At 72.8% G+C, this 56,977-nt stretch carries 47 protein-coding genes and 2 tRNA genes; 30 read left to right on the forward strand and 19 right to left on the reverse strand.

Going from position 1 to position 56,977, the window contains the following annotated elements:
* Window positions 1-73: 73 nt before the first annotated feature.
* The 3 genes from ACZ6CL_RS02235 to ACZ6CL_RS02245 all read right to left on the reverse strand — a co-directional run bounded on the left by ACZ6CL_RS02235 (window position 74) and on the right by ACZ6CL_RS02245 (window position 1,421).
* On the reverse strand, window positions 74-301 hold the full coding sequence (locus ACZ6CL_RS02235; protein WP_468930058.1) for a DUF3107 domain-containing protein: 228 nt from the start codon (window positions 299-301) through the stop codon (window positions 74-76).
* Window positions 302-413: 112 nt separating this feature from the next.
* Window positions 414-1,055 carry a TetR/AcrR family transcriptional regulator gene (locus ACZ6CL_RS02240; protein ID WP_468930060.1) on the reverse strand — a complete coding sequence of 214 codons (642 nt, stop codon included), beginning with the start codon at window positions 1,053-1,055 and terminating at the stop codon, window positions 414-416.
* A 135-nt stretch (window positions 1,056-1,190) separates the two neighbouring features.
* The gene (locus tag ACZ6CL_RS02245) at window positions 1,191-1,421 is read right to left on the reverse strand and encodes a hypothetical protein (protein WP_468930063.1); all 231 of its coding nucleotides are present in this window, start codon (window positions 1,419-1,421) and stop codon (window positions 1,191-1,193) included.
* Window positions 1,422-1,552: 131 nt separating this feature from the next.
* On the opposite strand from ACZ6CL_RS02245, the gene ACZ6CL_RS02250 reads away from it, so the two are divergent.
* From ACZ6CL_RS02250 to moeZ, 7 genes are all read left to right on the forward strand, one after another.
* Window positions 1,553-2,638 carry an alpha/beta fold hydrolase gene (locus tag ACZ6CL_RS02250; protein ID WP_468930066.1) on the forward strand — a complete coding sequence of 362 codons (1,086 nt, stop codon included), beginning with the start codon at window positions 1,553-1,555 and terminating at the stop codon, window positions 2,636-2,638.
* On the forward strand, window positions 2,622-3,959 hold the full coding sequence (locus ACZ6CL_RS02255) for a DUF3152 domain-containing protein (RefSeq protein WP_468930067.1): 1,338 nt from the start codon (window positions 2,622-2,624) through the stop codon (window positions 3,957-3,959). Before ACZ6CL_RS02250 ends, ACZ6CL_RS02255 begins: the two co-directional genes overlap by 17 nt.
* A gap of 216 nt (window positions 3,960-4,175) precedes the next feature.
* Window positions 4,176-5,927, forward strand: a complete 1,752-nt coding sequence (locus ACZ6CL_RS02260; protein ID WP_468930070.1) for a DUF3492 domain-containing protein — start codon at window positions 4,176-4,178, stop codon at window positions 5,925-5,927.
* Window positions 5,924-7,366, forward strand: a complete 1,443-nt coding sequence (locus ACZ6CL_RS02265; RefSeq protein ID WP_468930073.1) for a hypothetical protein — start codon at window positions 5,924-5,926, stop codon at window positions 7,364-7,366. Before ACZ6CL_RS02260 ends, ACZ6CL_RS02265 begins: the two co-directional genes overlap by 4 nt.
* Window positions 7,363-8,382, forward strand: a complete 1,020-nt coding sequence (locus ACZ6CL_RS02270) for an NAD-dependent epimerase/dehydratase (protein ID WP_468930075.1) — start codon at window positions 7,363-7,365, stop codon at window positions 8,380-8,382. Before ACZ6CL_RS02265 ends, ACZ6CL_RS02270 begins: the two co-directional genes overlap by 4 nt.
* Window positions 8,370-9,143 carry a spherulation-specific family 4 protein gene (locus ACZ6CL_RS02275; protein WP_468930078.1) on the forward strand — a complete coding sequence of 258 codons (774 nt, stop codon included), beginning with the start codon at window positions 8,370-8,372 and terminating at the stop codon, window positions 9,141-9,143. Before ACZ6CL_RS02270 ends, ACZ6CL_RS02275 begins: the two co-directional genes overlap by 13 nt.
* Before the next feature lie 95 nt (window positions 9,144-9,238).
* Window positions 9,239-10,417 carry an adenylyltransferase/sulfurtransferase MoeZ gene (gene moeZ / locus ACZ6CL_RS02280; protein WP_468930079.1) on the forward strand — a complete coding sequence of 393 codons (1,179 nt, stop codon included), beginning with the start codon at window positions 9,239-9,241 and terminating at the stop codon, window positions 10,415-10,417.
* Window positions 10,418-10,471: 54 nt separating this feature from the next.
* Here the strand turns inward: moeZ and ACZ6CL_RS02285 are convergent, their stop codons facing one another.
* The 3 genes from ACZ6CL_RS02285 to ACZ6CL_RS02295 form a co-directional block, all read right to left on the reverse strand.
* On the reverse strand, window positions 10,472-12,088 hold the full coding sequence (locus ACZ6CL_RS02285; protein WP_468930081.1) for an alpha/beta hydrolase: 1,617 nt from the start codon (window positions 12,086-12,088) through the stop codon (window positions 10,472-10,474).
* A gap of 91 nt (window positions 12,089-12,179) precedes the next feature.
* The gene (locus ACZ6CL_RS02290; RefSeq protein WP_468931233.1) at window positions 12,180-13,721 is read right to left on the reverse strand and encodes an alpha/beta hydrolase; all 1,542 of its coding nucleotides are present in this window, start codon (window positions 13,719-13,721) and stop codon (window positions 12,180-12,182) included.
* A gap of 76 nt (window positions 13,722-13,797) precedes the next feature.
* Entirely contained in the window at window positions 13,798-16,611 is a 2,814-nt protein-coding gene (locus tag ACZ6CL_RS02295) for a lysylphosphatidylglycerol synthase transmembrane domain-containing protein (protein WP_468930083.1), read from the reverse strand.
* A 213-nt stretch (window positions 16,612-16,824) separates the two neighbouring features.
* On the opposite strand from ACZ6CL_RS02295, the gene ACZ6CL_RS02300 reads away from it, so the two are divergent.
* From ACZ6CL_RS02300 to nudC, 5 genes are all read left to right on the forward strand, one after another.
* Window positions 16,825-17,244: an MGMT family protein gene (locus tag ACZ6CL_RS02300; protein WP_468931236.1), complete on the forward strand. Its 420-nt coding sequence runs from the start codon at window positions 16,825-16,827 to the stop codon at window positions 17,242-17,244.
* A 108-nt stretch (window positions 17,245-17,352) separates the two neighbouring features.
* On the forward strand, window positions 17,353-20,643 hold the full coding sequence (locus ACZ6CL_RS02305) for an ATP-dependent helicase (RefSeq protein WP_468931239.1): 3,291 nt from the start codon (window positions 17,353-17,355) through the stop codon (window positions 20,641-20,643).
* A gap of 109 nt (window positions 20,644-20,752) precedes the next feature.
* Window positions 20,753-24,508: an ATP-dependent helicase gene (locus ACZ6CL_RS02310; protein WP_468930086.1), complete on the forward strand. Its 3,756-nt coding sequence runs from the start codon at window positions 20,753-20,755 to the stop codon at window positions 24,506-24,508.
* Between the two features lie 74 nt (window positions 24,509-24,582).
* Window positions 24,583-25,986 (forward strand): M20/M25/M40 family metallo-hydrolase, encoded by a 1,404-nt coding sequence (locus ACZ6CL_RS02315; protein WP_468930088.1) that lies wholly within the window; start codon window positions 24,583-24,585, stop codon window positions 25,984-25,986.
* A gap of 51 nt (window positions 25,987-26,037) precedes the next feature.
* Window positions 26,038-26,973: an NAD(+) diphosphatase gene (gene nudC / locus ACZ6CL_RS02320; protein WP_468930090.1), complete on the forward strand. Its 936-nt coding sequence runs from the start codon at window positions 26,038-26,040 to the stop codon at window positions 26,971-26,973.
* Between the two features lie 23 nt (window positions 26,974-26,996).
* Here the strand turns inward: nudC and ACZ6CL_RS02325 are convergent, their stop codons facing one another.
* Window positions 26,997-27,239, reverse strand: coding sequence for a mycoredoxin (locus ACZ6CL_RS02325; protein WP_468930093.1), 243 nt, complete (start codon window positions 27,237-27,239; stop codon window positions 26,997-26,999).
* A 145-nt stretch (window positions 27,240-27,384) separates the two neighbouring features.
* On the opposite strand from ACZ6CL_RS02325, the gene ACZ6CL_RS02330 reads away from it, so the two are divergent.
* The 4 genes from ACZ6CL_RS02330 to ACZ6CL_RS02345 all read left to right on the forward strand — a co-directional run bounded on the left by ACZ6CL_RS02330 (window position 27,385) and on the right by ACZ6CL_RS02345 (window position 30,816).
* Entirely contained in the window at window positions 27,385-29,670 is a 2,286-nt protein-coding gene (locus ACZ6CL_RS02330; protein WP_468930096.1) for an ATP-dependent DNA helicase UvrD2, read from the forward strand.
* Between the two features lie 143 nt (window positions 29,671-29,813).
* Window positions 29,814-30,089 carry a hypothetical protein gene (locus ACZ6CL_RS02335; protein WP_468930099.1) on the forward strand — a complete coding sequence of 92 codons (276 nt, stop codon included), beginning with the start codon at window positions 29,814-29,816 and terminating at the stop codon, window positions 30,087-30,089.
* 116 nt (window positions 30,090-30,205) lie between these two features.
* Complete coding sequence (locus ACZ6CL_RS02340; RefSeq protein WP_468930101.1) at window positions 30,206-30,568, forward strand: WhiB family transcriptional regulator; 363 nt, start codon at window positions 30,206-30,208, stop codon at window positions 30,566-30,568.
* Window positions 30,565-30,816: a hypothetical protein gene (locus tag ACZ6CL_RS02345; protein ID WP_468930104.1), complete on the forward strand. Its 252-nt coding sequence runs from the start codon at window positions 30,565-30,567 to the stop codon at window positions 30,814-30,816. The genes ACZ6CL_RS02340 and ACZ6CL_RS02345 overlap by 4 nt, the downstream gene beginning before the upstream one ends.
* Before the next feature lie 64 nt (window positions 30,817-30,880).
* Here ACZ6CL_RS02345 and ACZ6CL_RS02350 read toward each other — a convergent pair whose 3' ends face one another.
* Complete coding sequence (locus ACZ6CL_RS02350; protein WP_468930107.1) at window positions 30,881-32,347, reverse strand: ABC1 kinase family protein; 1,467 nt, start codon at window positions 32,345-32,347, stop codon at window positions 30,881-30,883.
* A gap of 74 nt (window positions 32,348-32,421) precedes the next feature.
* Window positions 32,422-33,564: a ThiF family adenylyltransferase gene (locus ACZ6CL_RS02355; protein ID WP_468930109.1), complete on the reverse strand. Its 1,143-nt coding sequence runs from the start codon at window positions 33,562-33,564 to the stop codon at window positions 32,422-32,424.
* A gap of 240 nt (window positions 33,565-33,804) precedes the next feature.
* On the opposite strand from ACZ6CL_RS02355, the gene ACZ6CL_RS02360 reads away from it, so the two are divergent.
* From ACZ6CL_RS02360 to ACZ6CL_RS02375, 4 genes are all read left to right on the forward strand, one after another.
* Window positions 33,805-34,407 (forward strand): M48 metallopeptidase family protein, encoded by a 603-nt coding sequence (locus ACZ6CL_RS02360; protein WP_468930112.1) that lies wholly within the window; start codon window positions 33,805-33,807, stop codon window positions 34,405-34,407.
* A gap of 100 nt (window positions 34,408-34,507) precedes the next feature.
* Window positions 34,508-36,175 carry a TerD family protein gene (locus tag ACZ6CL_RS02365; protein WP_468930115.1) on the forward strand — a complete coding sequence of 556 codons (1,668 nt, stop codon included), beginning with the start codon at window positions 34,508-34,510 and terminating at the stop codon, window positions 36,173-36,175.
* 11 nt (window positions 36,176-36,186) lie between these two features.
* Window positions 36,187-36,870 carry an AIM24 family protein gene (locus ACZ6CL_RS02370; protein ID WP_468930118.1) on the forward strand — a complete coding sequence of 228 codons (684 nt, stop codon included), beginning with the start codon at window positions 36,187-36,189 and terminating at the stop codon, window positions 36,868-36,870.
* 15 nt (window positions 36,871-36,885) lie between these two features.
* Window positions 36,886-37,644, forward strand: coding sequence for an AIM24 family protein (locus ACZ6CL_RS02375; RefSeq protein WP_468930120.1), 759 nt, complete (start codon window positions 36,886-36,888; stop codon window positions 37,642-37,644).
* A gap of 51 nt (window positions 37,645-37,695) precedes the next feature.
* Here ACZ6CL_RS02375 and ACZ6CL_RS02380 read toward each other — a convergent pair whose 3' ends face one another.
* Together ACZ6CL_RS02380 and ACZ6CL_RS02385 are read right to left on the reverse strand one after the other, a co-directional pair.
* On the reverse strand, window positions 37,696-38,223 hold the full coding sequence (locus ACZ6CL_RS02380; protein ID WP_468930123.1) for an NUDIX hydrolase: 528 nt from the start codon (window positions 38,221-38,223) through the stop codon (window positions 37,696-37,698).
* On the reverse strand, window positions 38,220-39,695 hold the full coding sequence (locus ACZ6CL_RS02385) for a zinc-dependent metalloprotease (protein ID WP_468930125.1): 1,476 nt from the start codon (window positions 39,693-39,695) through the stop codon (window positions 38,220-38,222). Before ACZ6CL_RS02385 ends, ACZ6CL_RS02380 begins: the two co-directional genes overlap by 4 nt.
* Before the next feature lie 191 nt (window positions 39,696-39,886).
* On the opposite strand from ACZ6CL_RS02385, the gene ACZ6CL_RS02390 reads away from it, so the two are divergent.
* From ACZ6CL_RS02390 to ACZ6CL_RS02405, 4 genes are all read left to right on the forward strand, one after another.
* Entirely contained in the window at window positions 39,887-40,996 is a 1,110-nt protein-coding gene (locus ACZ6CL_RS02390) for an SDR family oxidoreductase (protein WP_468930128.1), read from the forward strand.
* Window positions 40,997-41,029: 33 nt separating this feature from the next.
* Complete coding sequence (locus ACZ6CL_RS02395; protein WP_385447111.1) at window positions 41,030-41,488, forward strand: molybdenum cofactor biosynthesis protein MoaE; 459 nt, start codon at window positions 41,030-41,032, stop codon at window positions 41,486-41,488.
* 174 nt (window positions 41,489-41,662) lie between these two features.
* Window positions 41,663-41,842: a hypothetical protein gene (locus ACZ6CL_RS02400; RefSeq protein ID WP_468930134.1), complete on the forward strand. Its 180-nt coding sequence runs from the start codon at window positions 41,663-41,665 to the stop codon at window positions 41,840-41,842.
* Between the two features lie 65 nt (window positions 41,843-41,907).
* The gene (locus ACZ6CL_RS02405; protein ID WP_468930136.1) at window positions 41,908-42,999 is read left to right on the forward strand and encodes a YlbL family protein; all 1,092 of its coding nucleotides are present in this window, start codon (window positions 41,908-41,910) and stop codon (window positions 42,997-42,999) included.
* 91 nt (window positions 43,000-43,090) lie between these two features.
* On the opposite strand, the gene ACZ6CL_RS02410 is transcribed toward ACZ6CL_RS02405, so the two are convergent.
* Entirely contained in the window at window positions 43,091-43,657 is a 567-nt protein-coding gene (locus ACZ6CL_RS02410; protein WP_468930139.1) for a PPA1309 family protein, read from the reverse strand.
* A gap of 134 nt (window positions 43,658-43,791) precedes the next feature.
* Here ACZ6CL_RS02410 and ACZ6CL_RS02415 point away from each other — a divergent pair, with 134 nt between their 5' ends.
* The 4 genes from ACZ6CL_RS02415 to ACZ6CL_RS02430 all read left to right on the forward strand — a co-directional run bounded on the left by ACZ6CL_RS02415 (window position 43,792) and on the right by ACZ6CL_RS02430 (window position 49,028).
* Window positions 43,792-46,689: a UPF0182 family membrane protein gene (locus ACZ6CL_RS02415; protein ID WP_468931242.1), complete on the forward strand. Its 2,898-nt coding sequence runs from the start codon at window positions 43,792-43,794 to the stop codon at window positions 46,687-46,689.
* Between the two features lie 54 nt (window positions 46,690-46,743).
* Window positions 46,744-46,817: transfer RNA gene (locus ACZ6CL_RS02420), tRNA-Met, on the forward strand.
* 179 nt (window positions 46,818-46,996) lie between these two features.
* On the forward strand, window positions 46,997-48,823 hold the full coding sequence (locus ACZ6CL_RS02425; protein WP_468930141.1) for an SEL1-like repeat protein: 1,827 nt from the start codon (window positions 46,997-46,999) through the stop codon (window positions 48,821-48,823).
* A 131-nt stretch (window positions 48,824-48,954) separates the two neighbouring features.
* Window positions 48,955-49,028 (forward strand) — tRNA-Met (locus tag ACZ6CL_RS02430).
* A gap of 91 nt (window positions 49,029-49,119) precedes the next feature.
* Here ACZ6CL_RS02430 and ACZ6CL_RS02435 read toward each other — a convergent pair.
* Window positions 49,120-49,533, reverse strand: coding sequence for a Fur family transcriptional regulator (locus tag ACZ6CL_RS02435; protein WP_468930144.1), 414 nt, complete (start codon window positions 49,531-49,533; stop codon window positions 49,120-49,122).
* 95 nt (window positions 49,534-49,628) lie between these two features.
* Between ACZ6CL_RS02435 and ACZ6CL_RS02440 the strand changes: the two genes are divergently transcribed.
* Window positions 49,629-51,143, forward strand: a complete 1,515-nt coding sequence (locus ACZ6CL_RS02440; protein ID WP_468930147.1) for a catalase — start codon at window positions 49,629-49,631, stop codon at window positions 51,141-51,143.
* An 82-nt stretch (window positions 51,144-51,225) separates the two neighbouring features.
* Here the strand turns inward: ACZ6CL_RS02440 and ACZ6CL_RS02445 are convergent, their stop codons facing one another.
* Complete coding sequence (locus ACZ6CL_RS02445; RefSeq protein ID WP_468931244.1) at window positions 51,226-51,612, reverse strand: CBS domain-containing protein; 387 nt, start codon at window positions 51,610-51,612, stop codon at window positions 51,226-51,228.
* Between the two features lie 183 nt (window positions 51,613-51,795).
* Entirely contained in the window at window positions 51,796-52,587 is a 792-nt protein-coding gene (hisN, locus tag ACZ6CL_RS02450) for a histidinol-phosphatase (protein ID WP_468930150.1), read from the reverse strand.
* A gap of 101 nt (window positions 52,588-52,688) precedes the next feature.
* Between hisN and ACZ6CL_RS02455 the strand changes: the two genes are divergently transcribed.
* Window positions 52,689-53,333, forward strand: a complete 645-nt coding sequence (locus ACZ6CL_RS02455) for a TetR/AcrR family transcriptional regulator (protein WP_468930152.1) — start codon at window positions 52,689-52,691, stop codon at window positions 53,331-53,333.
* On the opposite strand, the gene ACZ6CL_RS02460 is transcribed toward ACZ6CL_RS02455, so the two are convergent.
* The 4 genes from ACZ6CL_RS02460 to ACZ6CL_RS02475 all read right to left on the reverse strand — a co-directional run bounded on the left by ACZ6CL_RS02460 (window position 53,330) and on the right by ACZ6CL_RS02475 (window position 56,976).
* Window positions 53,330-53,653, reverse strand: a complete 324-nt coding sequence (locus ACZ6CL_RS02460; protein ID WP_468930155.1) for a DMT family transporter — start codon at window positions 53,651-53,653, stop codon at window positions 53,330-53,332. The genes ACZ6CL_RS02455 and ACZ6CL_RS02460 overlap by 4 nt on opposite strands.
* Before the next feature lie 108 nt (window positions 53,654-53,761).
* Window positions 53,762-54,769, reverse strand: coding sequence for a ribosome small subunit-dependent GTPase A (gene rsgA, locus ACZ6CL_RS02465; RefSeq protein ID WP_468930158.1), 1,008 nt, complete (start codon window positions 54,767-54,769; stop codon window positions 53,762-53,764).
* A gap of 12 nt (window positions 54,770-54,781) precedes the next feature.
* Window positions 54,782-56,158, reverse strand: a complete 1,377-nt coding sequence (aroA, locus tag ACZ6CL_RS02470; protein ID WP_468930160.1) for a 3-phosphoshikimate 1-carboxyvinyltransferase — start codon at window positions 56,156-56,158, stop codon at window positions 54,782-54,784.
* A 104-nt stretch (window positions 56,159-56,262) separates the two neighbouring features.
* Window positions 56,263-56,976 (reverse strand): M50 family metallopeptidase, encoded by a 714-nt coding sequence (locus ACZ6CL_RS02475; protein WP_468930163.1) that lies wholly within the window; start codon window positions 56,974-56,976, stop codon window positions 56,263-56,265.
* Window position 56,977 lies beyond the last annotated feature (1 nt).

The raw sequence follows: 56,977 nt of genomic DNA on the forward strand, positions 1-56,977 counted from the left end.
ACGATCAACAAAGTGTGGGTGGGTCCTGGGGGAAAACCCCCCCCCGTCCCCCGCCGCCGTCGCTGTGGACCGCTCAGAGCGCGCTGAAGCCGACCTTGCGGGCGCTCGGCTCACCGATCTCGACGTAGGCGAGCCGGTCGGCCGGAACGAGGACCTTGCGGCCGTGCTCGTCCACCAGGCTCAGCAGCGGCGCCTTCCCGGCGAGCGCGTCGGACACCGCGCGCTCGACGTCCTCGACGGACTGCTCGCTCTCCAGGGTGATCTCGCGGGGTGCGTGCTGCACGCCGATCTTGACCTCCACGGCCTTGTCCCTCCGACGGTCGTTGTGCGCGGCGTCCGCGCTGTACGCAGCACACATTAGCCCGGGAAACGGGCCCGCTGGGCCGAGCGGGACAAGCCCGCAGCGAACACGCTTAAGTCCCGGCCTCCGCCCCGTGCAGCGGGAAGCCCGCGATACCGCGCCAGGCGAGCGACGTGAGCAACTGCACAGCGGTGTCCCGGGGGACGGTGCTGCCGCTGGAGAGCCAGTAGCGGGCGACGACCTGCGAGACGCCGCCGAGGCCGACGGCCAGCAGCATGGACTCGTCCTTGGACAACCCGGTGTCCTCGGCGATGACCTCGCTGATCGCCTCGGCGCACTGGAGCGAGACCCGGTCCACGCGCTCGCGCACGGCGGGCTCGTTGGTGAGGTCCGACTCGAAGACGAGACGGAAGGCGCCGCCCTCCTCCTCGACGTACGCGAAGTACGCGTCCATGGTGGCCGCGACCCGCTGCTTGTTCTCGGTGGTCGAGGCGAGCGCGGTGCGGACCGCCTGCAGCAGGGCCTCGCAGTGCTGGTCGAGCAGGGCGAGGTACAGCTCCAGCTTGCCCGGGAAGTGCTGGTAGAGCACGGGTTTGCTGACGCCCGCGCGCTCGGCGATGTCGTCCATCGCGGCCGCGTGATAGCCCTGTGCGACGAAGACCTCCTGGGCGGCGCCCAAGAGCTGGTTGCGTCGGGCTCGGCGCGGCAGGCGCGTACCCCGCGGGCGCGCCTCGGTCTGCTCGATGGCTGTCACGCCGCCTCCCATTGAATGTTGCGAGCACGGTGTCCACCGCGCCCGCCATCGTACTTTTGGGTAACAGGGCCGCGCGCGGTCCGTGCGGAAGTTTTCACGGACTGGACTCTATGAAAAGCCCATGAACGGCGCTGGTCATCGATAGTCCTCCTCGTTCTCCTCGACGACCCGGGCCTGCTCCGCGCGGTCGGCCTCGTTGGCCTCCAGCGGCTCGTCGGCGCTCCGGCGGTCGTCGCGGTGGGGGACGAGGTCGTGGTGCTGCTCGGCGGCGTCCGCCTCGGGGGCCTCGACGCTGCGGGGGGCTGCGTTGTCGTTGTCCTCCAGGGCGTTCGCGAAGGTCTCGGGGTCGCGTGGATCGACGGACATGTAGTCCCCTTCCCAGGGGCAGACGATCGCCCCTGTGTATTACGAGCCTAGGAGAGGTCACTTTCGGACGCTACGTGGTCTGTGAGGGTGAACACACGGTCAGCCATGTGATCGTCTCGTAACATTGCCGCATGTCTTCGACCGAGCCGCCGGAAGCCCGCATCGTTGCCGCGGTGCCCCCCGCGCGGCCCGTTCGGGTCGGTGCGGGTGAAAAGCTGCGTACCACCAGCCTGCCCGGTCTCACGCTGAACGTGCGTACCCGCCCGCCGGGGGTTTCAGGGCTTCCGCCCGCGGTTTTTCTCCACGGATTGGGCGGTTGTTCGCAAAACTGGTCGCCGCTGATGGAACAGCTCGCCGACCGGCTCGATATCGAGGCCCCTGACCTGCCCGGATTCGGTGACTCCCCGCCGCCCGACGACGGCGACTACTCGATAACCGGCCACGCCCGGGCCGTCATCCGCCACCTCGACGCGAGCGGCCGCGGCCCCGTACATCTGGCCGGAAACTCGATGGGCGGCACGATCGCCATCCGCGTCGCGGCCGTGCGGCCGGACCTCGTGCGCAGTCTCACCCTCGTCTCGCCCGCGCTGCCCGAGCGGCGCCCGCAGCGCACCGCGGTGCCCACCGGGCTGCTCGCGATCCCCGGGGTGACCCGCCTCTTCTCCCGCGCGACCCGCGACTGGGACGCGGAGCGGCGCACCTGGGAGCTGCTGGCGCTCACCTACGGTGACCCCCGGCAGGTCAGCCAGGAGGACTTCGCGCTGGCCGTCGAGGAGTACGAGCGGCGGCTCGCGCTCCCGTACTTCTGGGACGCGCTCGCCCGCTCGGCGCGCGGCCTCATCGACACCTATGCTCTCGGCGGCCAGCACTCGATGTGGCGGCAGGCCGAGCGGGTCCTCGCGCCCACGCTGCTCGTCTACGGTATGCGCGACCAGCTGGTGGCCTTCCGGATGGCCCGGCGGGCGAGCGCAACCTTCCGCGACTCGCGCCTGTTGACGCTGTTGGACGCCGGACATGTGGCGATGATGGAGTACCCCGACGCGGTGGCGCGCGGCATGCGCGAACTGCTCGACGGCGTCGACGGACGACCCGGCGACGGACGAGACGAACGACAAGCACAAGAAGAAGCACGAGAAGCACGAGACAGACGGGACAGCCGGAAGATACGGGGCGTACCGGTGCCCGGAACAGACGGGAGCGGTGCGGCGCGTGGGTAAGCACAGCGCACGGGGCGGCCAGGAGGACCGTGACCCCGGGTCCGCCGAGGCGGATTCCGGCCCCGGTGCGGGACGTCGGCGGCGCTCCGCCGGGCCGCCCGGACACCCGGGAGGCCCCGGGCGCCGTGAACAACAGGGCGGCGGCTGGAGCGCCTTCGGCACCGCCACCATGAACGCGCCGGAGCGCCCCGCCGGGCCCGCCTCCGGTGGCCCGTCCGGCGGCCCCTCCGGGGGCGGTGCGGGCGGGCTGATGCCCGGGCCGCGCAAGGAGTACCTGCAGGCGTTCGACACCGCGGGCACCGACACCGACACCCTGGAAACGGACGGCGAGGACGTCTTCGCCGCCGGTGCGCCCGGAGCTGTACCGCCGCCGCGCCGTACCGGCCCCGGCGCGGGTGCCGATGAGGCCCGTAAGAACGCCGCGGACGGCCTCGGTGACGGCACGGCCCCGGCGGCCGACGGGCCCGACGGGAGTGACCCCGCGGGCAAGGGCGCGCGCGGCGTCGCCAAGGGCGGCAAGGGCCGCACGTTCACCGGTGTCGCCGCGGCGGCCGTGACCACCGTGCTGGCCGTCGTGGTGGCCGGGCAGGTGGCGAACGGCCCGCAGGGCGACGACAAGGCGCGGGCCAAGGGCGGTTCGGAGCGCGGCGACGGGGGCGCCGTGGCGACCGATACGGACGGCCGGACCAATCCGTCCGCCTCCGCGTCCCCCCAACTCGCCACGTACGACCAGAAGATGGCCGCCCTGTTCCCGCTCGACCCGAAGCTCAAGGGCTCGGGCGCTTTCACGACCGTCCCCGGGAAGGACAAGGCGCCCGGCAAGGGCGAGGTCCTTCGCTACCGGGTGGACGTCGAGAAGGGGCTGCCGCTCGACGGCGCGCTGTTCGCCGAGGCGGTGCACAAGACGCTCAACGACGAGCGCAGTTGGGGCCACGGCGGCACCCGCACCTTCGAACGGGTCTCGTCCGGGCGCCCCGACTTCATCATCACCCTGGCGAGCCCCGGTACCACCGCGGTGTGGTGCCAGAAGTCCGGTCTCGACACCACCGAGGACAACGTCTCGTGCGACTCGGCGTCCACCGAGCGCGTCATGATCAACGCCTATCGGTGGGCGCAGGGCGCCAGCACGTTCGGCGACGACAAGATGCATTCGTACCGCCAGATGCTCATCAACCACGAGGTCGGGCACCGGCTCGGGCACAACCACGAGACGTGCTCCAAGCAGGGCGCGCTCGCTCCGGTGATGATGCAGCAGACCAAGTTCCTGGCGACGGACGGCGTGACGTGCCGCCCCAACGCCTGGCCGTTCCCCAAGGGCTGACGGCCCTGCGCCAGGGGACCGGCCGGCCGCCCGCGGCCTTTATAGCGCCTCCCAACGCCTGAATTCCAGGAAGGTCACGGGCGTTCACCCCTTCTGGTGGCGCGACGGACAACCGTCCGTCGCGCCATAGCCCTGCGCGCATAACGTGCTCCCGCTGCCCGACGTGCCGAACCGCGGCATGACGGCTTGCTCACATGGGAGATCGGGGGTGCGCTCATGCGCGTGGGACTGCTTACGGAGGGTGGGTACCCGTATGCGACCGGTGAGGCGCGGGTGTGGTGCGACCGGCTGGTGCGCGGGCTGGACCAGCACGACTTCGAGGTCTACGCGCTGAGCCGCGACGCCCGTCAGGAGGCCGGGGGCTGGGACGAGCTGCCCGGGCCGGTGCGACGGGTGCGCACCGCGCCGCTGTGGGGCGAGCCGACCGGGCGGTGGCGGTCGTACGGGCGGCGGCAGCGGGGGCGGTTCACCGAGCACTTCGGGGACCTGGCGGTGGCGATCAGCGTTCCGGGCGGCCCGGACAGCGCCCAGGCGGACCGTTTCGCCAGCGGCCTCCACGGCCTCGCCGACCTCGCCCGCGACGGCGGCGGGCTGTCCGCCGCGCTCCGTTCCGAGGACGCCGTCCGCACCCTGGAGCGCGCCTGCCACACCCCCGGCGCGCCGCGCGCCGCCCACCGCGCGCGGGTCACCGATCTGCTGGCCGTGACCGAGGCCCTGGAGCGGGCGCTGCGCCCGCTGTCGCTCGACTGGTACGGCGGCGGTGGCCGCGACCCGGGGCTGTCCGGCGTGGACCTGTGCCACGCCACCTCGGGCGGCGTGGCCGCGCTCCCCGGGCTGCTGGCCAAGCGCCGCTTCGGTACGCCGCTGCTGGTCACCGAGTACGGCGTACGGCTGCGCGAGCACTATCTGCGGCGTCCGGCCGGTCGCGACGGCTCGGGGCCGGTCCGCGCCCTGCTGGCCGCCTTCCAGGGCAGGCTGGCCGCCGAGGCGTACGCGCAGGCCGCGCTCATCACCCCCGGCAACACCCACGCCCGCCGCTGGCAGGAGCGGTGCGGTGCCGCCCCGGAGCGGCTGCGCACCGTCTACCCCGGTATGGACGCCGCGTGCTTCGCGGAGGTCGGCGAGGCCGGAGCGGCGTCCTGCGGGGGCGACCGGACGCTGGTGTGGGTGGGGCGGCTCGAACCGGCCAAGGACGTCGTCGCGCTGCTGCACGCCTTCGCCGAGGTGCGCCGGTGGCAGCCGGACGCGCGGCTGCGCGTCATCGAGACCCGCGCCGAGACCCGGCCCGGGACCCGTTCCGGCTCCGGGGCCCGGCCCGGTGACGACCCCGCCGACGGCTACCCGGCCCACTGCCGCGCCCTCGCCGCCCACCTCTTCCCCGACGAGGCCGCGAACGCCCATACGCCCGGGGACAACCCGGTCTCCTTCGAGCACGTCGGCGACCCCGAGGTGCCCACCCTGGCGGACGCGTACGCGGCGGGCGCCGTCGTCGTGCTGTCCAGCGTGGTCGAGGGCTTCCCGGTGGGGCTGGTCGAGGCGATGTTCTGCGGCCGGGCGACGGTCTCGACGGACGCGGGCGCCGTCTGCGAGGCCATCGGCGGCACCGGTCTGGTGGTGCCACCGCGCAACCCCAGGGCGCTCGCCGACGCGTGCCTCGCGCTGTTGCGCGACCCCGAGCGCCGCGCCCGGCTGGGCGCCGCCGCGCGCGCCCGGGCGCTGGAGCTGTTCACCGCCGAGCAGAACGTGGTCGCCTTCCGGGGCATCTACCTGGAGCTGATGTCCCACTGCCCGGTGCGCCGCGAGGAGGTCGGCGCGGGCGGCGCGCCCCTGCCGTTCGCCCGCCCGGCGGAGGCCCACATCCCGGGCCGCTGGACCGCCGGTCAGGGGCTCGCGCACACGCCCCGGTGGGCGGAGGCCGGACCGCCGCCGGGCCGGACCATGGCCGCCCTGTCCGAGGAGGGCGCGTGACCGGGCCCGCGTACCGGCCGGGCGCGCCCGGGGCGCGCCGCGAACAGCCCAGCGCCCCGGCGTCGGCCCACGAGCAGGGGCCGAAGGGGCGGCGCGGATCGGTGGACCCGGTGCGGGCGCTGATGCACCGCCACCGCGAGCTGTGCGCCCGGGCCGTCGATCCGCTGGAGATCGCCGCCGGTCTGGAGGCCCACGGGGTCACCGACCGCACCGCGGCGCGCTTCCGGCACCGCGATGTCTTCTCGCTCGCCGAGGAGCTGTACGCGCGGGTCCCGCGCGACGGCGGGGACGACGGGCCCGGTAAGGACGGGCCCTGGAAGGACGAGCCCGGTAAGGAGACCGCGCCGAACCGGCCCTTGGCCGTGCGGGCGGCCCTCGGGCTGCTGTGGCTGCTGCCCGGCGCGCTGGCCGCGGCGACCGTGATCGGCGCGTACCGGACCGGGGCGCCCGCCGTCGGCGCGGCCGGTGCCGTCCTGACGGCGGGCGCGCTGTGGCTGTGCCTGCGCCGGGGGCCGCTCGCCGTCGGTGGACGCGGCGGACGGCGCGCCGGGAAGGGCCGCTCGACGGGCCGTGGCGCGCGAAGGTCCTCGGGCCGCAGCGCGGGCCGAGGGGCGCGAGGGCGCGCGAGCCGTTCCAGGGGCCGTCTCGGGGGCCTGCCGGGCGCCCTGCGCACCGGCTGGCTGCTCGCCTACGCCGCCTGCGGCGACTGGCTGCTGGCCGGGCTCACCGGCCGTACGGGCACGGGCGCCGCGCACGGCGCCCTTGGGCCGTACGACCCGGCGGCGGCCGCCGAGGCCGCCGTCGTCCTCGGCCTCGCCGTCGCCCCCGCCGCGTGGTGCGCCCGCTGGTTCGCCGTACGGGCGCGCCGCAGACTGGCCGCCAGCAGCGGGCTGGACGAGTTCGCGGCGGGGGTCCGCCCGCTGTGCGCGGCCACCGCCGTGGCCTTCCTGCTCACCCTGCCGCCGCTGGTGCTCACCGCCCGGCTCGCGGTGCCCGGCGCCGCCGCGGACCTCACCGCCGAGGCGGGCGCCGTCGCGCTGGCCGGTCTGCTGTTCCTCGCCCGGCTGCTCACCGTCCACGGCTTCCGCGCCGCCGCGGCCACCGGCACCGCCGTGGCCTGCGCGGCCGAGGTGGCCGTGCTGGGCGCCGCCGGGGCCGCCCGGCTGCCGGGCTGCGCGGTGCTCGGCGAGCCGGTGCGGCGGCTGGCCGCCGCCCACGGTACGGCCGCGGTACCCGCCGTGGCCTGCGGGGCCGCCGCGCTCGCGCTGCTGGTGTACGCGTGCGCCGCGCTGTCCCGCGCCTCGGCCCACACCGCCCCCACGACGCCCCCCACACCGACCACGCGGGTCATGCCACCCCTTCTTATCCCTACAAGGAGCACCTCCATGAGCGACGAGACGACCGCCCCACACGCCATCCCCGGGGAGGCGCGACGATGAGAGTCCTGCTGCTCGGCTCCGGCGGCTACCTGGGCCGCTACGTCGCCGAACACCTGCTGGCCGACCCCGCGGTACAGCTCACCGCGCTCGGCCGCGGCGACGACGCCGACGTGCGGTTCGACCTGTCCAACGGCAGCCCCGGCGCGCTCACCCGCTTCCTGAACGCGGTCCACCCCGGTGTGGTGATCAACTGCGCGGGCGCGACCCGCGGCGGGGCCCGCGAGCTGACCCGGCACAACACCGTGGCCGTCGCGACCGTCTGCGAATCGCTGCGCCGCAGCGGCTGCGGCGCCCGGCTGGTCCAGATCGGCTGTTCCTCCGAGTACGGGCCGTCCCAGCCCGGTTCGTCCACCGCCGAGGACGCCGTGCCGCGCCCCGGCGGCCCGTACGGCGTGAGCAAGCTGGCCGCGACCGAGCTGGTGCTCGGCTCCGGTCTGGACGCGGTGGTGCTGCGGGTCTTCTCGCCGGTCGGTCCCGGTACCCCGGCAGGTTCCCCGCTCGGCCGCCTCGCCGAGGCGATGCGGCGCGCGATGCAGTCCGGGGACAGCGAGCTGAAGCTGAGCGGCCTGGGGGTGCAGCGGGACTTCGTGGACGTACGGGACGTGGCGCGGGCGGTCCACGCGGCCTCCCTGTCGGCCGCGCAGGGCGTCGTCAACATCGGCACCGGGCGCGCCGTCCGGCTGCGCGAGGCGGCCTCCGTACTGGCCCGGGTGGCGGGCTTCGGCGGCACCCTGCACGAGGTCGACGTCCCGCCCGGGCGGAACCCGCTGCACGCCCATATCCCGGCCCCCGCGCACGCCCCCGGACACGCTCCGGCGCCCACCCCGCACGCCCCCGGTCACGCCCCCGGGCCGGGGGAGCACGGCGGCGCCGCCGCGTACCCCTACCCGGACGGCTGCGGCAGCTGGCAGCAGGCCGATGTGCGCACCGCGCGCGACCGGCTGGGCTGGCGCTCCCGCATCCCGCTGGAGGAGTCGCTGGCCGACATCTGGATGGAGGCCGCGTGTCGCATCTGATCTCCCCGGGCCCCCGGCGGCGCGCCCCGGCGTCCCAGCCCGCCGCCGGTCTGGGCCTGGGGGTGCCGGGCTGGGCGCACCCCCTGGTCGCGCCCGTCGAATGGGGTGAGCTGACCCGCCGCGGCACCCCGGTGCACTGGGCCGTTCTGGATGTGGCGCGCGGCCCCGGCTCGTGCCCGGACCCGTACTGCGCCGCCGCGGTGGCCCGGCTGCGCACGGCGGGCGTGCGGGTGCTGGGGCGGCTGGACCTGCGGTTCGGCGCCCGCCCCTTCGGCGAGCTGGTCTCGGACGCGACCCGCTATCTGGACTGGTACCGGCCCGACGGCTTCTATCTGGACTGCTGCCCGTCGGAGCGCCCGGGCCTCGCGGACGTCCGCCGGATCGTCACCACGCTGCGCGCGCTGCGCGGCGGGGCGTACACGGTGCTGGGCCAGGACACCCACCCGTACCAGGACTACGCGGAGATCGCCGACCAGCTGGTGACCTTCCGCGGCCGGTGGGCCGACTACCGCTGGTCCCAGGTCGCGGAGTGGACGGCGGGTTATCCGCCCGAACGGTTCTGCCACCTGGTGCACGGGGTGCCCCGGCCGCATCTGGACGAGGCGCTGCGCATCGCCCGCTGGCAGGGGGCGGGCACGGTCTTCTTCACGGACCGCACGACCCGCCCGGGCCAGCGCGCGGGCTCCGCCGCCCTGTGGGAGACGCTGCCCGGCCACTGGGACGATGTCGTCTCGCGCATCGGACCATGTGTCATGGAATGAGATGGGGCGTGGCAGTGTTACGAGGAGACGAGAAGGCAACCTCCCCGCTCACGCGGGGGTGAATCCACCCCGCTCCTACCCACTACGGAGTCCTTGTGTCGCTGCCACCCCTGGTCGAGCCGGCTGCCGAGCTCACCGTCGACGAGGTCCGCAGGTACTCGCGCCATCTGATCATCCCGGATGTCGGCATGGAGGGCCAGAAGCGGCTGAAGAACGCCAAGGTGCTCTGTGTGGGCGCGGGCGGTCTCGGCTCGCCTGCCCTGATGTACCTGGCCGCCGCAGGTGTGGGCACGCTCGGCATCATCGAGTTCGACGAGGTCGACGAGTCCAACCTGCAGCGCCAGATCATCCACAGCCAGGCGGACATCGGCCGCCCGAAGGCGCAGTCCGCGCGCGACAGCGTCCTCGGCATCAACCCCTACACGAACGTCGTGCTGCACGAGGGCCGCCTCGAGGCGGACAACGTGATGGAGATCTTCTCCCAGTACGACCTGATCGTTGACGGCACCGACAACTTCGCCACCCGCTACCTGGTGAACGACGCGTGCGTGCTGCTGAACAAGCCGTACGTATGGGGCTCGATCTACCGGTTCGACGGCCAGGCGTCCGTCTTCTGGTCCGAGTACGGCCCCTGCTACCGCTGCCTGTACCCGGAGCCCCCGCCGCCCGGCATGGTCCCCTCCTGCGCCGAGGGCGGGGTCCTGGGCGTGCTCTGCGCGTCCATCGGCTCCATCCAGGTCACCGAGGCCATCAAGGTGCTCACCGGCGCCGGCGACCCGATGGTCGGCCGCCTGATGATCTACGACGCCCTGGAGATGACCTACAAGCAGGTCAAGGTCCGCAAGGACCCGGACTGCGCGGTCTGCGGCCCGAACGCCACCGTCAAGGAACTGATCGACTACGAGGCCTTCTGCGGTGTCGTCTCGGACGAGGCCCAGGAGGCGGCGGCCGGTTCGACGATCACTCCCAAGCAGCTCAAGGAGTGGATCGACGACGGCGAGGCCATCGACATCATCGATGTCCGCGAGCCGAACGAGTACGAGATCGTCTCGATCCCGGGCGCCCGGCTGATCCCGAAGAACGAGTTCCTGATGGGCGGCGCCCTCCAGGACATGCCGCAGGACAAGAAGATCGTCTTGCATTGCAAGACGGGTGTCCGCTCCGCGGAAGTTCTGGCCGTCCTGAAGTCCGCGGGCTTCTCCGACGCCGTCCACGTGGGCGGCGGCGTGATCGGCTGGGTCAACCAGATCGAGCCCGACAAGCCGGTCTACTAGCGGACCCGCGTGGGGCCCGGACCGTCGCATCGGGCGGTCCGGGCCCTTCGCCGTTCATCCGCAGGTCTTGCCGCCGGGCGGCACCTTCCCGTCGAGCAGATAGGTGTTCACGGTCTTCGTCATGCAGGCGTTGCCGCTGTTGTACGCGCCATGGCCCTGCCCCCGGTACGTGACCTCGACGCCCACGCCCCGGCCCAGCTCGCGGGCCATCGTCCGGGCGCCCTCGTACGGGGTGGCCGGGTCGCCGGTGTTGCCGATGACGAGGACCGGCGCGGAGCCCTTGGCGCTCACGTCCGGGGTGTCCGTCTTCCCGGTGACCGGCCAGCCGGTGCAGGCGAGCAGCGACCAGGCCAGATAGTCGCCGAAGACCTTCGACGTCTCGCGGAACCGGGGCAGTCGCTTCTTCACCTCGCTCACCGTGTAGCGCTTCTTCTCGTCGGCGCAGTTGACCGCCGTATTGGCCGCGTTGATATTGCTGTAGCGGCCGTTCTCGTCGCGGCCGGACATCGAATCCGCCATCGCGAGCAGCAGATTGCCCTTGCCGAGCGTCAGCGCTTCCTGAAGGCCCAGCGTCAGGTATTTCCAGCTGTCCTTGGAGTAGAGCGCGGCGGCGATACCGCCGAGCGCCCCTCCCTGGGTGAGCTTTCGGCCGCTGTCGGTGTCCAGCGGCTTCTTGTCGAGCTTCTTCAGCAGCGTGACGATTTTCTCGGTGCCCGCCTTCGGATCGTCGCCGACCGGGCAGGCGGGCCCCTTCTTGGCGCAGTCCCGGAGGTAGTTGTCCAGAGCGAGCTGGAACCCCCTGGCCTGGGCGAGGGAGCCCTGTTCGGTGTCCGCGGACGGGTCGACCACGGCGTCGAGGACCGCGCGCGCCACATGCCGCGGATACAGATGGGCGTAGACGCCGCCGAGTTCGGTGCCGTAGGAGATGCCGAAATACGAGAGCTTCCGGTCGCCCAGCACCTGCCGCATGAGGTCCATGTCGCGGGCGGCGCTCACGGTGTCCACACGCGGGAGCATCTTCCCGGAGCGCTTTTCGCACCCGGCGATGTATTTCTTGGCGTCCGCGGTCGCCGCCTTGATTTCGGCGGCGTCGTCCGGAGTGCCGTCCACCGCCTCCGCGGCGTCGATCTCCTTGTCGCTCCGGCAGGTCACGCCCTCGCTTTCGCCGACCCCGCGCGGATCGAAGCTCACCAGGTCATAGCGCGTGCGCAAGGTCTCGTAATCCCCGCTGAATCCGGGCAGGGAGGAGACTCCGGAGCCGCCGGGGCCGCCGAAGTTGAACACCAGGGAGCCGATCCGCTTCCCCGGGCCGGTGGCCCTGGCGCGGATCATGGCGAGGTCGATGGTCTCTCCGCCCGGCTTCGCCCAGTCCAGCGGCACCGTGAGGTCGGCGCACTCCCAGTCGTCGCCCGGCGCCTTGCCGGTGCCCTGGAGCGCGGTCGGCGCCGCGCAGTCCTTCCAGTGCGGCTTCTGGGCGGTGAGCGAGCGGGCCAGGCCGGAGGAGCCCGGGGGAGCGGCCGGGGCGGTGGACGAGGTGCTCGACGAGGGGCCGGACGACGCCTTCCCCTGGTCCTTCCCGTCGCCGCTGCAGCCCGCGACGGCGATGAGGGTGACCACGGCGGTCGCGGAGACCAGCGCCCTGGTCCGTATGGTGCGGAGGGAACTCGGCATGGTCGACATGGTCGGTGATCCTATGAGGATGGTATGAGCGGGACTGTGCGCGCTTGTTCTCCATACCGTCACAGCCGCGACGGCGGCCCGGCTAGGTGCAGACCTTGCCGTTTTCCGGCACCCGGCCGTTCAGCAGATAGGCGTTCACGGTCTTGCGCACACAGCCGCTGCCGCTGTCGTACGCCCCGTGTCCCTCGCCCTTGTAGGTGAGCTGGACGCCGACCCCGGGCCCCAGTTCGTCGGCCATCTTCCGCGCCCCGGCGTACGGCGTGGCCGGGTCGCCGGTGTTGCCGACGATCAGGATGGGCGCGGCGCCGCGGGCATGCACGTCTGGGGTGGTCCAGGCGCCGCGCACGGGCCAGTCGGTGCACTGGGTGAGGCTCCAGGCCATGAAGTCGCCGAACACCGGGGATGCCTTGCGGAAGGTGGGCAGCTTCTTCCGGATGTCGGCCAGGGTGTAGCGCTGTTTGAAGTCGGCGCAGGTGACGGCGTTGAGTGAGGCCTGCAGGGTGCTGTAGTCGCCGTTCTCGTCGCGCCCGTTCATGGCGTCGCCGAGAGCCAGCAGAATCCCGCCGTCGCCCTGCCGGGCCGCGGCGATCCCCTGGGTGAGGTACGGCCAGAAGTCCCGTGAGTACAGGGACTGCGCGATGCCCCCGTCGGCCAGCGTCTGAGTGAGCTTCCGGTTGCCGCTGCCCGCCACCGGATGCCGGTCGAGGCGCTTCAGGAGGGCCTGGATCCGGGCCTGGGTCGGGCATCCGGCCGCGGCGGTGCCGCGGCACCCCTTCAGGTAGTCGCCCAGCGCCAGCTGGAACCCCTTCGCCTGGCCGAGGGCGCCCTGCTCGGGGTTCTGGGTGGGGTCCACGACCCCGTCGAAGAGCGCCCGGCCCACCTTCTTGGGATACAGATGGGCGTAGACGCCGCCCAGTTCGGTGCCGTAGGAGACGCCGAAGTAGTACAGCTTGCGGTCGCCGAGGACGCGGCGCATCACGTCCATGTCGCGGGCGGCGTTGGTGGTGCCGACGTACGGGAGCACCGCGCCGGACCGCTTCTCGCACCCGGCGGCGTAGGTCTTGACCCGGCGCACCAGGGACTTCACCTCGGCGGAGTCGTCCGGGGAGGCGTCGGCCGCGTAGTAGGCGTCGAGCTGCCGGTCGTCGAGGCAGTGCACCCCTTTGCTGCGGCCGACCCCGCGCGGATCAAAGCTGACCAGGTCATAGCGGGTGCGCAGCTGTTTGTAGCTGCCCGCGAGGGCGGGCAGGGTGGCGACGCCCGAGCCGCCGGGGCCGCCGAAGTTGAAGATCAGCGAGCCGATCCGCCGGTCCGGGTCGGTGGCCTTGGCGCGGATCAGCGCGATGCCGAGGGTGGCGCCGCGCGGTTTCGCGTAGTCGAGCGGGACGTGCAGGGTCGCGCACTGCCACTCCCGGCCCGGGGCCTTGGTGGTCGCCCCGTCCTCGCTGTCGGAGGGCACGGGACAGGCGGCCCAGTGGAGCTTCTGGCCCGCGGTGGTGTCCGGCCTGCCGGGGTCGCCGCCGCATCCGGCGGTGGCGGCGAGCAGCAGGGCGGCGGCGGACAGCGCACCGGTGCGCAGGGGTCGGGACACGGCGGCTCTCCCGGGGTGGCGGCGTACCGCCATCCTGCGGGCCACGGCGGGGCCGCGCGCGCACAGCGCGGGCGTACGGGTGAGGCGCGGGCGCGGGGCCTCGGCGTCGCTACAGCGACTCTCGGCGGGTGAGGTGGGTGAACGCCAGCCAGCCGGGCAGCACCGGCAGCCAGAAGACCATCAGCCTAAAGAGCAGCACCGCGGGCGCGGCCACCTCGTACGGCAGCCCGGCGAAGGTCAGTCCGGCGATCAGGGCGGCCTCGACGGCGCCGACGCCGCCCGGGGTGGGCGCGGCCGACCCCAGGGCGTTGCCCGCGAGGAAGACGACCGCGATGCTCGCGTAGCTCAGCTCGCCGCCGAACGCGCGGATGGACGCGTCGAGGCACAGCACATTGGCCGCGGTCAGCAGCAGCATGCCGCCGATTCCGGCGAGCAGCTTCCGGGGCCGCTGCAGCACGTCCAGCATGCGCGGCACGACGCCCGCGAACAGCGACCGCACCCGGGTGGAGACGAACTTGCGCAAGGCCGGGACGGCGGTGACCACAAGGGTCAGCACGGCGCCCGTCAGCAGCCCGGCGATCACGGTCCGGGACGGGGAGAGCGTCGGGGTGCGCTCGGTGCCGGTGATGTAGCCGAAGGTGGCCAGCAGCACGATGTGGCTGGCCAGGCCGAACAGCTGCGACGCGCCGACGCTCGCCACCGCGAGCCCCGGCCGCACCCCCGCGCGCTGCAGGAAGCGGGCGTTGAGGGCGACGCCGCCGACCGCCGCGGGGGCCACCAGTTTCACGAAGGAGGCGGCGACCTGCGCCAGCACCGTACGCCCGAACGGCACCTTCTCGGGGACGAAGCCGAGCAGGCTCAGGGCGGCGGCCACATAGGTGAGCGCGGAGAAGACGAGCGCGAACAGCACCCAGATCCAGTTGGCCTCGGCGACCAGGGCGCCCAGCTTGACGTGGGTGAACTGGGACAGCAGGAAGTACGCGGCGAAGGCGCCCGCGCAGAAGCTGACCAGGGTGCGCGGCTTGATGCGCTCCAGCCGCACCGGCTCGATCGGCGCCTGCGGCCGCACCAGCAGCACCTGGCGGCGGATCTGGGCGAGCAGATCCTCCTCGCGGGCCTCCTCCAGGGCCTCGTCGATCGCCCGCTTCTCGGCCTGCTTCTCCGCCTTGGCCGTCTTGCGGTCGCTGACGGCGGGCTCGGCCTTGCCCCCGGCCTCCTCGGCTTCCTCGGCTTCCCGCGCCTTGGCCTCCTTGGCGGCGCGGGACGCCTCCAGGACCGCCTCCCGCTGCCGCTGGGCGCGCTCCCGGGCGAGGTGGCGCAGCGTCGCCCGGGTGGCCCGGCCGAGGGCGAGGGGCTGCAGCAGGGGGAGGCTGTCGGCGACCGCGTCCGGGCCGATGACGTCGACCGCGACGGCCACGGAGCGCTCGGCGCCCACCCGCAGCCCCAGGGTGGTCAGCAGCTGCGCGATGTCCATCCGCAGCACCACGTCGCCCGCCGCGATCTCGCCGCCGCGCAGATCCGTCAGGATGACCGCGCCGGAGCGGTCGATCAGCAGGGCGTCGCTGTCCAGCCGCCGGTGGGCGATGCGCCGCGACTGGAGCGCCTGCACCTGGTGCCAGGCCCCGGCCAGCAGTTCATCGGTGATCGCCTCGTCCGGCAGGGCGTGCAGGGGGCGGCCGCCGATGTGCTCGTAGACCAGCATCACGGCGTCCGGGCCCAGCTCGGAGGTGGCGATCAGCTTGGGCGCGTTGGCGCCCGCCGCGATCGCCGCGTACGCCAGCAGCGCCTCCTGCTCCAGTGCCTGGCGCAGCGACTGGAGGCTGCGCGGCGGGGTGATGGTGCGCAGCGTCAGCCGCTGCCAGACGCTGTAGAAGAAGCCCTGGGCCTGCTGCTCGCGGTCGACCACGGTGACGTCCAGCGGCGGCCCGTCCTCCAGGGTGACCAGATAGCGGCGGCCCCGGTCGCTGTGGTTGCCGTGCTCGTCGACGGCCTCCTCGGCGCGCGCCGCGCTGACCGGGTTGAAGCCGACCCGGCGCAGCCCGGCGAGCAGGTTCTGGCCGGTGGGCCGCACGTTGGGGGAGCCGACGGCGTAGAGCGTGCCGTAGGCGACGGTCCAGCCGATGAGCACCGTGATGATGATCGCGAACGGGGTGGTGTAGCCGCCGACGAGCACCGCGAACGCGTCGAGCAGCAGTACGCCCCACATGGCCACCCGCCAGCGGGGGCGGCGGGCCATCCCGACGGCCGTCATATAGGCGATCACCGGGGCCAGGTAGCCGTGCACGGGATCGCTCAGGGCGCCGCCGGGCGCGGGCTGGGTGAGGGCCTCGCGGATCGAGTCGGGCGCGGCCCTGGCGACCCAGAGATCGGTGGCGAGGGAGATGCCGTGGGCGAGGACCGCGGCCAGGACGCCGTCCGCGATGCGCAGCCCGTCCCGTTTGACCAGCCGCTCGATCGCGAACGCCACCGGCAGGACGAGCACGGCGATGCTGGCCGTCAGCCCCGCGAAGTCGATCATCAGCGGGGGCGCCTGGTTGGCGCCGTGGCCGATGTCCTTCTCCAGTCCGGCGGTGGTGCCGTGCGCGAAGGCGGCGACGGCGAGGACGATGCCGATGCCCAGCGCGCCGAGCAGCAGCCGCATCAGGTCGGAGGGGCGGTGGACCCGGGCGGGCAGCAGCGGTTCGTCACCCGAGACGCGTTCGTTGTGTCCCTGCGGGCCGTCCGGATCGTCGTCGCAGCCGTCGGCGCCGCCGTGGTCCTGAGGGCCGTGCGGACCGTCGGCGCCACCGGTGCCGTTGGCGCCGTCGGAGCTGTTGGTGCCGTCTGAGCCGTCGGAGCGCGGCAACGCCTCAGGGGTGCGGGGCTCCTCTTCCGGAGCCTGCGCACCCTGCTGCTTCGCCGTCTCTTCTTGATCTCGTATCACCAGTCACCGCCCGGAAGATGGTGGCATGCCCGGGCTGCGGAGGAGGGCATCAGGGTGCATTTCGGGGATGTGAGCCACGGATCGTACGCCCCGTAGTGACTTCCCGCACCATGCGTGATCGAACCCCTGCCGCCGTCCGCAGAGCCTTCGACGGTACCGCGCGGGGCGGTGGCGATGTCGGCGTCGGTGGCGGTGTCGGTGGCGTGCGGCAGGATGGGCGGGATGAGCCGGGAGAGCGAGGAGCCGCGGGCCGCCGATGAGCTGCCCGCGTACGCGGAGCGGGTGCTGGACGTCGCCGAGCTGATCCCGCCGGGCCGGGTGATGACCTACGGGGACATCGCCGAGTGGCTGGAGGAGGGCGGCCCGCGCCAGGTGGGGCGGGTGATGGCCCTCTACGGGGGCGCCGTGCCGTGGTGGCGCGTGGTGCGCGCGGACGGCGCGCTGCTGCCCGGCAGCGAGCTGCGCGCCCTCGGCCACTACCGCGAGGAGGGCACTCCGCTGCGCGCGGCGCCGCGCTCGGCCGAGGGCCATGTGCCGAGGATCGACATGCGCCGGGCCCGCTGGGACGGCACGGGCGGTGCGGAGCGCGGGGACGGCACGGACGGTACGGGCGGCGCCGCGGGAGCCCCTTAGCGGTTGTCCACAGCCATTCGGGTGACGCCCCTTGGCGCATGAGACGCTGTCCCGCACCCAGCCAACCCACCAGGACCGGCGATCCACGTGAGTTCCTCCCCTTCGTCCCTGCCGCGACAGCGGCGGGGACGGCAGCCGTATCTACGGCAGTCGTCCCCGGGCACGTACCGCCTGGTCCGCCGTCGGCCGGATCCGGTGGCCTCCCCTGTCCTGGACGCACGGCAGCGCGCCGTGGTTGAGCACGCGGGCGGTCCGCTGCTGGTGCTCGCCGGGCCGGGCACGGGGAAGACCACGACGCTCGTGGAGGCGGTCGCCCGGCGGGTGCGCGACGGCGCCGACCCGGAGCGGATGCTGGTGCTCACCTTCAGCCGCAAGGCGGCCGTCGAGCTGCGCGACCGGATGGCGGCGCGGCTGGGGGGCGCGACCGGCCCGCGGGCCACCACCTTCCACTCCTTCTGTTACGCGCTGGTCCGCGCCCATCAGGACGTCGACCTGTTCGCCGATCCGCTGCGGCTGCTGTCCGGCCCCGAGCAGGACGTCGTCGTACGGGAGCTGCTCGCCGGGCAGGCCGACCTGGAGCGCGCGGGGCGCGCCTCGGTCCGCTGGCCCGACGATCTGCGCGCCTGCCTGACCACCCGCGGCTTCGCCGACGAGGTGCGCGCGGTGCTCGCGCGCAGCCGCGAGCTGGGGCTCGGCCCCCGGTCGCTGGGCGAGTTCGCGGCCCGCACCGGGCGCCCGGACTGGGGCGCGGCGGCGGATTTCCTCGCCGAGTACCTGGACATCCTGGACGCCCAGGGCGTGCTGGACTACGCGGAGCTGGTGCACCGCGCGGTGCTGCTCGCCGAGCGGCCGGGCGTCGCGGCGGAGCTGGCCGCGCGCTACGACGCGGTGTTCGTGGACGAGTACCAGGACACGGACGTGGCCCAGACCCGGCTGCTGCGCGCGCTGGCGGGCGGTGGGAAAACTCTCGTCGCGTTCGGCGATCCCGATCAGTCGATCTACGCCTTCCGGGGCGCCGATGTGAACGGCATCCTCGGCTTCCGGGACGACTTCCCGCGCGCGGACGGCCGCCCGGCCCCCGTGGAGGTCCTCACCACCTCGCGCCGCTCGGGCGCCCGGCTGCTCGCCGCGACCCGGCTCATCACCGGGCGGATGCCGCTCACCCGCCTCCCGGCGCAGGCCGTGCGCGCCCACCGGGAGCTGGCGGCGGCCCGCGACGGCGGCCGCGTCGAGGTGTTCACGTACCCCACCGCGGGCGCCGAACTGGACAACGTCGCCGACATCCTGCGCCGCGCCCATCTGGAGGACGGGGTGCCTTGGAGTGAGATGGCCGTCCTGGTGCGCGCCGGGGGGCGCTCGCTGCCTGGTCTGCGCCGGGCGCTCACCTCCGCCGGGGTGCCCATCGAGGTGGACGGCGACGACATCCCGCTGCGCCATGAACCCGCCGTGGCCCCCCTGCTGACCGCGCTGCGGGCCGCCGCCACGGCCGCGCTGCCGGACTCCGGCGGACTGACCGCCGCCCTCGGCGTCGAGACCGCCCTCACCCTGCTCACCTCCCCGCTGGGCGGCATGGACGCAGCCGATCTGCGCAAGCTCGGCCGCGCCCTGCGCGAGGAGGAGCGGGCCGCCGGTCACGCCGTACCGCGCTCCTCCGACGACCTGCTCGCCGAGGCGCTGGCCGCGCCCGAGCGGCTGGCCGTCCACGACCCGGCGTACGCGCGCGGCGCCCAGCGGCTCGGCCTGCTGCTGCGCAAGGCGCTGGAGGCGCTGGCGGGTGGCGGCACCGCCGAACAGGCGCTGTGGGAGCTGTGGGACGGCACCCCCTGGCCCGGGCGGCTGGAGGGCGCCGCCCAGCGCGGCGGGGCCGCCGGGCGCAACGCCGACCGCGATCTGGACGCGGTGTGCGCGCTGTTCGAGACCGCCGCGCGCGCGGAGGAGCGCACCGGCGGCCGTGGCGCGCTCAACTTCCTCGACCAGCTCGACGCCCAGGACATCGCCGCCGATACCCTCTCGCGCCGTATCGCCCGCCCCGACGCCGTGCGGCTGATGACCGCCCACCGCTCCAAGGGGCTGGAATGGCGCCTGGTGGTGGTCGCGGGTGTCCAGGAGGGGCTGTGGCCCGACCTTCGGCGCCGCGGCTCGCTCCTGGAGGCCGACCGGATCGGCCGGGACGGACTCGCCGAGCCGCTGACGCCGGGCGCCCTGCTGGCCGAGGAGCGGCGGCTGTTCTACGTGGCGGCGACCCGCGCCAGGGACCGGCTGGTGGTCACCGCCGTCAAGTCCGCGTCCGACGACGGCGACCAGCCCTCGCGGTTCCTGACCGAGCTGGGCGTCACCCCCGCCGACGTCACGCAGCGCCCGCGCCGCCCGCTGTCGGTCGCGGCCCTCGTCGCCGAGCTGCGCGCCACCACCGTCGACCCGGACGCCTCGGACGCCCTGCGGGAGGCCGCCGCGCGGCGGCTGGCGCGGCTCGCGGCGCTGCGCGACGAGGACGGGCGGCCGCTCGTCCCCGCGGCCCACCCCTCCGGCTGGTGGGGCCTGTACGAGCCCACGCACAGCGAGGTGCCGCTGCGCGACCGCGACCGGCCGGTGGCGCTGTCCGGCAGCGCGCTCGACCAGCTCGTCAACACCTGCTCGCTGCAGTGGTTCCTGGGGCGCGAGGTCAAGGCGGACGCCCCCTCGACCGCCGCCCAGGGCTTCGGCAACGTCGTCCACGTCCTGGCCGACGAGGTGGCCTCCGGCCGCACCCCGGCCGACCTCTCCGTCCTCATGGAGCGCCTGGACTCCGTATGGGACGCGCTCGCGTTCGACGCCCCCTGGAAGTCGCGGCAGGAGAAGGAGCACGCCCGGGCGGCCCTGGAGCGCTTCCTGCGCTGGCATGTGATGGAGCGCGGCGGCCGCACGGCGGTCGCCTCCGAGCACGGCTTCGACGTCACCCTCGAAGCCGACGCCTACCAGGTGCGCATCCGCGGCAGCATGGACCGCGTCGAGGCGGACGCCGAGGGGCGTGCGTACGTCGTCGACTTCAAGACCGGCAAGCAGTCCGTGACCCGCGGCGAGGTCGCCCACCACCCCCAGCTGGCGGTCTATCAGCTCGCTGTGCGCGAGGGCGCCGTCGACGGTCTCTTCGGCGACGGCCGCCCCGAACCCGGCGGCGCCGAACTGGTCCAGCTGCGGCAGGCCGCCCCCAAGAAGGAAGGGGGCGAGACCGTCCCCAAGGTCCAGGCGCAGGATCCGCCGATCGGGCCCGACGGGGAGTGGGTCGGCGAGCTGCTCGCCACCGCCGCCGGGCGCGTCCTCGACGAGCGCTTCGCCCCGAGCACCGGCGCGCACTGCGAGCGCTGCGCGTTCCGCGCCTCGTGCAGCGCCCGCGCGGAGGGCCGCCACGTGGTGGAGTGACGGGGGATGAGATGTCTTGTGGGGGCATGTCCGTTATCGTCGGCGGCGGATGTGGGGGCTTGTCCCCCTTGTGCGTGGCTTGTCAGTGGGGACCGATAGCCTCACTGGAGTGTCAGCCCGCATCACCGATCCCGAACAGCTCAAGGAGCTGCTCGGGATTCCGTTCACCCCGGAGCAGACGGCGTGCATCACCGCGCCGCCCGCCCCGCAGGTGATCGTCGCCGGAGCGGGCTCCGGCAAGACCACGGTGATGGCCGCGCGCGTCGTCTGGCTGGTGGGCACCGGCCAGGTCGCGCCCGACCAGGTGCTGGGCCTCACGTTCACCAACAAGGCCGCGGGCGAACTGGCCGAGCGGGTGCGGAAGGCGCTCGTCAAGGCGGGCGTCGTGGACCTGGACCCGGATCCGGGCGCCGCCGAGGAGGCCGCGGGGGAGCCCGGCATCTCCACGTACCACGCCTTCGCCGGACAGCTCCTCAAGGAACACGGGCTGCGCATCGGCCTGGAGCCCAGCGCCCGGCTGCTCGCCGACGCCACCCGCTTCCAGCTCGCCGCGCGCGTGCTGCGCACCGCCCCCGGCCCCTACCCGGCGCTCACCCGCCCCTTCGCCGACCTGGTGACGGATCTGCTCGCGCTCGACGCCGAGCTGGCCGAGCACCTGGTCCCCGCCGAGCGGCTCCGTACGTATGACACCGAGCTGCTGGACACCCTCGACGGGGTGAAGCTGACCAACGACGCGCTGCGCAAGGTGCCCGAGGCCGCCCGCGCCCGCCGCGAACTCCTCGACCTGGTCGAGGAGTACCGCGCCGAGAAGCGCCGCCGCGATCTGCTCGACTTCGGCGACCAGATCGCGCTGTCCGCCACCCTGGCCCGCAGCGGCCCGGAGGTCGGCCGGATCCTGCGCGAGCAGTACGCGGTCGTCCTGCTGGACGAGTACCAGGACACCTCCGTCGCCCAGCGGCTGCTGCTGTCCGGTCTGTTCGGCGGCGGCACCGGACACCCCGTCACCGCCGTCGGCGACCCGTGCCAGGCCATCTACGGCTGGCGCGGCGCCTCGGTGGCCAACCTCGACGACTTCCCCGCCCACTTCCCCCATCAGGACGGCAGCCCCGCGCGCCGCTACGCGCTCAGCGAGAACCGGCGCAGCGGCGGCCGCCTGCTGGACCTCGCCAACGGGCTCGCCGCCCCGCTGCGCGCGATGCACCAGGGCGTCGAGGCGCTGCGCCCCGCGCCCGGCGCCGAGCGGGACGGTCTGGTGCGGTGCGCGCTGCTGTCCACCCACGCCGAGGAGATGGCCTGGCTCGCCGACTCGATCGCCCATCTGGTGCGCACCGGCACCCCGCCCGGCGAGATCGCGGTCCTGTGCCGCACGGCCGGTGACTTCGCCGAGATCCAGGGCGAACTGGTAGAGCGGGACGTTCCGGTGGAGGTCGTGGGTCTGTCGGGGCTGCTGCACCTGCCCGAGATCGCCGACCTGGTGGCGGTCTGCGAGGTTCTCCAGGACCCGGGGGCCAACGCGGCGCTGGTCCGGCTGCTCACCGGCCCGCGCTGGCGCATCGGCCCCCGTGACCTGGCGCTGCTCGGCCGCCGCGCCCGCGCGCTCGTCTCCCACGGTGGCCACGGCGACCCGGAGGACGACCCGGACCGGCGGCTCGCCGAGGCCGTCGAGGGCGTCGACCCGTCCGAGATCATCTCGCTCGCCGACGCCCTCGACACCTTCCTGGAATCCGGCGGCGGCCCGGACGACGGGCTGCCCTTCTCGCCGGAGGCCCGGGTGCGCTTCGCCCGCCTCGCCGCCGAACTGCGCGAGCTGCGGCGCTCGCTGGCCGACCCGCTCATGGACGTCCTCCACCGGGTGCTGGCCACCACCGGCCTGGAGGTCGAGCTGTCCGCCTCGCCGCACGCCCTGGCCGCCCGCCGCCGCGAGACGCTGGGCAACTTCCTGGACGTCGCCGCGTCCTTCGCCGCCCAGGCGGGCGCCGCCGTGGAGGGCGAGGCCACCCTGCAGTCGTTCCTGGGCTTCCTGCGGACCGCCGCCCAGTACGAGAAGGGGCTCGACAACGCCCTCCCGGGCGGGGAGAACACGGTCAAGGTGCTCACCGCGCACAAGTCCAAGGGGCTGGAGTGGGACGTGGTGGCGGTGCCCGGACTGGTCGAGGGGCGGTTCCCGAGCGAGCAGAGCCGCGAGTCCTGGACGGCGAACGCCAGGGTCCTGCCGCACGCCCTGCGCGGCGACGCCGACACCCTCCCGGACGTCACGGACTGGGATGCCAAGGGGCTCACCGCCTTCAAGGGCGCCATGAAGGAGCACCAGCGCACGGAGGAACTCCGCCTCGGCTACGTCACCTTCACCCGCCCCCGCTCGCTGCTGCTCGGCTCCGGCCACTGGTGGGGCCCGTCCCAGAAGCGCCGCCGCGGCCCGTCCTCCTTCCTGGAGGCGCTGCGCGCGCACGGCGAGGCCGGTTACGGCGAGGTCGAGGTGTGGACGGAGGAGCCGGAGGAGGACGCGGAGAACCCGGCCCTGCGCGAGACGTCCGCCGACCGCGCCTGGCCACTGCCCCTCGACCCGGCCGCCCTGGCCCGCCGCCGCCGCGCGGCGGACGCGGTCCTGGCCCACCTGGCCCGCGCGGAGGCGGCGGCCGGGCAGCGGGGCGCGGACCCGCACGGGGCGTTTCCGGACGGCCCGGCCCCGGGCGGGCCGGACCCGCACGCGCCGGAGCGGCGCGGCACGGCTCCGGACGGTCCCGTTCCGGACGACGACCCGGCGTGGCCGGAGCTGTCGGAGCCGCCGGACGACCCGGACCCGTACGAGGAGGCGTACCCGTACGACGCGTACGCGAGCGGCGCCCCGTACGACGGCGACCCGTACGGCGCCGAGCGGGCGTACCCCGACGCGCATCCCGCGCCGGACGGTGGCTTGGCGCCCGAGGAGGCGTACCCCTACGACGACGCGTACACGAGCGGCGACCCGTACGGCGCTCCGTACGGCGCCGAGCGGGCGTACCGCGATCCGCACCCTGGTCCGCCCCCCGCGCCGGACGGCGGCTCCGCGCTGGACGGCGGGCCCACGCCGGATGGCGACCTGGCTCCCGAGGAGGCGCGGCTGGCCGACTCCTGGGACCGCGATCTCGACGCGCTCGCCGGGGAGCTGCGGCGCGCCCGCGAGAGCGTGCACGAGGTGCCCGTACCGCAGTCGCTGACCGCCTCCCAGCTGCTGCGGCTCGCCGCCGACCCGGACGGCTTCGCGCGCGAGCTGGCCCGCCCCATGCCGCGGCCGCCGCAGCCCGCCGCGCGCCGGGGCACCCGGTTCCACGCCTGGGTCGAGTCGCGCTTCGAGGCGCTGCCGCTGCCGTTCCTCGGCCCCGACGAGCTGCCGGGCGGCGCGGACGACGAGCCGGAGATCGCGGACGAGCGGGAGCTGACGGCGCTCAAGGAGGCGTTCGCGCGCACGCCGTACGCCCGGCGCACACCGCACCGCGTCGAGGTGCCGTTCCAGCTGACCCTGGCGGGCCGGACCGTGCGCGGCCGGATCGACGCCGTGTACCGGGCGCCCGCGACGGACGCCGAGGACGGCCACGGCTACGAGATCATCGACTGGAAGACCGGCCGGTCGGACGCCGACCCGCTCCAGCTGGCCATCTACCGGCTGGCCTGGGCCGAGCAGCACGGCCTGCCGCTGTCGGCGGTCTCGGCGGCGTTCCTCTATGTACGCAGCGGGGAGGTCGTGCGCCCGTCGGAGCTGCCCGGCCGGGCAGAGCTGGAACGCATCCTGACCGGCGAGGCGGAGGAGGCGAACGAGGCGAACGAGGCGGAGGAGGCACGCGAGGCCGACGATGTCCGTAACGCTTTCACCGACGTCGAATCGTGACCGAGCGCGACCGCGGATGAGCGGCCAGGAGACCCCGGCTCTCGCGCTTCCGCGCGCCGGATAGGCTCACATCCATGAGCACCACCCCGGACACGGACAACGCCGTCCGCGCCTTTGTCGACGGCCACTACGCCGCCTTCCTCGACGACCTCGGCGCGTGGCTGCGCATACCCTCCGTATCCGCCGACCCCGCGCGCGCCGGTGACGTACGCCGCAGCGCGGAGTGGCTCGCGGCGCACCTCACCGCGACCGGCTTCCCGGAGGTCGAGACCTGGGAGACGCCCGGCGCCCCGGCGGTGTTCGCCGCCTGGCCGTCCGGCGACCCGGACGCCCCCACCGTGCTCGTCTACGGGCACCACGACGTCCAGCCCGCCGCCCGTGAGGACGGCTGGCACACCGGCCCGTTCGACCCGGTCGTCAAGGACGGCAGGCTGTACGCGCGCGGCGCCGCCGACGACAAGGGGCAGGTCCTCTTCCACACCCTGGGGGTGCGCGCCCATCTGGCCGCGACCGGCCGCACCGCGCCCGCCGTCAACCTCAAGCTGCTGATCGAGGGCGAGGAGGAGTCGGGCTCCCCGCACTTCCCCGAGCTGATCCGGGCGCACGCCGACCGGCTCGCCTGCGACACCGTGATCGTCTCCGACACCGGCATGTGGTCCGAGGACACCCCGACCGTCTGCACCGGCATGCGCGGCCTCACCGACTGCCAGATCGATCTGTACGGGCCGGACCAGGACATCCACTCCGGCTCCTTCGGCGGCGCGGTGCCCAACCCGGCCACCGAGGCCGCCCGGCTGGCCGCGGCGCTCCACCACGACGACCGCACGGTGGCCGTCCCGGGCTTCTACGACGGCGTGCTGGAGCTGACCGACCGCGAGCGCGAACTCTTCGCCGAGCTGCCCTTCGACGAGGCGGGCTGGCTGCGCACCGCGCATTCGCACGGCCTGCTCGGAGAGACCGGGTACACCACCCTGGAGCGGATCTGGGCCCGCCCGACCGCCGAGGTCAACGGCATCGCCGGGGGCTACCAGGGCCCGGGCGGGAAGACGATCGTGCCGTCCGCCGCCCAGCTCAAGCTGTCCTTCCGGCTGGTGGTCGGTCAGGACGCGGAGAAGGTGCAGCAGTCCGTACGGGAGTGGGTCGCGGCCGCCCTCCCGGCCGGGATCCGGCACGAGATCACTTTCTGGGGCGCGACCCGTCCCTGTCTGACCCCCTTGGACCACCCCGCCCTCCAGTCCCTGGTACGGGCCATGGGGCGGGCGTTCGACCAGAAGATCCGCTTCACCCGCGAGGGCGGATCGGGACCGGCGGCCGACCTGCGGGACGTCCTGGGCGCTCCGGTGCTCTTCCTGGGCATCTCGGTGCCGTCCGACGGCTGGCACGCGCCCAACGAGAAGGTCGAACTGGACCTGCTCGTGAAGGGCGCCGAGACGGCTGCCTACCTCTGGGCCGACCTCGCGGAGAATGGACCCGTATAGCCCTCGTATGTACGTAAACCACCCGTTTCGCAGGGGAAGTTGGAAGCAGCCGTGACCACCTGGACCGAGCGCGCCGCCACCCGGCCGATCACGCTCAGCGCCCCGAGCGGCATCGACCGCGCGGCGCACCACCGACTGGACGAGGCGTGGCTGGCCGCGGCGTGGAGCCACCCGACGACGCGGGTCTTCGTGGTCTCCGGAGGCCAGGCGCTGGTCGACGACACCCCGGACGGCCGTACCGAGCTGGTCATGACCCCGGCCTTCGAGGCCCCGCCCACCGAGACCCACCGCTACTTCCTGGGCACCGACGAGGACGGGGTGCGCTACTTCGCGCTGCAGAAGGACACCCTGCCGGGCCGCATGGACCAGTCGGCGCGCCCCGCGGGGCTGCGCGAGGCGGGCTCGCTGCTCTCCGAGCGCGACGCGGGGCTGCTGGTGCACGCGGTCGCGCTGGAGAACTGGCAGCGGCTGCACCGCTTCTGCTCCCGCTGCGGCGAGCGCACGGTGATCGCGGCGGCGGGCCACATCCGCCGCTGCCCGGCCTGCGGCGCCGAGCACTACCCGCGCACCGACCCCGCCGTGATCATGCTGGTGACGGACGACCTGGACCGCGCGCTGCTGGGTCGCCAGGTGCACTGGCCGGAGGGGCGCTTCTCGACGCTCGCGGGCTTCGTGGAGCCGGGGGAGCCGATCGAGCAGGCGGTGATCCGCGAGGTGTTCGAGGAGGCGGGCGTACCCGTGGGCGAGGTCGAGTACGTCGCCAGCCAGCCCTGGCCCTTCCCGTCCAGCCTGATGCTGGGCTTCATGGCCCGGGCCACGTCCTCCCGGATCCAGGTGGACGGCGAGGAGATCCATGAGGCCCGCTGGTTCTCCCGGGACGACCTGCGCACCGCGATCGAGTCCGGCGAGGTACTGCCCCCCTCCGGCATCTCGATCGCGGCCCGCCTGATCGAACTCTGGTACGGCGAGCCGCTACCCCGCGGCTGACCGCTGCAGCGGGCCCGGCTGACTCAGGCCCCGACCTTGGTCTTCACCTGGGCGAGGGAGGGGTTGGTCAGCGTCGAACCATCAGGGAAGAGAACGGTGGGCACCGTCTGGTTGCCGCCGTTCGCCTTCTCGACGAAGGCCGCGGACTCCGGGTCGTGCTCGATGTTGATCTCGGTGTACGCGATCCCCTCGCGGTCCATCTGGCCCTTGAGGCGGCGGCAGTAGCCGCACCACGTGGTGCTGTACATCGTCACAGTGCCGGACATCGGTCTTCGCTCTCCTTGGGGTCGTGGGGTGGGCTAAGGGTGAACGTTCATCTTCCGTCGCTCATTCCCGGCGTTCATATGACCGCATGGTCACGGCTGTGGACAACCTGCGCGGTGGTCTCGGGGGACCTGGCAGCATGGCGGGGTGACACCAGCAACGCACTCCACTCTGTTCCCGCAGGCCTCCACGCCGGGCGCCTACGCGGCCACGCCGCGTGACGCCGACGCGGTGCTGGAGGGGCTCGACCCCGAGCAGCGCGAGGTGGCGACGGCCCTGCAGGGGGCAGTGTGTGTGCTGGCCGGGGCGGGCACCGGCAAGACCCGGGCGATCACCCACCGCATCGCCTACGGGGTGCGCGCGGGCATCCTCCAGCCCGCCAGTGTGCTGGCCGTCACCTTCACCAACCGCGCCGCGGGCGAGATGCGCGGGCGGCTGCGGCAGCTCGGCGCGGGCGGTGTGCAGGCGCGCACCTTCCACTCGGCCGCGCTGCGCCAGCTTCAGTACTTCTGGCCCAAGGCGGTCGGCGGGGACGTGCCGCGGCTGGCCGAGCGCAAGGTGCAGCTGGTCGCCGAGGCCGCCGCGCGCTGCCGCGTCCGGCTGGACCGCAACGAGCTGCGGGATGTGACCGGCGAGATCGAATGGTCGAAGGTCACCCAGACCGTGCCCGAGGACTATCCGGCGGCGGCCGCCAAGTCCGGCCGGGAGGCTCCCCGTGACGTGGCCGAGATCGGCCGGATCTACGCCGGATACGAGCAGTTGAAGCGCGAGCGCGGCGTGATCGACTTCGAGGATGTGCTGCTGCTCACGGTCGGCGTGCTGGAGGAGCGGCCGGACATCGCGGATCAGGTGCGCAGCCAGTATCAGCACTTCGTGGTCGACGAGTACCAGGACGTCAGCCCGCTCCAGCAGCGGCTGCTGGAGCTGTGGCTCGGCGAGCGGCAGAGCCTGTGCGTGGTCGGCGACGCCAGCCAGACCATTTACTCCTTCACCGGCGCCACCCCCGACCATCTGCTGGACTTCCGCACCCGGCACCCCGGCGCCACGGTGGTCAAGCTCATCCGCGACTACCGCTCCACCCCCCAGGTCGTGCACCTGGCCAACGGGCTGCTGTCCCAGGCCCGCGGCCGGGCCGCGGACCACCGGCTGGAGCTGGTGTCGCAGCGCGACGCGGGCCCCGAGCCGGTCTACAGCGCTTACGCCGACGAGCCCGCCGAGGCCGAGGCCACCGCCCGCCGGATCCGCGAGCTGATCACGCCGGTCGCGCAGGGCGGCGCCGGTGTCCCGCCCAGTCAGGTCGCGGTCCTCTACCGGGTCAACGCCCAGTCCGAGCTGTACGAGCAGGCGCTCGCCGACGCCCAGGTGCCCTATCAGCTGCGCGGCGCCGAGCGGTTCTTCGAGCGGCCCGAGGTCCGCGAGGCGGGGATGCTGCTGCGGGGCGCGGCCCGTGCCGGAAGCGCCGACCCGGTGCTCTCCGACGAGGACCTCCCGTCCCAGGTGCGGGCCGTGCTCGGCACCCGCGGCTGGACGCCCGAGCCCCCCGCGGGCTCCGGAGCGGTCCGCGACCGCTGGGAGTCGCTGGCCGCCCTGGTGCGGCTCGCCGAGGACTTCGCGCGGGGCAGGCCCGGGGCCACCCTCTCCGATCTGGTGGCGGAGCTGGACGAGCGGGCGGCCGCCCAGCACGCCCCGACCGTGGAGGGTGTGACGCTCGCCTCACTCCACGCCGCCAAGGGCCTGGAGTGGGACGCGGTCTTCCTGGTGGGGCTGACCGAGGGCATGATGCCGATCACCTACGCCAAGACCGATCAGCAGATCGAGGAGGAGCGGCGGCTGCTCTATGTGGGGGTCACCCGGGCCCGCCGCCATCTGAGCCTGTCGTGGGCGCTCTCGCGGGCGCCCGGCGGCCGCGCCTCCCGCAGGCCCACTCGCTTTCTGAACGGGCTGCGGCCCGGCTCCGCGGCGCCCGCCGCGCGGATGCCCGGCGGGGGCGGCGGTATCGAGCGCGGCACCGCTCCGGATGCCCCGGTGCGCAAGCGGCGCACCCCGGTGCACTGCCGGGTCTGCGGCAGGACGCTGACGGACGCGGGCGAGATGAAGCTGATGCGCTGCGAGGACTGCCCCTCCGAGCTGGACGAGGCGCTGTACGAGCGGCTGCGTGATTGGCGGGCCGAGCAGGCCGGGCTGCTGGGCCAGCCGGCCTTTTGCGTCTTCACCGACAAGACGCTGCTCGCCATTGCCGAGGCCGTGCCGGGAACCGAATCGGAGCTGTCGGGCATCTCTGGTGTCGGAAGACGGAAACTCGGCAGGTTCGGCGCCGACGTTCTCGCCCTCTGCGCCGGCCGGGAACTGCCCGGGGAGCACGACGGTGACGGGGGCGTCGAGGGCGGAGGAACCCAACCGGGTGACCCCGCGGAAAACTCGACGGAAAAATAGTTTGCGCGCGCGGACGGCATACCCATAGCCTTCCGAGCACGGAGACAACGGCCCTTCCGGGAACCGAGGAATCCGTGTTGTACTACGTAAGTCCGGACCGGTTCGCACTGGTCCCCTGAGACGCCGAGAGGAGGCGGAGACCAATGATCAGCTTCATCGACACCATCAAAATGACCGATCGCTCGGTCCTCGCCACCTGCCCGCTCGGCTCCTCGCTTCCCGGCACCGGTATGCCCGGCGCCAATGGAGCGCGTCTCAGCGAGCGCAGCGAGCGACCGACCGAGGCACCTGCGGTAGCGGCAGCGGCACGGGCATTCGCCTATGCCCTGGCGGCCAATGGTGCCGGATCCCGGACGACGCAGCAGCACCACGAGACGTGGGCCTTCCGCAGGCTCGAACCCTGGAGTTATCCAGCCTGATTCAGGATCAGGTCGGCACCTTCCAGGGCCGCGGAACCCACACCGGGATCCGCGGTCCTTTTGATTTGCCAGAGCCCGGCCACGAGCCGGACCGAACAGACGAGGAACACACCACCGTGCAACTCAACGCACACGCCCCGTCAGCGAAGACCGACCTGAACCGACCGCCTGACTCCTCGGAGGACCCCTTGATTCCCCTCACCGCCCTCACCGAGCTCGATGACGCCATCGAGAACCTGGGCGAAGCCGTACCGTGCCGCTCCTACGACCCTGAGGTCTTCTTCGCCGAGTCCCCGGCCGACGTCGAGTACGCCAAGTCGCTGTGTCAGACCTGTCCGCTGCGCGAGGCCTGCCTCGCCGGGGCCAAAGACCGTCGCGAGCCCTGGGGCGTCTGGGGCGGCGAGCTGTTCGTCCAGGGGGTCGTAGTGGCCCGCAAGCGGCCGCGTGGCCGCCCGCGCAAGAACCCGGTCGCGGCATGAGCACCCCCGGCACCATCGATCGCCCAGCGACGCACGAGCCCACGAAGCAGGTCCAGACGATGACCGCACCGGTCTCCGACACCCCGACACGACATCACTCCGGCGCGCCCGAGTCGCGCCAGAACAGGACCCGAGAAATGCAACTCATCCCAGAAGCCCTGGCGCGTGCGCATATGCGCCTGCAGCGCCGTGCGGAGCGGGCCTCGCTCCGCGCCCGGAGGGCGCTGGCCACGGCCGTCATGTCCTGACGCGCCCAGGCTTCGAGACGAAGGGCCGGTCCGATGCGGACCGGCCCTTCGGCCGTCCCGGATATCAGGCCGAGGTCTCCGCGCCCTCGCTCGCCCCGGCAGCCGCTTCGGCTTCGTGGGCCCCCTCGGTCTCGTCGCCTTCCCCGGCCGCCTCGACTTCCTCGGCCGCTTCGGCTTCGTCGCCCTCCTCGGGCTCGGCGGCGAAGCCCGCTACCCAGGCCTCCAGTTCATCGCGCAGCCGCACTGTGGCGCCCAGCTGGCACAGCACCCCGATCGTGCTCAGGGTCACCCGGTGGATCAGCAGATAGGCGGGCGGCAGATTGAGCTGGTTCCCCAGCTCGTAGACGGCTGAACCGCGGTCGGCCATCCGCGCCGCCTGGCCGCGTATCCACTGCCGATCGAAGTGGAACGCGTCGACCTGGGCCGGTTCCAGCATCGGCAGCAGGAACTCCAGCAGCGCGTCCGGATCCAGCTCGATCGTCGGCTTGACGAATCCCTCTCCCCGCATCAGGTCGTAGACCCCGGCGGCGTCGCCCTCCAGCGCCATCCGCAGCGCGATGCCGATGGGCTCGGGAAGCCCTCCGGGGAGCCGGTCCACCGATCCGAAGTCCAGGACGCCCAGCTTCCACTGTTCCGGGGGCCCGTCCGGGGCGTGCCCGGTGAGCAGCCGGAAGTTGCCGGGGTGCGGATCGGCGTGCAGCAGACCGGTGCGGGACGCTCCCGAGAACAGGAAGCGGGCCAGCAGCTGACCGGCCCGGTCGCGCTGCTCGGGCTCGCCCTCGGCGATCACCTCGGAGAGCGGTATGCCCTCCAGCCACTCGGTGATCAGCACCTGATCGCTCTGGTGCACCACCTCGGGCACCACGATCTCCGTGTCCTCGGCGTACTCCACCGCATGGGCGCGCTGGGACTCCGCCTCCAACTCGTAGTCCAGCTCCTCGGCCACCCGGTCGCGCAACTCCGCGATCAGCGGCTTGATGTCCATGCCGGGCACCAGCGGCCCCAGCACCCGGGCGAACCGGCTCAGCTGGCTGAGGTCGGACAGCAGCGCCTCACCCGCCCCCGGGTACTGCACCTTGACCGCGACCTGGCGCCCGTCGTGCCAGACCGCCCGGTGCACCTGCCCGATCGAGGCGGCCGCCGCCGGTTTGTCCTCGAACTCCAGGAACAGCTCCCGCCACTCCGGGCCGAGCCGCTCCTCCAGCGCCGCGTGGACCGTGCCGCTGGGCATGGGCGGCGCGGCCTCCTGGAGCTTGGTGAGCGCCGCCCGGTAGGGCTTGGCGATCTCCTCGGGCAGCGCCGATTCGAAGACCGACATCGCCTGCCCGAGCTTCATCGCCCCGCCCTTGAGCTCGCCGAGGACCTTGAACATCTGCTCGGCGGTGCGCGTCTGCATCTCGCGCGCGACGATCTCCGCCGGTCGTCCTCCTATCCGCTTCCCCAGCCCCCAGGTGGCGCGCCCCGCGAATCCCAGGGGCAGCGCCGCCAGTTTGGCGGTGCGGGTGATCGCCTTGCGCGGCAGATCGGACATGCGCCCTCCAACTACAGCTGAGCCATCCCGGGAGCAGCCTCCCGGACCCCCGTCGCCCACTCCGCGGACGTCGGTCACCCGCACATTGTGGCGTGCGGTCTCTCCGCGGCCGAGGCGTATACCGCATCATCCCGCCCGGCCGCTCCGCACTCGCATCCGGGATGCGCCTCGACCCGCTCGGCCTGCCAGGAGAGGGCGGGCAGCGCCAGCTCCCAGCGGGCCGCCGCGCCTCCGGGCAGCCCGCCGTCGAGGAAGGCCAGCGCGCGGGAGGCGGTGAGCCCGGCCACCACCGTGGCCAGCGCCGTGTCACAGGCGGGCGCCGCACCGCGGCGGCCGGACCGCCACTGGGCCAGCATGCGCGGCCACACCGGCTCCCGCTCGGCGCGCGCCGCGGCGGCGCAGCCCGCACAGGGAGTGAGGCCCGGCACGACCAAGGGGCCCACCACCCCCGTGCCCTCGATCACCCCCGCGTACAGATGGGGTGTGCCGGAAGCGAGCAGAGGCTCGGCCGCCACCGGATCCGGTGCGTACGCCGCGAGACCGTCGCGCGGGGCGATCACCACCAGGGCCAGCCCCGGCTCCCCGCCGGGCGGGGGCTCCCCGGCGCTCGGGCGTGGCCGCGGGCCCGGTGCCGCCCGGCGCACCAGCTTGCGCGCGGCCGCCTCCCGCCGCTCTCCGATCTGCTCGGACGACAGCCCGCCGGGCGCCACGTCCCAGGGCTCGACACAGCCGCCGTCCACCACATCGACCTGACCGATCCCCGAGGAGGACAGCACCGCGGCGACCGCCGCTCCGACCCGGCCCGCGCCGCGCACCTGCACCCGCGTCGCCCGCCGGGCGGCGAGCAGCCGCGCAGCCGCCCCCGGCTCCGGACGCAGCACCGAGAGCGCCGCCGCGTCCGGCCGCAGCCGGTCGAGGGCCGCCCCGGGGACGCTTGCCGTGGCCCCCGCCGCTCCGCCGGGTCTCGTATCGTCCAGCAGCCCGGCCGCCGTCAGCCGGTCCAGCAGCGCGTCGGCCCGCCCCTCCGGCAGCCCGAGGGCCTGGGCCTCCTCCCGCAGCAGGGGCAGCCCGCGGGTGCCGTCGAGCAGCTCCAGAAAGCTGCCCGTCGCCGTATCCAGCGGGCCCACCACCACCGCGTGTGCCCGGGCCACCCCGAACTGCACCGTGTCCCGGCTCCGCCAGCCGCGCCGCAGCGCGGGCTTGAGCATGGGATGCATCGCCGCCCCCCTTCGTCGATGTGCCGCACGTCGTCGATGTGCCGCACGAGTGCCGCACCCGCAAGTGCCGCATCGCCCGTCGAACGGTTCTCAGCATGCGCCCCGCCGCCCACCCGCCGCCGAGAGTTATCCACAGGCTGTGTTGATAGTCGTACAAGCCGTGCACGCCGAGGGGTGGTTCGCCCCGCAACCGCGTGCGAGGGCAGGACTTCCCCGGCTGCCAGCGGGTAACGTCGGGGCGTGCCCGCCGATCCTTCACCGCGCACCGCCCCGAGTCCGCTGAGCCCGCCGAGCCCGAAAAACCGGGGCTCGGGCACCAGCGCGGTCGAGGTCCGCCGCAGTTCGCGTCGGCGCAGGACCGTCTCCGCGTACCGCGAGGGCGACCGCACCATCGTCCTCATCCCCGCCCGGATGTCCGAGGCGGAGGAGCAGCGCTGGGTCGGCGTGATGCTGGACAAGCTCGCGGCGCAGGAGAGCAAGCGCATGCTGGGCGACACGGAGCTGGCGGCGCGCGCCGAGTGGCTGTCCGAGCAGTATCTGGGCGGCCGGGCCCGGCCCGCCTCGGTCCGCTGGGTCACCAACCAGAACACCCGCTGGGGGTCGTGCACCCCGGCCGAGGGCAGCATCCGGCTCTCGCACCGGCTCAAGGGCATGCCGGAGTACGTGGTGGACTACGTCCTCGTCCATGAGCTGGCCCATCTGCTGGTGCCCGGTCACGGCCGCCGCTTCTGGGAGCTGCTGGAGGCGTATCCGCGCACCGAGCGGGCCCGGGGCTATCTGGAGGGCGTGGTGGCCGCCGGACGGCTGCCGCATCTGCCGGGCGCCGGTACGGAACCGGGCTGAGGAACCACACCGTGCTCCCCGGCGTCGTTTTTTGTCGGCGGCAGCGACTAACCTGGCGCAAAAGCATTCACCGGTTCGGGATGGGGGACGGTCGTTACGTATGGCCAGGGAATTCCAGCGCGGCCACAAGGCCAAGATCAGCGACCTGACGGCCGGGAGGGATCTGTACATCGGTGTGCAGATCGCGGGACCGGGGCTGAGCTTCGACATCAGCTGCTTCGGCCTCGACGCGGACGAACGGCTTTCGGACGACCGCTACTTCATCTTCTTCAATCAGCCCAAATCGCCTGAAGAAGCGATACAGCAGCTCGGCGCGCAGGCGGGTGACACCGAGTCGTTCCGGGTCACGCTCGACAGCATTCCGCCGTCCATCCAGAAGCTCTCCTTCACCGCGACCATCGACGGCGCGGGCCAGATGTCGCAGGTCGGCCCCGGCTACATCCGGATCGTCGCGGGCGGCGAGGAGGTGGCCCGGTACGCCTTCACCGGCGCGGAGTTCAGCACCGAGCGCGCGGTGATGCTGGGCGACTTCTACCTCAAGGACGTCTGGCGCTTCGCTGCCGTCGGGCAGGGCTTCGACGGCGGACTCGAAGCGCTGCTCAAGAACTTCGGTGGCGAGGTCGCCGAGGAGGAGCCCGCGCCCGCGCCGGAGCCCGCGCAGGGCGCCGCGCCCGGGTTCGCGCCGCCCGGCCAGGCGGCTCCCGCCCCGGGCTTCGCGGCCCCGGCGGCCCCAGCGCCGGCACCCGCCCCCGCGGCCCCGCCCGCACCGCAACCGCAGCAGCCCGCCCCCGCCTTCGGCGCACCGCAGGGCACCCCGCCCCAGGGCACGCCGCAGCCCCCGGCCCCGCAGCCCGTGCCGGGGTCGCCGCAGGTACACGCGGCGCCGACGCTCGCCGCGCCGGTCGTGCCGCCGGGGCAGGCACCGCCTCCCGGCCCGCCCGGTCCGGTGCCGCCTCCCGGCCAGGCGCCGCCGCCCTCCGGTCCGCCCGGGCAGTACCCCGGCCAGCAGCCGCAGTTCGGCCAGACGCCGGGTCAGGCGCCCGCCCCGTACGGCCAGACCCCGGGCGGGACCGTGCCCCAGGGCACGGCCGCGTCCCAGGGCGGTGCCCCCGGCGTGCAGGCCGCGCTCGCCCAGTACCGCGAGTCGGCCACCGGCCAGCGCTGGACGCCGCAGAACCCGCGCATGATGCGGGTCGACCTCGGCGTCGACGGTCAGCCGGTGCTCGCCCGCCAGGGCAGCATGGTGCTCTACCAGGGGAAGGTCGACTTCAGCTACAAGGGCGCGGGCGTCCGCGGCCGGATCGTCGGCAACGCGACCGGCCAGGAGATGCAGCTGATGCGCTGCAGCGGCCAGGGGCAGGTCTTCCTCGCGGAGAACGCCGCCGAGCTGCACCCGATCGAGCTGCAGGGCGACGCGATCTGCGTCGCCGCCGAGAACGTGCTCGCCTTCGACGAGTCCCTGCAGCACGAAGTGCGCCGCATCGAGGGCCACGGCATCCCCGGCGGCGCGCTGTTCACCATGCAGTTCCAGGGCACCGGCACCGTCATCGTGAAGACCCAGGGCACCCCGGTGGTGCTCCCCGTCACCCCGACGACCTTCGCCGACAGCAACGCCATCGTGGCCTGGTCCGCCGGTGCGCAGGTGATCATCTCCAGCCAGGTGCGGCTGCGCCGCAGCGCCTACCCCGGTCACAGCGGGGAGACCGTGAACCTCCAGTTCCGCGGTGCGCCCGGCAACTTCATCGTCGTCCAGCCCTACGAGGTCTGAAGGAGCCCGTCATGGACCAGCAATTGATCTCGGGCTTCGCAGCCACCCCGGTCGCGGCCCGCATGGAGAACCACGGCAGCAGCATGCTCAAGGTCGCCATGCAGAGCGGCCAGGACCTCTTCGCCCGCACCGGTTCGATGGTGGCGTACGAGGGCTTCGTGCAGTACGAGCCGAACCCGCCCGCGGTGCGCCAGATGGCGTCCCAGTGGCTGACCGGCGAGGGCGCGCCGCTCATGCGGTGCAGCGGCGACGGGCTGCTCTATCTCGCCGACTACGGGGCCAACGTCGTCTGCATCAATCTCAACGGCGACGCGCTCTCCGTCAACGGCACCAATCTGCTCGCCTTCGACGCCCACCTCCAGTGGGGTGTCGAACGCGTCAAGGGCATCGCCAAGTTCGCCGGGCAGGGCCTGTTCAACGTGGGCGTCTCCGGCACCGGATGGGTCGCGCTGACCTCCCGTGGCACTCCGATCGTCGTCGACTGCGGCCGCGGCGAGGACGAGACCTATGTGGACCCGGACGCGCTCGTCGCCTGGTCCAGCGGTCTCAAGGTGAAGGGCAAGCGCAGCTTCAAGGCGTCGTCCCTGATCGGCCGGGGCAGCGGCGAGGCGTACCAGCTCGGCTTCTCCGGGCAGGGCTTCGTCGTCGTACAGCCCAGCGAGGACAGCACCGACCGGCTCCGGGCCCGGGGCTGAGGGGGAGAAGGACACATGCAGAGTCCGCTTTTCGGCTTCACCGAGGCCCAGACCGAGGAACGTTACGCGCTGCAGAACCGCAAGATGCTGCGGGTCGCGCTCACCGGCCATGAGGACGTGCTCGCCCGCAAGGGCAGCATGGTCGCCTATCAGGGGCTGATCGAGTTCGACGGCGAGTACCAGTCCTCCGGGCAGCGGCGGGCCCGCGCCCGCACCGGCGAGGGCCTGGACCTGATGCGCTGCTCGGGGCAGGGCACGGTCTATCTCGCCAACCTCGCCCAGCACATCCATGTGGTGGACGTGGACCACGACGGTCTCACGGTCGACAGCGCGTACGTCCTGGCGCTCGACTCGACGCTGCACTACGAGTCGATCGCGGTGGACAGCCAGTTCGGCATCACCGGCTCCGGCAAGTACAACCTCAACATCTCCGGCCGGGGCAAGGTCGCGCTCATGACCTCGGGCGCACCGCTGATGCTCCAGGTGACCCCGGACAAGTACGTCAACGCCGACGCGGACGCGATCGTCGCGTGGTCCAGCTCGCTGCGCGTCCAGATGCAGGCGCAGACCCATTCCTCCGGGGTGTGGCGCCGCCGCGGCAACACCGGGGAGGGCTGGGAGCTGAGCTTCCTCGGCCAGGGTTACGCCCTCGTCCAGCCCAGCGAGCTGCTGCCGCCGCAGAACGCGGCGATCGGCGGCGGCGCGGCCGCCCAGTTCGGCATGGGCCAGCAGGGGGCCCGCGGGCAGAACCAGGGCAACATCTTCAGCAACTGACAGCCGTACGGCGGCCACCGGCCACGCCACCCGGTCCGTCCCGCGCGCTCCTCAGACCAGCGCGCGGGTACGGGCCACCAGGTGGCGCACCGACGCGTCGGCCACGTCCGTCACCTCGTCGTACCCGAACCAGCGGAGGTCCAGCGACTCGTCGCTGATCGCCGCCACCGCGTCCGGCGGGGCAACCGCCGCGTACTGCACGTCCAGGTGCCAGGCGCACGGGGTGTGGTGGCGGTCGAGCCGCACCGGCCCGCCCGGCAGCAGGGTCAGCCCCGCGATGCCCGACTCCTCGGTGGCCTCCCGCAGCGCCGCGTCCGCCAGGGTGGCGTCCTCCGGCTCGCAGTGGCCGCCCATCTGGAGCCACATCCGCAGCTTGCGGTGGAGCGTGAGCAGGACTCGCTCCCGGGGCGGGTCGATCACCAGCGCGCTCGCCGTGAGGTGCCCGTCGCCGCACGCCTTCCACATGCCGTCGGGATACGCGGCCAGATGGTCGCCGTACGCCTGCCGCAGCCGCTCCTGGTCGGCGTCGGGCGCGGGCCACTGCTCAAGGACCCGCGCCGCTTCCTTATGGAGGCTCACTTCTCGCCGTCGCCCCGCTCGTCCTTACGGTCGTCAGAACGGTCCTCGGAGCGGTCGTCCGAGCCCTTCGTACGGTCCTCACCGGTCGCGCCGCTGTCCTTGCCGCCCGCCGCCTCGCCGAGCATCTTGTCCAGCTCGGAGAAGTCCAGCTGCTCGCGGTGGACGAAGCCGTCCGGGTCGTCGAGGTCGTCGGCCGTCGGCAGCATGTCCGGGTGCTCCCACAGCCCGTCGCGCCCGTCCACGCCGCGCGCGTCGGTGAGCGACGCCCACAGCCGCGAGGCGTCCCGCAGCCGGCGCGGACGCAGCTCCAGGCCGATCAGCGTGGCGAAGGTCTGCTCGGCGGGCCCGCCGCTCGCCCGGCGGCGCCGCAGCGTCTCGCGCAGGGCGTCAGCGGACGGCAGGTGGGGCTTGGCGGCGGCGTGCACCACCGCGTCCACCCAGCCCTCGACCAGCGCCAGCGCCGTCTCCAGCCGGGCCAGGGCGGCCTTCTGCTCCGGGGTGTCCTCCGGCTGGAACATGCCCTGCTGCAGCGCTTCCTGCAGCTGCTCGGGGTGGGTCGGGTCGAGCTGGCCGACCGCGTCCTCCAGCTTCGCCGTGTCCACCTTGATGCCCCGGGCGTATCCCTCGACGGCACCGAACAGGTGCGAGCGCAGCCACGGCACATGCGAGAACAGCCGCTGGTGGGCGGCCTCCCGCAGCGCCAGATACAGCCGCACCTCGTCCTTGGGGACGCCGAGGCCGGAGCCGAGCGCCGCGATGTTGACCGGCAGCAGCGCGGCCTTGCCCGCCGGGCCCAGCGGGAGCCCGATGTCGGTCGAGCCGACCACCTCACCGGCCAGCACGCCCAGCGCCTGCCCGATCTGGGTGCCGAACATGGCGCCACCCATCGAACGCATCATCCCGAGCAGCGGGCCCGCCATGGCCTGCATCTCCTCGGGCAGGACGTCTCCCATGGCGGCGCCGACCCGCTCGGCGACCGGGTCGACCAGGTCCTTCCACACCGGCAGCGTGGCCTCGACCCACTCGGCGCGGCTCCACGCCACGGCGGCCCCGGAGCCCGAGGGCAGCGAGGTGACCCCGTCCAGCCACAGGTCCGCCAGGCGCACGGCCTCCTGGACCGCGGCGCGGTCGGCGGGACCGACGCTCTCGTCCTTGGTGCCGTCGGCGGTGCCGCGGGCGACGGTCTGCCGCGCGATGTCCTTGGCCATCTCCCAGTTCACCGGGCCGCCCTCGTACGAGAGCATCTGCCCGAGCTGCTGGAAGGCGGCGCCCAGGTCGTTCGGGTTGAGCGAGCCGAACATCGCGGCGAACGGATTGTCCGCGCCGCCCGCGCCCGCCGGTCCGCCCGCCCCGCCGAACCCGAAGGGATCCGCGGGGCCCTGCTCGTCGCCCTGGCCGCCCTTCTTCTTACCGTCGTCGCCGTCCTCCGGCTCCTCCGGCGGAAGGCCGAATCCGAATGGGGTGTCACTCACGGGGTTCCTCGGCTCGTTGGGCCACCGGCCACTAACCGGCGGCGGATGCCCGACATCACCACCCAGCCTAGACACCTCGCCGGTTTACGGGCTCAGTGCTTCGCTGATCGCCGCGCTGCGGCAGGATGGGCGTTACCTGGTACGTACGTGTGCACGCGCTGCGTACTGAAGACAACCGCTGGAGACGCCCGGTGAGTTCCCCAGACCGAGAAGTTCGCGCTGCGCGAAACGATACGGCCCGTACCGCACGACGACCCGTCGTGGCGGTCACCGGTGCCGCCTCGGGCCCCGGCGCCCTGCTCACGCAGCGGCTCGCGGAGTCCGAAGAGATCAAACAGGTGCTGGCCCTCGACGAGCGGCGCGGCGAGGTGACCGAGGCGCAGTGGCATGTGCTGGACGTGCGCGATCCGGCCATCGCCGAGAAGCTGCGCGGCGCCGACGTCGTCGTGCATCTCGCCGTCGACCTGGACCTCGAAACCGACCCCGCCGCGCGCACCGCCTACAACGTGCGCGGCACCCAGACCGTGCTGACCGCGGCCGCCGCCGCCGGAGTGCGCCGGGTGGTGCTGTGCACCTCCGCGATGGTCTACGGCGCGCTCCCCGAGAACGACGTTCCGCTCGCCGAGGACGCGGAGCTGCGCGCCACCGCCGAGGCCACCGGCGTCGGCGACCTGCTGGAGATCGAGCGGCTGGGGGAGCGCGCGCCCCGGGCGCACCCGGGGCTGAATGTGACCATCGTGCGCCCCGCCATCCTGGTCGGCGGCACGGACACCGCGCTCACCCGCTACTTCGAGTCCCCCCGGCTGCTGGTGGTCGCCGGATCCCGCCCCACCTGGCAGTTCTGCCATATGGAAGACCTGGTCAGCGCGCTGGAGTACGCCGCGCTGGAGAAGGTCGAGGGAGAGCTGGCGGTCGGCTGCGACGGCTGGCTGGAGCAGGACGAGGTGGAGGAACTGTCCGGAATCCGACGCATGGAGCTGCCGTCGGCGGTCGCCCTCGGCGCCGCCTCCCGGCTGCACCGGCTGGGCCTGACCCCGTCCCCGGCCGGGGACCTCGCGTACACGATGCACCCCTGGGCGGTCAGCGGCAGCCGCCTGCACGCGGCGGGCTGGCGGCCCCAGTGGACCAACGAAGAGGTGCTGGCCGAGCTGCTGGACGAGGTCTCCGGGCGGCATACGGTCGCCGGACGGCGGCTGGGCCGCAAGGACGCCACCACGCTGGGCGCCGCGGGCGCGACGGTCGCCCTGGTGGGCACCGCGGCGATCGTGCGCCGAGCCCGCAAGGCGCGCCGCCGCGGCTGAGGAATGCCCAGGGGATACGGCACGATGGACGACATGGCACATACGTACGATCACCCCGGTGAGGGCGCGGCAGCCGACCCCATCCGGCTGCTCGCGGTCCGCGAGACCCCGCTGTCGGTGGATGAGGTGTTCGGGGCGGTCGGCGACGCCGCGGCGGGCGGTACGGCGCTCTTCGTGGGCACCGTCCGCAACCACGACGGGGGCGCGGACGTGGGCGCCCTCGGCTACTCCGCCCACCCGAGCGCCGAAGCCGAGCTGCGGCGGGTGGCGGAGAAGGTCGCGGCCGACTTCCCGGTGCGCGCGCTGGCCGCCGTCCACCGGGTCGGCGATCTGGTGGTGGGCGATCTGGCCGTCGTCGTGGCGGTCTCGTGCCCGCACCGCGCGGAGGCCTTCGCCGCCTGCCGCCGCCTGATCGACGACCTGAAGAGCGAGGTCCCGATCTGGAAGCACCAGACGTTCGCGGACGGCACCGAGGAATGGGTCGGGATCTAGAGGGCACGCGATACGGACAGCGTCCGGTGGGGCGGGATAACGGTTACGCCATGGAATCCACTCGGAATGGTGTACTCCACTTGCGTAACCCCCACCCTGCCGCGAGCGTTGACCTCGCAGAGGGTTAATCTGCTCATCTGTCAGTCGCGGTGCTTAAGGGGTCGGGAGGCCGCTATGGGAGCGCTTCTCTGGTTGCTCATTCCCGTTCTCGCGGCGATAGCCGCGACGCTCTATGCCGGTTGGGCCGCGCGCAACAACCGCAAGAGCGTCGGGGACGTCGAGGAACTGGCCGGATACGCGCGGTTCCGTGAGGCCATGGAACGCGGGCCCTCCAAAACGGACGCGGCCGCCTGACGTCCGGCCCCTCGTACGGACGGCCCCGGGAGTGGACTGACGGACCCGTCCCGTACTGTCGTTCCATGCCACGCCGCACCGCGACGATGCTCGCCTCCCTCCTGATGCTGATCGCGCTGCTGTGCGCCGGTGTGCTGATTCCGGTGCCGTACGCGGAAATGTCGCCGGGGCCCACCTACAACACGCTGGGCGAACACAACGGCGAGTGCGTGCTGCAGATCTCGGACCACAAGGGCTGTGAGACCGCCGGCGGCCACCTCAATATGACGACGGTCCGGGTCACCGGATCCGAGTACCGGATGAATCTCGTGGAGGCCGTCTACGGATGGCTCTCCCACGACAATGTGGTGGTGCCGCACGACACCCTCTACCCGGACGACAAGACTCCGGACGAGGTGAATCAGCAGAACGCGGAGGAATTCAGCCAGTCCCAGGAGAGCGCCAAGGTCGCGGCGCTCAGGGCGCTGAACCGGAAGGTCACCTCCCAGGTGATCGTGGGCGCCGTCGTGAAGGGCAGCCCGTCCCAGGGCAAGCTGCACGCGGGCGACGTGATCAAGTCGGTGGACGGCACCGAGGTGCGCGAGCCCGGCGACGTGGCCAAGCTGGTCACCAAGCACAAGCCCGGCGAGCGGGTGTCCTTCTCGGTCGTTCCCGCCAAGGAGGCCGCGGCGGCGGAGAAGAGCGGCAAGAAGCCGACCGGGCAGAAGCTGATCGCGATCACCACCAAGAAGGCCACGGGCGGCCGCGCCATCGTCGGCATCCAGGCCGGGATCGACTACACCTTCCCCTTCAAGATCGACATCAAGCTGGCCGATGTGGGCGGGCCGAGCGCCGGGCTGATGTTCGCCCTCGGCATCGTGGACCGGGTGTCGAAGGAGGGCGACCTGACCGGCGGGAAGTTCATCGCGGGCACCGGCACCATCGACGACAAGGGCGTCGTGGGCCCGATCGGCGGGATCGAGATGAAGACGATCGGCGCCCGCGAGGCCGGGGCCCGCTTCTTCCTCACCCCCAAGGAGAACTGCGCGGCGGCGGCCCGGGACGTGCCGGACGGCCTGCGGCTGGTGAAGGTGCACACCATCGACGACGCGCTGAAGGCCCTCAAGAAGATCCGCTCGGGAGACACCGCGGGCCTGCCGCGGTGCTCCGCGAGCTGAGCTGTTCCCTACGACGCACGACGCACGACGCACGAGGCGGCCGCCGGACACCTGGTCCGGCGGCCGCCTCGCGTCCGGGGCGTCCCCGGCGTCAGTCGGTGGCGAAGGTCGCGGCCAGCGCGTCCGCGAGCCCCGGCACCAGACCGGCCCCGGTCAGCACCTCGGTCGCGGCGTCCTTCTCGCGCAGCCGCACCGCCGACTCGCGCTTGCCGTCCCGCAGCACGGCGACGGTCATCCGGACCTCCTGGCGCTCCGGGTGCTCCGCGACCCAGGACGCCAGCTGGGTGTCGTCCAGGTCCTTCGGTACGGAGGACTCGGCGGACGGCGGCAGCATCAGCCGCTCCACGGTCATGGCGCAGCCGATCACGGCGTCGGGCCAGGCGATGGTGGCCAGGAATTCGTCGAGCGGGGTCTGCGCGGGCAGCTCGTCCTGCTCGATGGGGGTGAAGGTCGCCGCGGGCTCGTCGGTGCCCTCGTCGAGCCCGAGCTGGCCGGCCAGCTCGGGCTCCTGGGCGCGCAGCTGGGCGGTGTCGACGAGGGCGAAGAGCCGGGCGGGCTGATCCCAGCCGAGCCCGGAGGCGTAGTCGTCGATTTCCAGGACGGCGCGGGTGAGCGGATTCGCGGTAAGAGGGCTGGAACCAGGGGTTGCGTTGGACATGGTTCATATCGTGCCCTGATCGGACCCGGAATCGGGAACTGAGTAAAGCCTGAGTAAGTTGCATCAGGTGGGTCCTTCTGTCCGGGCCCGTATCGACAACAGCGAACTTCGAGGTGCGCACCTTGGCTTTCCAGATGCCGGACCGCGGCGGAGGCCCGACGGGACCGCGGATCAGAGTGGGCCGACCGTCCCGGCGAGTCCGGACCCTGTTCATGACCCTGGGTGTGCTGGCCGTGCTGGCCATGCTCTTCGTCATGTTCGCGGGGTTTTGGACGGATTGGCTCTGGTATCGATCGCTTCATTACTCTTCGGTCTTCAGTACCACTTTGCGGACCAAGATCGGGCTGTTCTTCGTCTTCGGTCTGCTGATGTCCGCGGCCGTCGGGGTCAACATCTGGCTGGCGCACCGGCTGCGGCCGCCGCTGAGCGCGATGTCGATGGAGCAGCAGAGCCTCGACCGGTACCGGATGGGGATCGCCCCGTTCAAGAAGTGGGTGCTGCTCGCGGTCACCGCGCTGGTCGGCCTGATCGCAGGGGCGTCCGCGGCCGGGCAGTGGCGGCTGTGGCTGCTGTGGATCAACAGCGTGCCCTTCGGCCAGAAGGACGCCGAGTTCCATAAGGACGTCTCCTTCTTCGCCTTCGACCTGCCCTGGTACCGCTTCCTGCTGAGCTTCGGCTTCGCGGCCACGGTGCTCTCCCTGATCGCCGCGGCCCTGGTGCACTACCTCTACGGGGGCCTGCGCGTCACCAGCCCGGGCGCCCGGGCGACCGGCGCGGCCACCGGCCATCTGTCGGTGCTGGTGGGCGTCTTCGTGGCGCTCAAGGCCGTCGCGTACTGGCTGGACCGGTACGGCCTGGCGGTGAAGTCGAGCGACTTCAAGGCGACGGACAACTGGACCGGTCTGCGCTATGTGGACGCCAACGCCTATCTGCCCGCGAAGACGATCCTCTTCTGCATCGCGGTCATCTGCGCGCTGCTCTTCTTCGCGACGCTGTGGCGGCGCACCTGGCAGCTTCCGGTGATCGGCTTCGGGCTGATGGTGCTGTCGGCCATCCTGATCGGCGGGCTCTACCCGGCGATCGTGCAGAAGTTCCAGGTCCAGCCGAACGAGCAGGCCAAGGAGTCGCCGTACATCAAGAAGAACATCGAGGCCACGCGTAACGCGTACGGCATCGATGACTCCAAGGTGGCGGACTACACCGGCAAGACCGACGACAAGGGCAGCGCCGAGCTGCGCCAGACCGCCGATTCGACGGCCAGCTACCGGCTGATCGACCCGAGCGTCGTCTCGCCGACCTTCCAGCAGCTCCAGCAGAAGCGGAAGTACTACCAGTTCCCGTCGACCCTGGACGTCGACCGCTACAAGGACGCCAACGGCAAGGACCAGGACACCGTCGTCGGTGTGCGTGAGCTGAACCTCGCCGGTGTGCCCAAGCGGAACTGGATCAACGACCACTTCACCTACACCCACGGCTACGGCATGATCGCGGCCAAGGGCACCAGCCCGGACCCCGAGGCGGACCAGCAGGGGGCCCCGGACTTCACCGAGGCCGGGCTGCCGACCAGCGGGAACCCGCCCGGCAGCGGGCTGCGGACCTACCGGCAGCAGGTCTACTACGGCGAGAAGACCAACCAGTACTCGATCGTGGGCGGCCCGCAGAAGGAGCTGGACTACGAGGACAACGGGGAGAAGACCACCAGCTACAAGGGCAAGAGCGGGGTCAGCCTCTCCAACCCGGTCAACCGCGCCGCCTACGCGGTGGCGTTCGGCGAGCCGCAGATCCTCTACTCCGGCGCCATCGGCGAGGGTTCGCGGATCCTGTACAACCGCACGCCCAAGGAGCGCGTCGAGAAGGTCGCCCCGTGGCTGACCATCGACGGGGACGCCTACCCGGCGGTGGTCGACGGCCGCATCAAGTGGGTCGTCGACGCCTACACCACCACCAACGGCTATCCGTACGCCTCGCGGACCACCCTCGGTGACAGCACGGCCGACTCGCTGAGCGGCCGGGACCGCTCGGTGGTCGCCCAGCAGAACAAGGTCAACTACATCCGGAACTCGGTGAAGGCGACCGTCGACGCGTACGACGGCTCCGTCGACCTCTACGAGTGGGACACCAAGGACCCGGTGCTCAAGACCTGGAAGAAGGCCTTCCCGGGCACGGTCAAGCCGAAGAGCGCGATCAGTGACCAACTGAAGGAGCATCTGCGGTACCCGCAGGACCTGTTCAAGGTCCAGCGCGAGCTGCTGACCCGCTACCACGTCACCGACCCGCAGCAGTTCTACAGCGGTAGTGACGCCTGGCAGGTGCCGGACGACCCCACCCGTAAGGACGGCAGCGCGGTTCCGCCGTACTACCTGAGCATGAAGATGCCGGACCAGAAGGAGCGGGCGTTCTCCCTGACGACGACCTTCACTCCCAACGGCCGGCCCACGCTCGGGGCGTTCATGTCCGTCGACGCGGATGCCAAGAGCAAGGACTACGGCACCATAAGAATGCTGAAGGTCACCAATGACGTGCCCGGTCCACAGCAGGTGCAGAGCAAGCTCAACGGCACCCCTGAAGTGGCCGAGTTCGTCCGGAACCTCCGGGGCACCGACTCGGACATCGAGTACGGCAACCTGCTGACGGTGCCGTTCAACGGGGGCTTCCTCTACATCGAGCCGGTGTACGCGCGGGGCGGCAACTCCAACTACCCGCTGCTGAAGAAGGTGGGCGTCTCCTACAACGGCAACGAACCCGCCTTCAAGAACAGCCTGCCCGAGGCGCTGGACGCGGTCTTCGGCGAGGATCCGGAGGGCGGCGGGGAGCAGCCGCCGGACGACAGCCCCGGGAAGCCGAGCGCCGACCCCACGGTGCAGGAGGCGTTGAAGGACGCCCAGGCGGCCTGGGAGGACAGCCAGAAGGCGCTGGAGCAGAAGCCGCAGGACTGGGACGCGTACGGCAGGGCCCAGGAGGACCTCAAGGACGCGCTGGACAAGGCGGCCGACGCGGAGCAGAAGGCCGCCGAGAAGAAGAAGAGCGGCTGAGACGCCCCCGACCAGGGGAAACCCCGCGCCGTGGTAGAGTTGTGAACACAACGGCGCGGGGTGGAGCAGCTCGGTAGCTCGCTGGGCTCATAACCCAGAGGTCGCAGGTTCAAATCCTGTCCCCGCTACTGACAGACGAGGCCCGGATCCGCAAGGATCCGGGCCTCGTTGTATGTCTACTCAACGATTCGGGATACAAGCGTTTGGGTTGTCTCTCTGTGGGCAAGTCGACAAAACGCTGAAGTGACCTCACTGGCTGCGGTATACCAGGTGTACGGCGGATGCGGGTGATGCCACGATGGAATTTATGGGGGACAGGGTCAGTCTGTTGGAGACAGGGCGTTTTGCGCACACGCATGACGATGCCGAGGAAGAGACACGGCACCGCCGTGCGGCCGAGTCCGGCGATACGGGGTCGATGAGCGCACTCGGCGCACTGCTGCTGCGCCGCGGCGACCTCGACGGCGCCGAGCCGTATCTGCGGGGCGGCACGGCCGCGGGTGACCGCGCCGCCGCCAACAACCTCGGCGTCCTGCTCCACCAGCGCGGGTACGCCGACGAGGCGGCCGGCTGGTGGCGCGTCGCCGCCGTCGCGGGATCCGCCGCGGCCGCGCACGCCCTCGGCCGCCACCACCGTGAGCGCGGCGACGAACCGGCCGCCGAGTACTGGCTGCGCCAGTCCGCCGAATCCGGCCACACCCTGGGCGCGTACGCGCTCGCCGATCTGCTCGAACACCGCAGCGACATCGGTGCAGAGCGGTGGTTCCGCGCGGCCGCCGAGCGCGGCCACCGCGAGGCCGCGTACCGCCTCGCCCGCCTGCTCGACCACAGCGACGACGAGAGTGGCGAGGAGCGCGCCGGGGAGCGCGGCCGGACCGGCGCCGACGCGGAGCCGGAGGAGGCCGAGCAGTGGTACCGGCAGGCCGCCGCGCGCGGCCACCGGCGCGCCGCGCTCCGCCTCGGCACACTGCTGGAGAAGCGCGGCGAGACCCAGGAGGCGGGCCGCTGGTACCTGACGTCCGCCAAGGACGGCGAGCCGCGCGCCGCCTGCGCGCTCGGCTTCCTGCTGCGCGACGCGGGCGACACCGACAGCGCCGCGGAGTGGTGGCGCCGCGCCGCCCAGGACGGCGACGGCAACGCGGCCAACGCGCTCGGCGCGCTGCACGCCGACCGCGGCGAGACCCAGACCGCCGAGCGCTGGTACCGGGCCGCCCTGGACGCCGGGGACATCAACGGCGCGTACAACCTCGGCCTGCTCTGCGCCGAGCAGGGCCGCACCGCCCAGGCCGAGCAGTGGTACCGCCGCGCCGCCTACGCCGGGCACCGCGAGGCCGCCAACGCGGTCGCCGTCCTGCTGCTCCAGCGCGGCGACGCGGCGGGCGCCGAGCCGTGGTTCTCCAAGGCCGCCGAGGCGGGCAGCGTCGACGCCGCCTTCAACCTGGGCATCCTCCACGCGGGCCGGGACGAGGAGCGGGCCGCCCGTCAGTGGTACGAGCGGGCCGCGGCCGCAGGGCACACCGAGGCCGCCCTCCAGGTCGGCATCGCCCTGCTGCGGGAGGGCGACCACCAGGCGGCCGAGCGCCATCTGCGCTGCGCCGCGGGCGGCGGCAGCGCCGAGGCCGCCTTCCGGCTGGCGGCGCTGCTGGACCGCTCGTCGGTCGGCGGCGACCCCGCGGCGACCGGCACCGGCTTCAGCTCCGGTACGCGGTTCCCGGTCGCGCCGGACGACGGCTCCGTGCCCGAGTACGAGGAGTGGTACGAGCGGGCCGCCCGCCAGGGCCACCGGCGCGCCCAGGTGCGCGTCGGCATGCTCGCGGCTTCCCGGGGCGAGGTGGTCGAGGCGGCCAGCTGGTACCGGATGGCCGCCGAGGCGGGCAGCAGCAACGGCGCGTTCAACCTGGGGCTGCTGCTGGCCCGCGAGGGCAGCGAGCCGGAGGCCGCCCTGTGGTGGACGCGCGCGGCCGGGGCCGGGCACGGCCGCGCCGCGCTGCGGCTGGCGCTGCTCGCGGCCCGCCGCGGCGCGCTGGCCGAGGGGCAGCGGTGGTGTGCCCGGGCGGTCGAGCTGGGCCCGGCGGAGGTCGCCGAGCGGGCGGCCCGGCTGCGGGACGCGCTGCAGCAGGAGCTGACCGCGTAGAGCCGCGCGCAGAGCCCCGCGCGGAGCCCCGGCGGACGCCTGTGCGGACCCCGGCGGGGCCTTCGCGGGTGACGCCCGGGTAACCGGTTTGCTTCCGGCGTTGGCCTCGGGTTAATGTTGCATCACACCGACGCGGGGTGGAGCAGCTCGGTAGCTCGCTGGGCTCATAACCCAGAGGTCGCAGGTTCAAATCCTGTCCCCGCTACGAGAACGAAGGGCCCGGATCCTCAAGGATCCGGGCCCTTCGTCTTGGGCCAGGCCGCTTGGGTCAGACCGCTTGGGCCAGGCCGCTTGGGTCAGGCCGCGCAGTCCGGGCAGACCCCGCGGTAGGTCACCTCGACCGCGGAGACCGCGAAGCCGAAGCGTTCGCGCGCGGGCAGGTCCGCCAGCGGGTCACCGACGGGGTGGACGTCACGGATCGTCCCGCAGCGCGCGCACACCAGGTGCTGGTGCGCGTGGTGCGCGTTCGGGTCGTAACGCTTCGCCCTGCCGTCCGTGCTGACCTCGATCACCTCGCCGAGCGAGACCAGCTCGCCCAGGGTGTTGTACACCGTCGCGCGGGAGATCTCGGGCAGGCGGTCGGCCGCCAGCGCGTGTACCTCGTCGGCGGTGTAGTGCACGTGGTCCCCGTCGAGGACCTCGGCGACGACACGCCGCTGCGCGGTCAGCCGCCAGCCGCGTCCCCGGAGTCGTTTCAGCAGGTCACTCATGCCATTCACCTATCAGTCAGATAAGGACAAGGGTAGCAGTGGCCGGATCCATGACCGGATCGGGTATCAGTCTCCAGGGCTTCTTGACTTAGACAATGTCCAAGATAGGATCGAGTCCGATCGAGTTCACTCAGGAGGCGCACGTGACGGTCCAGGACAACATCACGGGTCCGCTGACCACGGAGTCCGGGGCTCCGGTGGCGGACAACCAGAACAGTGAGACGGCGGGCGCCGGGGGTCCGGTCCTGGTCCAGGACCAGCACCTGATCGAGAAGCTCGCCCGCTTCAACCGCGAGCGCATCCCGGAGCGGGTCGTCCACGCGCGCGGCGCCGGTGCGTACGGCACCTTCACGCTGACCCGCGACGTCTCCCGGTGGACGCGCGCGGCGTTCCTCTCCGAGGCCGGCAAGCAGACCGAGACGTTCCTGCGCTTCTCGACGGTCGCGGGCAACCTCGGCTCGGCGGACGCGGTGCGCGACCCGCGCGGCTTCGCGCTGAAGTTCTACACCGAGGACGGCAACTACGACCTGGTCGGGAACAACACCCCGGTGTTCTTCATCAAGGACGCCATCAAGTTCCCCGACTTCATCCACACCCAGAAGCGCGACCCGTACACCGGCTCCCAGGAGGCGGACAACGTCTGGGACTTCTGGGGTCTGTCGCCCGAGTCCACCCACCAGGTGACCTGGCTGTTCGGCGACCGCGGCATCCCCGCCTCGTACCGCCACATGAACGGCTACGGTTCGCACACCTACCAGTGGAACAACGCCGCGGGCGAGGTCTTCTGGGTCAAGTACCACTTCAAGACCGACCAGGGCATCAAGAACCTGACCTCGGAAGAGGCCGCGGTGCTCGCGGGCCAGGACCCGGACAGCCACCAGCGCGATCTGCGCGAGTCCATCGAGCGCGGTGAGTTCCCGACCTGGACCGTGCAGGTGCAGATCATGCCGGAGGCGGACGCGGCGGCGTACCGCTTCAACCCGTTCGACCTGACCAAGGTCTGGCCGCACGAGGACTACCCGCCGATCGAGATCGGCACGCTGGAGCTGAACCGCAACCCGCGGAACGTCTTCGCCGAGGTCGAGCAGTCGATCTTCTCGCCCGCCCATCTGGTGCCCGGCATCGGTCCGTCCCCGGACAAGATGCTGCAGGGCCGTCTCTTCGCGTACGGCGACGCCCACCGCTACCGCGTCGGCATCAACGCCGACCATCTGCCGGTGAACCGCCCGCACGCCGCCGAGGCGCGCACCCACGGCCGTGACGGCTTCCTGTACGACGGCCGCCACGCGGGCGCCAAGAACTACGAGCCGAACAGCTTCGGCGGCCCGGCGCAGACCGACCGGCCGCTGTGGCGGCCGTCCGCGGTCAGCGGGGTGACCGGTGCCCACGAGGCGCCCTCGCACGCCGAGGACGACGACTTCGGCCAGGCGGGCACCCTCTACCGGCTGATGTCGGACGAGGAGAAGGAGCGTCTGATCGCCAACCTCGCGGGCTTCATCGCGCAGGTCTCGCGCGACGACATCGCGCGGCGGGCGATCGAGAACTTCCGCATGGCGGACGCGGACTACGGCAAGCGGCTGGAGGCCGCGGTCCAGGCCCTGCGCGGCTAGGCAGCTTGTCGTATCAGCCGAAGAGGCCGGACGCCGCTGGGCTCCGGCCTCTTCGTGCTGTGTCCTGAGGGGCCCTGTGGGGTCAGGCCAGCGCGGGCTGCGGGGCCCAGCAGCGGATGATGTCGCGCACCGACACCACCCCGACCGGGTCACCCGCCTCCAGCACGATGAGGTGACGGAAGCCGCCCTGGCTCATCGTGCGGGCGGCCTCCTCCAGGGTCCACCCGGGGGCGGCGAAGACGGCGTCGGCGGTGGTGTGGGCGTGTGCGGTCTCATGGTCCGGGTCCTGGCCCGCGCCGAGGGAGTTGAGGATGTCCCGCTCGGTGAGGATGCCGAGACCGCTGGTGTCGGGGTCGAGCACGATGGCCGACCCGACCCGGCGGGCGGACATCAGCCGGGCGGCCTGACGGAGCGTATGTGCGGGGCCGATGGTGAGGACCACCGAGCTCATGGCGTCGCGGACGTACATGGGCATGGACGGGGCCACCTCCTTGAGGGAATCCGTCGTGCTCATTCGAGAACGGATTCACAAGTTCACAAGGTTCTGGATTCTCATGTTCACATGCTCCGGTGGGCACAACAAGGGCGCGCGGAAGCCCATCCGCTCTGTCGTACGCCTATACGCTCCGATTGACGGCCGTGTGGCTCGTGGCTACCGCAGGTACTCCAGCATCGTGCTGTGCAGCAGCCCGTTGGACGCCGCCGCGTCGCCGCTGTTCGGGCCCGGGACGCCGTCGAGCCCGGTGAAGCGGCCGCCCGCCTCCTGGACGATCACCGCGTTGGCCGCCATGTCCCACAGCGACAGTTCCGGCTCGGCGCACAGGTCCACCGACCCCTCGGCGACCATCATGTACGGCCAGAAGTCGCCGTAGCCGCGGGTGCGCCAGCAGGCGCGGGTCAGGTCGAGGAAGCCGTTCAGCCTGCCGCGCTCCTCCCAGCCGCTGATCGAGGAGTACGCGAACGACGCGTCCCCGAGGTCGGCCACCTTCGAGACGTGCAGCCGGGACGCCGACGACAGGCTCCGCCCGGTGTACGCTCCCAGCCCCTCGGCGGCCCACCAGCGGCGGCCCAGCGCCGGTGCCGAGACCACGCCGACCACGGGCCGGTCGCCGCCCGCGCCGCGCTCCATGAGCGCGATCAGGGTGGCCCAGACCGGCACCCCGCGGACGTAGTTCTTGGTGCCGTCGATCGGGTCGATCACCCAGCGCCGAGGGCCGGTGCCCACGCTGCCGAATTCCTCGCCGAGGACCGCGTCGCGCGGGCGGGCGCGCTGGAGCTGGGAGCGGATCAGCTCCTCGGCCGCCTTGTCGGCCTCGCTCACCGGCGTCATGTCGGGTTTCGTCTCGACCTTGAGGTCGAGTGCCTTGAACCGCTCCATGGTCTGGGCGTCGGCGGCGTCGGCCAGTACGTGGGCGAAACGCAGGTCATCGTGGTAGTCGGCCATGGCCGAACAGTATCGAGCCACATCGGGGCGATCCACAGGAGGCTATTGACAGCATCTGGCGGACCGTCAATTCTGTGCGGGCAAGGGTCTGGGAGGCGACGATGCCCGCAGCGCGTGAAGCGTTACTGGACGCGGCCTTCGCCGCCCTCGCGAGCCGTCCGTGGGCCAGGATCCGGATGACCGACGTCGCCGCCTCGGCCGGAGTGTCGCGGCAGACCCTCTACAACGAGTTCGGCGGCAAGGACGGTCTCGCGCTGGCCCTGGTGCGGCGCGAGTCCGAGCGGTATCTCCGCGGTGTCGAACGGGCCCTCACCGGGGTGCCGGGCGCCGCCGGGCCCGGTGAGCGGCTGGCGGCCGCGGCCGTGTGGACGGTCCGGGCCGGGACCGAGAACCCGCTGGTGCGGGCGGTGCTCACCGGATGCTGGAACGAACGGCTGCCGTCCCCCGCGCGCCCGGCCCCGGCCGGTGGCCCGTCGCGCTCGTCCCACTCGCCGCGCTCGGCGCACTCGTCCCGCTCGCGCCGGGCCGCCGCCGGGGAGCCGGCGCCCACGCCCGTCGACCTGCTGGGCCAGGCGCGGGACCGGGCGGTGCGGCTGCTGGAGGCGGAGTGGCCGCCGGGCGGTCCGGTGGAGCTGGCCCGGGCCTGCGACACGGCCGCGCGGCTGGCCCTGTCGTACGTGCTGGTGCCCGCGCCCGCGGTGGAGGTGGCGAGTGCGGTGCGCGGTGCGCTCGCCCACGCCCGCTAGTGGCCCGAGCCGGAGAGCTGGAGGCCCACCACGCCGATGATCACCAGCGTGATGGAGACGATCTTCAGCACGGAGACCAGGTCATTGAGGAAGACCATGCCGTAGATCGCCGTCCCGGCCGCTCCGATGCCCGTCCACACCGCGTACGCGGGCCCCACGTCGAGCTTCTTCAGGGACAGGGTCAGCAGCCCGAAACTGCCGAGCGCGAACGCGCAGAACGCGATCGTCGGCCAGAGCCTGGTGAACCCGTGCGAGAGCTTGAGGCAGACGGCGAAGCCCGTTTCCAGAAGCCCGGCGACCACGACCAGCAGCCACGCCATACAGATGTCCTCCCGTACCGCTGACGGCTGCCTTCGCCTGGGTGTCCACGCCCGGAGTGTCTCGGTGCGATTATCCCTTTACCTCACCCAGTGGGCGGCAAACCCGGATCAGTCGCCCTCCCGCCGCTCACGGGCGGCCAGCAGCCTTCGCAGGGAGTACAGCCGGGCCGGGTCGGCGTGGCCGTCGGTCACCCACTGGTCCAGGGCGCAGTCCGGCTCGTCGTGGCTGCAGGCGCGCGGGCACTCCTCGGTGCCCGGCTCCAGATCGGGGAAGGCGTGGATGACCCGGGTGGGGTCCACATGGTGCAGTCCGAAGGACCGCACGCCCGGGGTGTCGATCACCCATCCCTTGTCGTCCGGAAGGGGCAGCGCGAGCGCCGAGGTGGTGGTGTGGCGGCCGCGGCCGGTGACCGCGTTCACCCGTCCGGTGGCCCGTTTGCGCTCCGGCACCAGGGCGTTGACCAGAGTGGTCTTCCCGACGCCGGAGTGCCCGACGAAGACCGTGATCCGGTCCGCGAGCCGCTCCCGCACCCGGTCCGCGGCCTCCCCGCCCGCCAGCTCGTCGCGATTGGTGACGACGAAGGGCACGCCGAGCGTCCGGTAGGTCTCCAGGATGCCTTCGGCGGGCGCCAGATCGGACTTGGTGAGGACGAGCAGCGGTTCGAGCCCGGCGTCGAACGCGGCCACCAGACAGCGGTCGATCAGCCGCGGCCGCGGCTCGGGGTCGGCGAGGGCGGTGACGATGGCCAGTTGCTCGGCGTTGGCGACGACCACCCGCTCGAACGGGTCGTCGTCATCGGCGGTCCGGCGCAGCACCGAGGACCGCTCCTCGACGCGCACCACGCGCGCGAGGGTGTCCTTGGCGCCGGACAGGTCGCCGACGACCGCCACCCGGTCGCCGACCACGACGCCCTTGCGGCCGAGTTCGCGGGCCTTCATGGCGATGATCGTGCGGTCCTGGATGAGGACGTGGAGACGGCCGCGGTCGACCGTCAGGACCATGCCCTCGGAGGCGTCCTCGTGTTTGGGGCGGATATGGGTACGCGGACGATTGCCCTTGCGGTTCGGGCGGACCCGTACGTCGTCCTCGTCGGTGTGCTTGCCGTAGCGGCGCATGGCGGAACGCTCTCAGGCTCTCCGCGCCGTGGATGGTGTCGCGTCGAGCATTCCCGTCCACAGGCCGGGGAAGTCGGGCAGGGTCTTGGCCGTGGTCGCCACGTTCTCGATCTGGACGCCCTCGACGGTCAGGCCCAGGACGGCGGCGGCGGTGGCCAGCCGGTGGTCCTCGTAGGTGTGGAAGATCCCGCCGTGCAGGGGGCGCGGCCGGATCCGCAGCCCGTCCTCGGTCTCCGTGGCGTCGCCGCCGAGTTCGTTGATCTCCTTGGCGAGGGCGGCCAGCCGGTCGGTCTCGTGCAGCCGCAGATGGGCGATGCCGCGCAGGACGGACTCGGAGTCGGCCAGCGCCGCGACCGCCGCGATCACCGGGGTCAGCTCGCCGACCTCGTGCAGATCGGCGTCGATGCCGGTGATCCGGCCGGTGCCGGTGAAGGTCAGCCCGGCGTCGGTCAGCTCGCAGGAACCGCCCATGTCGGTGAAGATCCGGCGCAGCGCGTCACCGGGCTGGGTGGTGTGCTCCGGCCAGTCCGGGATCGTCACCCGGCCGCCGGTGACCAGGGCGGCGGCCAGGAACGGCGCCGCGTTGGACAGATCGGGCTCGACGACCAGGTCCCGGCCGAGCAGCGCGCTCGGCGCGACCCGCCACACGCCCTGCTCGCCGCCCGCCTCCGGGGTGTCGACCCGCGCGCCCGCCGCGCGCAGCATGTCGACCGTCATCCGGATGTGCGGCAGGGAGGGCAGCGCGGCGCCGATGTGGCGCACCTCGACGCCCTGGTTGAAGCGCGGCGCGGACAGCAGCAGCGCGCTGACGAACTGGGACGACGCCGAGGCGTCGATACGGACCGGGCCGCCGTCCAGCGCCCCGCCGCCGTGCACGGTCATCGGCAGCGCGCCGCGGCCGTCGTCGTCGATGCGGGCGCCGAGGGCGCGCAGCGCGTCGATCACGCCGTGCAGCGGACGCTCGTACGAGCGCGGGTCGCCGTCGAAGCGGACCGGGCCGTCGGCGAGGGAGGCGACCGGCGGCAGGAAGCGCATCACGGTGCCCGCGTTGCCGACGTCGATGGTGGCCGGGCCGTGCAGTCCGGCGGGGATGACCCGCCATGCCTCGCCGCCGCCGGAGGAGCCGCCCGCGCCGAAGGCGCTGTCGGAGACCGTCTCCTCGATGCCGACGCCCATCGCGCGCAGCGCGTCGGCCATCAGCAGGGTGTCGCGGGAGCGCAGCGGGCGGCGCAGCCAGCCGGGCTCGGCGGCGAGCGCGGCCAGGATCAGACCGCGGTTGGTGACGGACTTCGATCCGGGCACGGTGACGGTCGCGTCGACCGCCCCGTCAGCGGTCGGGGCGGGCCAGAGGGCGGTGTGATCGCCCGGGGAAGTCTCAATGCCGGTCATGGGTCTCACTTTAGTGGCTCACCGAGAGTGCGAATCTTGATCAAAAGTGGCGAAACCCAGTCGAAACACCGCGCTGCTAGGAGGGGTGGGGCGCAGGCGGTGGGTCACAGCCGCAGCAGCCAGCGGCCGCCGCCGATCAGCGAGCACAGCGAGACGACGTGGAAGAGCAGCAGCCACACCACGGCCGGGACGTTGGTGAGCCGGGCCAGCTGGTCGGGGTCGGAGTCGTGCGCTCCGCCGGACCGCCGCTTGCTCTGGAGTTCGAACGGCGGACGGACGCCGCCGAGCAGCAGGAACCAGACCACGCCGTACGCGAACGCGGCCTGTACGTCCGGCTCGGTCAGCCAGGAAACGAGGAAGAAGGCGGCCCCGGCGGTGACGACCGTGAGCACGCCGTACGCGTTGCGGATCATCACCAGCATCACGGCGAGCAGCCCCGTCGTCCCCCACAGCAGCGCGGTGATGTGGTTGGCGGCCAGCAGCCAGGCGCCGAGCAGCCCGATCAGGGAGGGCGCGGTGTAACCGGCGGCCGCCGTGAGGACCATGCCGATGCCGGTGGGCTTTCCGCGCGAGACGGTCAGCCCCGAGGTGTCCGAGTGCAGCCGTATGCCGTCCAGACGCCGCCCGCTGAGCAGCGCGACCAGTCCGTGGCCGCCCTCGTGGGCGATCGTGATCGCGTTGCGGGATATGCGCCAGGAGGTGCGGAAGACGACGACGGCGAGAGCGATCAGCCCGGTGGAGGCGACCAGCCACAGCGTGGGGTCGGGCTGGGCTCCTACGACCCGGTCCCACAGATCGGCGGCGTTCGTTGCGTCCATG

It is taken from the genome of Streptomyces sp. NPDC041200 (assembly GCF_055591805.1).

What these genes read in the sequence shown, in the direction of transcription:
- ACZ6CL_RS02395 (WP_385447111.1), top strand. Translation starts at nt 41,030, where the DNA reads ATGGCACATACGTACGATCACCCCGGTGAGGGCGCGGCAGCCGACCCC.
- ACZ6CL_RS02285 (WP_468930081.1), bottom strand. Translation starts at nt 12,088, where the DNA reads ATGCCGAGTTCCCTCCGCACCATACGGACCAGGGCGCTGGTCTCCGCG.
- rsgA (WP_468930158.1), bottom strand. Translation starts at nt 54,769, where the DNA reads ATGCGCCGCTACGGCAAGCACACCGACGAGGACGACGTACGGGTCCGC.
- ACZ6CL_RS02475 (WP_468930163.1), bottom strand. Translation starts at nt 56,976, where the DNA reads ATGGACGCAACGAACGCCGCCGATCTGTGGGACCGGGTCGTAGGAGCC.
- hisN (WP_468930150.1), bottom strand. Translation starts at nt 52,587, where the DNA reads ATGGCCGACTACCACGATGACCTGCGTTTCGCCCACGTACTGGCCGAC.
- ACZ6CL_RS02400 (WP_468930134.1), top strand. Translation starts at nt 41,663, where the DNA reads ATGGGAGCGCTTCTCTGGTTGCTCATTCCCGTTCTCGCGGCGATAGCC.
- ACZ6CL_RS02355 (WP_468930109.1), bottom strand. Translation starts at nt 33,564, where the DNA reads ATGCATCCCATGCTCAAGCCCGCGCTGCGGCGCGGCTGGCGGAGCCGG.
- ACZ6CL_RS02370 (WP_468930118.1), top strand. Translation starts at nt 36,187, where the DNA reads ATGGACCAGCAATTGATCTCGGGCTTCGCAGCCACCCCGGTCGCGGCC.
- ACZ6CL_RS02415 (WP_468931242.1), top strand. Translation starts at nt 43,792, where the DNA reads ATGCCGGACCGCGGCGGAGGCCCGACGGGACCGCGGATCAGAGTGGGC.
- ACZ6CL_RS02445 (WP_468931244.1), bottom strand. Translation starts at nt 51,612, where the DNA reads ATGTACGTCCGCGACGCCATGAGCTCGGTGGTCCTCACCATCGGCCCC.
- ACZ6CL_RS02260 (WP_468930070.1), top strand. Translation starts at nt 4,176, where the DNA reads ATGCGCGTGGGACTGCTTACGGAGGGTGGGTACCCGTATGCGACCGGT.
- ACZ6CL_RS02325 (WP_468930093.1), bottom strand. Translation starts at nt 27,239, where the DNA reads ATGTCCGGCACTGTGACGATGTACAGCACCACGTGGTGCGGCTACTGC.
- ACZ6CL_RS02315 (WP_468930088.1), top strand. Translation starts at nt 24,583, where the DNA reads ATGAGCACCACCCCGGACACGGACAACGCCGTCCGCGCCTTTGTCGAC.
- ACZ6CL_RS02300 (WP_468931236.1), top strand. Translation starts at nt 16,825, where the DNA reads ATGGGCGGGATGAGCCGGGAGAGCGAGGAGCCGCGGGCCGCCGATGAG.
- aroA (WP_468930160.1), bottom strand. Translation starts at nt 56,158, where the DNA reads ATGACCGGCATTGAGACTTCCCCGGGCGATCACACCGCCCTCTGGCCC.
- ACZ6CL_RS02335 (WP_468930099.1), top strand. Translation starts at nt 29,814, where the DNA reads ATGATCAGCTTCATCGACACCATCAAAATGACCGATCGCTCGGTCCTC.
- ACZ6CL_RS02435 (WP_468930144.1), bottom strand. Translation starts at nt 49,533, where the DNA reads ATGAGTGACCTGCTGAAACGACTCCGGGGACGCGGCTGGCGGCTGACC.
- ACZ6CL_RS02455 (WP_468930152.1), top strand. Translation starts at nt 52,689, where the DNA reads ATGCCCGCAGCGCGTGAAGCGTTACTGGACGCGGCCTTCGCCGCCCTC.
- ACZ6CL_RS02250 (WP_468930066.1), top strand. Translation starts at nt 1,553, where the DNA reads ATGTCTTCGACCGAGCCGCCGGAAGCCCGCATCGTTGCCGCGGTGCCC.
- ACZ6CL_RS02245 (WP_468930063.1), bottom strand. Translation starts at nt 1,421, where the DNA reads ATGTCCGTCGATCCACGCGACCCCGAGACCTTCGCGAACGCCCTGGAG.
- ACZ6CL_RS02425 (WP_468930141.1), top strand. Translation starts at nt 46,997, where the DNA reads ATGGGGGACAGGGTCAGTCTGTTGGAGACAGGGCGTTTTGCGCACACG.
- ACZ6CL_RS02270 (WP_468930075.1), top strand. Translation starts at nt 7,363, where the DNA reads ATGAGAGTCCTGCTGCTCGGCTCCGGCGGCTACCTGGGCCGCTACGTC.
- ACZ6CL_RS02405 (WP_468930136.1), top strand. Translation starts at nt 41,908, where the DNA reads ATGCCACGCCGCACCGCGACGATGCTCGCCTCCCTCCTGATGCTGATC.
- ACZ6CL_RS02345 (WP_468930104.1), top strand. Translation starts at nt 30,565, where the DNA reads ATGAGCACCCCCGGCACCATCGATCGCCCAGCGACGCACGAGCCCACG.
- ACZ6CL_RS02410 (WP_468930139.1), bottom strand. Translation starts at nt 43,657, where the DNA reads ATGTCCAACGCAACCCCTGGTTCCAGCCCTCTTACCGCGAATCCGCTC.
- ACZ6CL_RS02440 (WP_468930147.1), top strand. Translation starts at nt 49,629, where the DNA reads ATGTCCAAGATAGGATCGAGTCCGATCGAGTTCACTCAGGAGGCGCAC.
- ACZ6CL_RS02350 (WP_468930107.1), bottom strand. Translation starts at nt 32,347, where the DNA reads ATGTCCGATCTGCCGCGCAAGGCGATCACCCGCACCGCCAAACTGGCG.
- ACZ6CL_RS02365 (WP_468930115.1), top strand. Translation starts at nt 34,508, where the DNA reads ATGGCCAGGGAATTCCAGCGCGGCCACAAGGCCAAGATCAGCGACCTG.
- ACZ6CL_RS02290 (WP_468931233.1), bottom strand. Translation starts at nt 13,721, where the DNA reads ATGGCGGTACGCCGCCACCCCGGGAGAGCCGCCGTGTCCCGACCCCTG.
- ACZ6CL_RS02375 (WP_468930120.1), top strand. Translation starts at nt 36,886, where the DNA reads ATGCAGAGTCCGCTTTTCGGCTTCACCGAGGCCCAGACCGAGGAACGT.
- ACZ6CL_RS02460 (WP_468930155.1), bottom strand. Translation starts at nt 53,653, where the DNA reads ATGGCGTGGCTGCTGGTCGTGGTCGCCGGGCTTCTGGAAACGGGCTTC.